A 44,515-nucleotide genomic window follows, 5' to 3' on the forward strand; every position below is an offset into this window, starting at 1 on the left:
CGCCGCCGCCGGTGCGGGCCGCGACCTCGATGTTCTTGATCAGCTTCGCGAAGAGCTTGCCGCGCTTGGCGTCGATCACGGCCTTCTTGTGCTTCGTCGTAGCCCATTTAGAGTGGCCGGACATCTGCCTGTCTCCTTCGCGTAACCCATTTCTGAACGAACCCCAGAGATCCTACCGGGATCGGGTCAGGCCGCGGCGCGCACCATGTCGACGAACAGGGCGTGCACCCGGTGGTCGCCGGTCAGTTCCGGGTGGAACGACGTGGCGAGGGCGTTGTCCTGCCGTACGGCGACGATGTGGCCGTCGTGCTCGGCGACGACCTCGGCCCGGGCGCCGACGGACTCGACCCAGGGGGCGCGGATGAAGACGCCCTCGACGGGGCCGCCGTCGATGCCGGCGACCTCGACGGCCGCCTCGAAGGACTCGTTCTGGCGCCCGAAGGCGTTGCGGCGGACGATCATGTCGATGCCGCCGAGCGTCTCCTGGCCCGACCGCGGGTCGAGGATCTTGTCGGCGAGCATGATCAGGCCGGCGCAGGTGCCGTACACGGGCATGCCCGCCGCGATGCGCTCGCGCAGCGGCTCCATGAGGCCGAACAGCTCGGCCAGCTTGGAGATGGTGGTCGACTCGCCGCCGGGTATGACCAGGCCGTCGACCTCGGCGAGCTCCTCGGGACGCCGGACCGGCCTGGCCACGGCGTCCGCCGCGGCCAGGGCGATCAGGTGCTCACGTACGTCGCCCTGGAGGGCCAGGACACCGATGAGCGGAGTGGTCATCACCAGCCCCGGTTCGCGTAGCGCTCGGCCTCGGGGAGGGTGTCGCAGTTGATGCCGACCATGGCCTCGCCCAGGTTGCGGGAGGCGTCCGCGATGATCTTCGGGTCGTCGTAGAAGGTGGTGGCCTTCACGATGGCGGCGGCGCGCTTGGCCGGGTCGCCCGACTTGAAGATGCCGGAGCCGACGAAGACGCCCTCGGCGCCCAGCTGGCGCATCAGCGCGGCGTCGGCCGGGGTGGCGACACCACCGGCGGAGAACAGCACGACCGGCAGCTTGCCCAGCTCGCTGACCTCCTTGACGAGCTCGTAGGGGGCGCGCAGCTCCTTGGCGGCGGCGTACAGCTCGTTGTTGTCGAAGCCGCGCAGCTTGGCGATCTCGTTCTTGATCTGGCGCAGGTGGCGGACGGCCTCGACGACGTTGCCGGTGCCGGCCTCGCCCTTGGAGCGGATCATGGCCGCGCCCTCGGCGATGCGGCGCAGGGCCTCGCCCAGGTTGGTGGCGCCACAGACGAACGGGGTGGTGAAGGCCCACTTGTCGGAGTGGTTGACCTCGTCGGCCGGGGTGAGGACCTCGGACTCGTCGATGTAGTCGACGCCGAGGGACTGCAGCACCTGCGCCTCGACGAAGTGGCCGATGCGGGACTTGGCCATGACCGGGATGGAGACCGCGTCGATGATCTCCTCGATCATGTTCGGGTCGGACATCCGGGCCACACCGCCGTCCTTGCGGATGTCGGCCGGGACCCGCTCGAGGGCCATGACGGCGACGGCGCCGGCGTCCTCGGCGATCTTGGCCTGCTCGGCGTTGACCACGTCCATGATCACGCCGCCCTTGAGCTGCTCGGCCATGCCGCGCTTGACGCGGGCGGTGCCGGTCTCGGGGGACTGCGGGGTGCTGGTGCTGGACACGGAGGGACCTCACTCAAGAAACGGGGTGGTTTCAACTAGACCGAGGAAACCCGGGCCACCCGGGCCACATCAAGGGCCAATGATGAGCCGGTGGCTCGTTTTCCGGTGGGCGGGCCGGTGGCGGGTGGCCCCTGCGCCGGGTGACCCGGTGCGCGGTGCGGCTGTCCGGAGGCGGCGAGTGGCCCGCGCCTCGCGGCCGTTCAGGGGCCGTCACCGGCCGGGCGCGCGGCGGCCCCGTCCGGGCGCGCCCGATGATCCGCCTCGCCGGTCAGCCGCTCCCGGGCCGGTCCGCCAGGGCGGTCGGGGGCTCGTCGTCCATCTCGAAGGCCATCGGGAACGGAGCGTGCCCCGCCAGCCGGAACCAGCGCACCTTGCGGTGCCGGCGCAGCGCCCTGGCGGCCCTCACCGCGTCGTTGTGGAACCGGCGGGCCATCGGCACCCGGCGCACCGCCGCGGCGAGCTCGCCCGCGGCCTGCTCGCCGCCCGGGGCCGCCCGTACCGCCTCCATCTGCTCGGCCTCGCCGAACACCGCGCGCAGCGCCTGGCTCAGCTCGCTCTCGGCGACCTCCCGGTTCTCCTCCTCGGCCTGCCGCGCGGCGTGCGCGGCCTCGTACAGCACGATGGAGGCGGCCGGGTCGAGGACGCCGGAGGTGGCCAGCTCCTGGGCGACCGAGGCGCGGCGCAGCAGCTGTGCGTCGAGCGCGGCGCGGGCGGCGTCGATCCGGGCGTGCAGCCGGTCGAGCCGCCCCGCGGTCCAGCTCAGGTACAGGCCGATCGCGACCAGGCCGACGACGATCCAGATGAGGGTTTCGATCACGGGCGGAAAGGCTACCGGGGCGCCGGCGCGTCCCCTTCCCACACCGACCGGTCGTGCGCGAACAGCACACGGCGCGGGGCGAACGACGCGATGCGTCCGAGCCAGGCGGGTACGGGCACCTCCGCGTGCCCGGAGGCGCGCGCCATCTCGTCCGAGGCGTACTGCGAGGCGAAGTCGTACGCCTGCCCGGCGAGCACCACCGTGCCGTCCGCCCCGGACACGACCAGCGACTGGTGGCCGGCCGTGTGCCCGGGCGTGGGGACGACCCGCACGCCCGGCCAGATGTCCGTCTCGCCGTCGAGCTCCTCGTACCGGGCGCCGGGGAAGTCGATCAGGGTGTCGATCGTGTAGCCGCCGGCGCGGGCCGTGGCCAGTTCGGTGCGCTGTACGAGGACGGGGCGGCCGGCGAGGAGGGGGTTGCCGCCGCAGTGGTCGAAGTGGAGGTGGCAGTTGACCACGACGTCGATGTCGTCCGGGGCGACCCCCTGGGTGGCGAGCGCCTCCTTCAGGCCCCTGCGCCGTGGCCGGTACCGCGCTTCGGCCTCCGCGTCCCCCTCGCCGATGCCGGTGTCGAAGAGCAGCAGCCCCTCGCGGTGCCGCACCAGGTACGCGAGGACGGGCTCCACGCGCGCGTGGCGGGTGCCCGCCTCGGCGGCGGAGCGGACGAAGTGGCCCAGGTCCAGTCGGTGAATCCGCATGCGGCCATGCTGCCGGTCCGTGCGCGGCGCCGACAGGGGGCGGGCGGTCGGGCCGGGCCGGGGGCGACGCCGGCGGCCCGGCCCCTCAGCGGCCCGTGCCGGGCCCTGCCGGACCGCCTCAGTCCCGCGCCAGGCCCCACCGGGCGCGCAGCCCCAGCCGCTCGTCCGTGGCCACCGAGGCGGCACCGTCGGTGACCGTCTCGTAGACCGCCAGGATGTCCGCACCGACCGTCGCCCAGTCGAAGCGGCGGACATGGGCGCTGCCCCGCTCCCGCAGCTCCGTGCGCCGCACCGGGTCGCCGAGCAGCCTGACCGCCGCCTTGGCCAGGTCCTCCGCGTCCTCGTTGGCGAAGAGTTCGCCCGCCGCGCCCTGGTCCAGCACCTGCGCGAACGCGTCGAGGTCGCTGGCGAGCACCGGCGCGCCGGCGGACATGGCCTCGACCAGGATGATGCCGAAGCTCTCGCCGCCGGTGTTGGGCGCGACGTACACGTCCACGCTGCGCAGCAGCCGTGCCTTGTCCTCGTCGCTGACCATGCCGAGGAACTCCACGCGCCCGCGCATCCCGGCCGGCAGCGAGGCGACGGCCTCCTCCTCGTCGCCCCGGCCCGCGACCAGCAGGCGGGTGTCGGGGCAGGCCTCCAGGATGCGGGGGAAGGCCTTCATCAGCACCGGCAGGCCCTTGCGCGGCTCGTCGATCCGTCCGATGAACCCGAGGGTGCCGCCCTGCCACTCGGCCTTGGGCTCGGCCTTGGCGAAGAAGTCGACGTCCACGCCGTTGGGGATGACGACGGCGTCGCCGCCCAGGTGCTCGACGAGCGTCCGGCGGGCGTACTCGCTGACCGCGATCCGCGCGCTGATCTTCTCCAGCGCGGGCTGGAGGATCGGGTACGCGGCGATCATCGCCCGGGACCGGGGGTTGGAGGTGTGGAAGGTGGCCACGATCGGGCCCTGTGCGGCCCAGCAGGAGAGCAGCCCCAGCGAGGGGGAGGCCGGCTCGTGGATGTGGATCACGTCGAACGTGCCGTCGTGCAGCCACCGCCGCACCCGCGCCGCCGAGAGGAACCCGAAGTTCAGCCGGGCCACCGAGCCGTTGTACGGCACGGGGACGGCGCGGCCCGCGGAGACGACGTACGGCGGCAGCGGCGTCTCGTCGTCGGCGGGCGCCAGCACGGACACCTCGTGGCCGAGGCCGATGAGATGTTCGGCCAGGTCCCGGATGTGGAACTGGACGCCTCCTGGAACGTCCCAGGAGTACGGGCAGACGATGCCGATCCTCACGCCTCGGGTCCCTTCGCGGGGTCCAGGTCGGCGAGCCACAGCCGCTGCAGCATGTGCCAGTCCTCGGGGTGGTCGGCGATGCCGGTGGCGAAGGCGTCGGCCAGCGCCTGCGTCATGACGGCCGTCCGCTCGCCGCGCGTCCCGGCCGGCGGCACGTCCACCGGCGGGTGCACCCGGCCCTTCATCACCGGCGTGTCGTCGTACCAGAGCGCCACCGGCAGCAGCAGCGCGCCGGTCTGCTGCGCCAGCATCGCCGGGCCGCCCGGCATCCGCGCCTTCTCGCCGAAGAACTCCACCTCGACGCCCGACGCCGACAGGTCCCGGTCGGCGACCAGGCACACCAGCCCGCCGGCCCGCAGCCGCCGCGCCAGGGTGCCGAACGCCGCACCACCGGTGTGCGGCAGCACCTCCATGCCCAGCGACTCCCGGTAGGCCACGAACCGGTCGTACAGCGTCTCCGGCTTCAGCCGCTCGGCGACCGTCGTGAAGGGCACGCCCAGCGAGCGGGTGACCCATACGCCCGCCAGGTCCCAGTTGGCCAGGTGCGGCAGCGCCAGGACGACGCCCCTGCCGGCGGCCAGGCCCTCCGTCAGGTAGTGCACGTCCTTTATGGCGACGGAGTCCCCGACCCGCTCGGCACTCCACGCCGGCAGCCGGAACGACTCCATCCAGTAGCGCATGTACGAGCGCATCCCGGCCTTCGACAGCTCCGCCAGCCGCTCCGGGGAGGCGTCGGGCACCACGCGCGCGAGGTTGGCCTCCAGCCGCAGCACCCCCTTGCCGCGCCGCTTCCACGCCGTGTCCGCGATGCGCCGGCCCAGCCCGGCCGCCACCGGCTCCGGCAGCTTCTTGACCGTGCTCCAGCCCAGCCCGTACAGCGTGTCGGTCAGCCGGTCACCCACCGCGCTCACGTCGCCTCACTCCCCCTCGCACCAGCGGCACCGCCGGTGCCGTCGGCACCACCCACAGCACCAGCCGCGTCCGCCTCCGCCGACTCGCGCCGCACCGTCACCACCCGCTGCCCGAGCGTCACCGCACTGCCCACGGCGACCGCCCACAGGGCGATCGGCAGCAGTACCTGGACGCCCGGCACACCGAAGCCGTGCAGCCCGGCGACGCCGGCCGCGACCAGCGAGACCACGAGCCGTTCCGCCCGCTCGACCAGGCCGTTGACCGCCACCGGCAGGCCGATCGACTCGCCGCGCGCCTTGGTGTACGACACGACCTGGCCGCTCGCCAGGCAGAAGATGGCCACGGCACACATCACATTGTCGTCGCCGTTGCCCGCGTACCACAGCGCGAAGCCGCCGAAGATCGCGCCGTCGGCGACCCGGTCCAGCGTCGAGTCCAGGAAGGCGCCCCAGCGGCTGGAGATCCCCGCCTGGCGGGCCATGTTGCCGTCCACCAGGTCGGAGAAGACGAACAGCGTGATGACGATGGTTCCCCAGAAGAACTCCCCCCGGGGGAAGAAGACCAGCGCGCCCGCCACCACACCGGCCGTACCGATGAGCGTGACGGCGTCGGGGCTCACCCCGCGGCGGAGCAGAAACGCGGCGAACGGTGTGAGAACACGCGTGAAGAATGCACGCGCGTACTTGTTCAGCATGGCCTTCCCGAGGGTCGGTGGGCCGCGCGGCCCCAACGGCCACCGGCTGGCCCATCGTAGCCAGGCGGGGGCACCCGCCACCCCCGGGCACCCTGCTCCCGTCGCGGTGTCGGACGTATGGACGCAACCTGGCCTGAGTGGAAAGCTCGAAGGACGACCGCGGGCACCGCCGGAGCTGCCCAAGGAGGCTCCCCCGCGCCCGCGCCCCCCACCTCCACCGTGCACGCACCCCGTGCACTCGCGATCAGGAGGAAGAATCATGGGCGACAAGGCGAACGCACACCCCGGGGCCGCCGGCAGGGCGATAACGGCCGACCAGCCCTCATCGGTACGGAACGTGGTGCTGGTCGGCCACAGCGGATCCGGCAAGACGACCCTCGTGGAGGCCCTCGCGCTGACCGCCGGAGCGGTCAACCGGGCGGGCCGGGTCGAGGAGGGCGGCACGGTCTCCGACTACGACGAGATCGAACACCGCCAGCAACGCTCCGTACAGCTCTCCCTCGTCCCGCTCGAATGGGGCGAGTACAAGATCAACCTGCTGGACACCCCCGGATACGCCGACTTCGTCGGGGAGCTCAGGGCCGGTCTGCGCGCCGCGGACGCGGCCCTCTTCGTCGTCTCGGCCGCCCAGGAGGCCGACGCGATCGCCGGCTCCTGCCGCATGGTGTGGGAGGAGTGCGCCGCGGTCGGCATGCCCCGCGCCATCGTCGTCACCCACCTCGACACCGCGCGCGTCGACTTCGACGAGCTGACCCGGGTCCTCGCGCGGATCTTCGGCGGCGACGACCCCGACGCCATCCTGCCGCTGTACGTGCCCGTGCTGGGCGCGCAGGCGCCCGACGGGCACTCCCCCGCCACCGGACTGGTGGGCCTGCTCACGCAGAAGATCTTCGACTACTCCTCGGGCGAGCGGCAGGAGAACCCGCCCGACGACGCCCAGCGCCCGCTGATCGCGGAGGCGCGCAACCGCCTCATCGAGGGGATCATCGCCGAGAGCGAGGACGAGTCCCTGATGGACCGCTACCTCGGCGGGGAGGAGATCGACCTCAAGACGCTCGTCGACGACCTGGAGAAGGCCGTCGCCCGCGGCACCTTCCACCCCGTCCTCGCCGCCGCCCCCGCGGCCCCCGGCGGGAAGCAGGGCCTCGGCACGGTCGAACTGCTGGACCTGATCACCCGGGGCTTCCCCACCCCCCTGGAACGCGAGGCGCCGGCCGTCACCACGCCCGACGGCACACCGCGCCCCCTGATCACCTGCGACCCGGACGGGCCGCTCGTCGCCGAGGTCGTGAAGACCTCCTCCGACCCGTACGTCGGCCGGATCTCGCTGGTACGGGTCTTCTCCGGCACCCTCCGCCCCGACGAGACCGTCCACGTCTCCGGGCACGGCCTGGCCGACCGGGGCCACGAGGACCACGACGTCGACGAGCGGATCGGCGCGCTCTCCGCGCCCTTCGGCAAGCAGCAGCGGCAGCTGGACCGCTGCATCGCCGGCGACCTGGCGTGCGTCGCCAAGCTGTCCCGCGCGGAGACCGGCGACACCCTGTCCGCGAAGGACGACCCGCTCCTCATGGAGCCCTGGACGATGCCCGACCCGCTCCTGCCGCTGGCCATCCAGGCGCACAGCAAGGCGGACGAGGACAAGCTGTCCCAGGGGCTGTCCCGGCTCGTCGCCGAGGACCCCACCATGCGCCTGGAGCAGAACCAGGACACCCACCAGGTCGTCCTGTGGTGCCTGGGCGAGGCGCACAAGGACGTAGCGCTGGAGCGGCTGCGCAACCGCTACGGCGTCCAGGTCGACGTCGTACCGCACAGGGTGTCGCTCCGCGAGACCTTCGCCGGCCCGGCCTCCGGGCGGGGGCGGCACGTCAAGCAGTCCGGCGGGCACGGGCAGTACGCCATCTGCGAGATCGAGGTGGAGCCGCTGCCGCCCGGCTCGGGCATCGAGTTCGTCGACAAGGTCGTCGGCGGAGCCGTGCCCCGCCAGTTCATCCCGTCCGTGGAGAAGGGCGTACGCGCCCAGGCCGCCAAGGGCGTCGCCGCCGGACACCCCCTCGTCGACGTCCGCGTCACCCTCCGCGACGGCAAGGCGCACTCCGTCGACTCCTCCGACGCGGCCTTCCAGACGGCCGGCGCCCTGGCACTGCGCGAGGCGGCGGCGGACGCCCGCATCGACCTCCTCGAACCGGTCGCCGAGGTCCAGGTGCTCGTTCCGGACGAGTTCGTCGGCCCGGTGATGAGCGACCTGTCCGGCCGGCGCGGACGCGTCGTCGGCACCGAACAGGCGGGCCAGGGACGGACGCTCGTACGGGCCGACGTGCCCGAGATCGAGATCGGGCGGTACGCCGTCGACCTCCGCTCCATCTCCCACGGCACCGGCCGCTTCGACCGCTCCTACGCACGCCACGAGGCGATGCCCGCGCAGGTCGCCGAGAAGGTCCGCGAACGCACCGGAGCCTGACCCGCACCGGCCGTGCCGCCCGCCCGCTCCACCGCGGCGGGCGGCATCGAGCCGTCCACCGGCGCGCGGCCGACGTCCTCGATAGGCTGTAGTGCCCCGCTCACCAGGTGTGCCGGGCACGGGGGTTGGGAACAGACCGCAGTGCGGACACACGCGGCGATGGGGGCGGCGAAGTGACAATGGACAGTTTCGGTCCGGGGGCGCAGGTCCCGCTCCAGGGCTCGGCGGGGCAGACCGTGGCGACCCACGCGCTGGCCTCCGCCGCGTACCGGGAGAACGTCGACGTCGAGGAGATCCTCAAGGCCAACAACGAGTGGCACGAGTCGACCGTCACCAAGGGCAGGTTCTCGCTCTTCAAGCCGACCCTCGGCGAGGCGTTCTCCCGCGCCGTGCAGGTCCGGATGCTCGGCGGCGCCCGCAAACCGCTCATCCAGTCCTTCGGCACGGACCCCCAGCCGGTCGTCGAGCACTGCCTGGCCGCCACCAACATCCGCAAGCAGCGCGACAAGCGGCTGACGCTCATCACCCTGCTGTTCGGGGTGCTGTTCCTGCCCGGCACGCTGGTCTGGCTGACCGTCTTCCAGCTGCGCCGCACCCTCGCCGGCGGCACGCTCGGCAAGCGCTCCGGCGCCATGGGGACCCTGCTGCTCGTCGGAGTCGGCATCCTGGCCCTCCTCTTCCTGTTCCGGCTGCCGTTCACCGGCCTGCCGGCCCTCTACCTGCGCGCCATGTTCGTCGCCCCGGTGCTCGGCTGGTTCCTGGCCAAGCGGATCTGCGAGTCCACCGCGAAGGACCTGCGGGCCCGCTGGGACTCCCTGCTCAGCGGCGGCGGAGGGATGGGGCCCAAGATCCCCGAAGCGGTGCCGCACGACCCGAACGAGACCGCCGCCGAGGAGCTGCGCCAGCAGCTGGAGAAGCTCACCGCCGAGCAGCGCTCCAACGTGGTCTTCTACGCGGGGCCCAAGGGCATCCTCGGGATGGGCACCCGCTGGGGCAGCTGGCACCTCGCCGAGGAGCTGGTCCCCAAGGAGGGCAAGGAGATCCACGCCTTCCGCACCTGGGACGTGATCCGCCCCATCCACGACGAGCTGAAGCTGCTGGAGCGCGGCACCCTGAAGACCGGGTTCCCCACCCCGTCCGTCAACCACTGGATCGTCACGCCCGTCGGGGAGGGGGCGAAGGAGGTCGCCCGGCCCGAGGGCGAGGACGTCGTGGCCTTCCAGGTGAAGCCGCACGAGATACAGCGCGTGTGCAACGAGAACCAGTTCGGCAAGGGCAACCGCCATTACCTGGGCGTGCAGTTCGTGCTCTGGGACGGCCAGCTGGTCCTCACGATGATGGTGACCGTCACGGCGCTCCTGCACACGCTGCGCATCGAGGTCACCGGGCACGCCCTCGGCCCCGTGCACGGCCTGTTCACCACTAAGCCGGAGCCGAAGAAGAAGGTGGTCTCCAAGACGGTCCGGTTCTGGGAGACCAAGGAGATCCCGCTGCCGCTGATCGACAACGACGAGGTCGTACGCCTGGCGGTGCGGGCCCCCCTCACCTGGTTCCCGCCGGTCCTCGACTTCCTCGGCGGCAAGCTCGTCCTGCCAGAGCCCTTCGGCCTGCGGCACGCCTGGGCCGCTCAGCCCTGGCGCCACCGCTTCATGGCCGACGACGCCATCCGCGCGGCGACCCCGGTCATGCGCGCGGTGCACGCCGCGACCATCAAGATGCTCGACGAGCACGGCGTGGACACCGAGCGCTTCAGCAACCGGTCGATGGTCCTCAGCGGCTTCGTCCAGGACCCGATGCCGAAGAAGGCCGACACGTACGACGCGTGACCGCGGGCGGCCCGCGGGCCGCCGCGCGTCCGGCCCGCGGATCGCCCGCCGGCCGGGCCGGGCCGACGGGCCGGTCTAGGCCGGCCAGGCCCCGGCGAGCATCCGCCGCGTGTCCCCGAGCAGCTGGGGCAGCACCTTGGTGTTGCCGACGACCGGCATGAAGTTGGTGTCGCCGCCCCAGCGGGGCACGATGTGCTGGTGCAGGTGGGCGGCGATCCCGGCGCCGGCGGCACTGCCCTGGTTGAGCCCGATGTTGAAACCGTGCGCCCCGGACGCGGTGCGCAGCGCGGCCATGGCCTGCTTGGTCAGCAGCGCCAGCTCGGCCGTCTCCGCGTCGTCCAGCTCCGTGTAGTCGGCCACGTGCCGGAACGGGACGACCATCAGGTGCCCGCCGTTGTACGGGTACAGGTTGAGCACCGCGTACACGCTCCTGCCCCGCGCGACGACGAGGCCGTCCTCGTCGGACTTGGCCGGGATGGTGCAGAAGGGACAGCCGTCGTCGGCGCCGGGGCCGGTCGGCTTGTTCTCCCCCTGGATGTACGCCATCCGGTGGGGCGTCCACAGGCGCTGGAACGCGTCAGGCGTCCCGACTCCGATCTGCTGCTCCGGCTCAGTCGTCATGGGAGCCAGCATATTCGCCGCCGGTGGAGCGGGAACCGCCGAGGGGCGGCCCCGGTGACCTGGTGGCACCGGGACCGCCCCTCGGCAGGGATCACACCTGCACGCGGCGCTCCACGACGTCGGCGATCTTCGCCAGCGCCTCGTCGCGCGGGATGCCGTTCTCCTGCGAGCCGTCCCGGTAGCGGAAGGAGACGGTGCCGGCGCTCATGTCGTCGTCACCGACGATGACCATGAACGGCACCTTCAGCTTCTGGTGGTTGCGGATCTTCTTCTGCATGCGGTCCGAGGACGCGTCGACCTCGATCCGCAGGCCCTTCTTCTTCGCCTCGGCGGCGAACTCCTGGAGGTACTCGACGTGCGCGTCGCCGATCGGGATGCCGACCGCCTGCACCGGGGCCAGCCACGGCGGCATGGCGCCCGCGTAGTGCTCCAGCAGCACCGCGAAGAACCGCTCGATGGAGCCGAACAGGGCGCGGTGGATCATGACCGGCCGCTGGCGGGAGCCGTCCGGGGCGGTGTACTCCAGGTTGAACCGCTCCGGCAGGTTGAAGTCGAGCTGGACGGTCGACATCTGCCAGGTACGGCCGATGGCGTCCTTCGCCTGGACCGAGATCTTCGGGCCGTAGAAGGCCGCGCCGCCCGGGTCCGGGGTCAGGGGCAGCCCCTGCTTCTCGGCCACCTGCCGCAGGGTCTCGGTGGCCTCCTCCCAGATCTCGTCCGAGCCGACGAACTTCTCCGGGTCCTTGGTGGACAGCTCCAGGTAGAAGTCGTTCAGGCCGTAGTCGCGCAGCAGGTTCAGGACGAAGGTGAGCGTCTTGTCGAGCTCCTCCGCCATCTGCTCCTTGGTGCAGTAGATGTGCGCGTCGTCCTGGGTGAAGCCGCGGGCGCGGGTCAGGCCGTGCACGACGCCGGACTTCTCGTACCGGTACACGGTCCCGAACTCGAACAGGCGCAGCGGCAGCTCACGGTAGGACCGGCCCCGCGCGTCGAAGATCAGGTTGTGCATCGGGCAGTTCATGGGCTTGAGGTAGTAGTCCACGCCCTCGTCGAGCTGCATGGGCGGGTACATGCCGTCGGCGTACCAGTCCAGGTGGCCGGAGGTCTCGAAGAGGCGGCCCTTGGTGGCGTGCGGGGTGTAGACGAACTCGTACCCCTCCTCCTCGTGCCGGCGGCGCGAGTAGTCCTCCATGACGCGGCGGATGATGCCGCCCCGGGGGTGGAAGACGGCGAGGCCGGAGCCGATCTGGTCCGGGACGGAGAAGAGGTCAAGCTCGGTGCCGAGGCGGCGGTGGTCGCGCTTCTCGGCCTCGGCGAGGAAGTCCAGGTGGGCCTTGAGCTCGTCCTTGGACGGCCACGCGGTGCCGTAGATGCGCTGGAGCATCGGGTTCTTCTCGCTGCCGCGCCAGTACGCCGCCGCGTTGCGCATCAGCTTGAACGCCGGGATGTTCCGGGTGGTCGGCAGGTGCGGGCCCCGGCAGAGGTCCTTCCAGCACAGCTCGCCGGTCTTGGCGTCGAGGTTGTCGTAGATGGTCAGCTCGCCGCCGCCCACCTCGACGTCCGCGCCGTCGTCGCTGGACGCCGAGCCCTTGATGCCGATGAGCTCCAGCTTGTACGGCTCGTCCGCCAGCTCCTCGCGGGCGGCCTCGTCGGTCACCACGCGGCGGGAGAAGCGCTGCCCGCGCTTCTGGATCTCCTGCATCTTCTTCTCGATGGCCTTGAGGTCATCGGGGGTGAAGGGGCGCTCGACGTCGAAGTCGTAGTAGAAGCCGTCCTTGACCGGCGGGCCGATGCCCAGCTTGGCCTCGGGGAACAGCTCCTGCACGGCCTGCGCCATGACGTGCGCGGTGGAGTGGCGCAGGATGTTCAGGCCGTCCTCGGAGGAGATCTCGACCGGCTCGACGGTCTCGCCGTCCTTGATCGCGTACGTCAGGTCCTTCAGCTCGCCCGCGACCCGGGCGGCCACGACGGTGCGCTCACCGGCGAAGAGGTCGGCGGCCGTAGTGCCCGTCGTCACCACGCGCTCTTCCCGCTCGGAATCGCGTTGGATGATCACACGGACGTCTGACACCGGTCTCTCCTGACTGAAGGGGAAGCGTCGCGTTCACCTCGCGCACGCCGTACCGCATGGTACCGAGCCGCCCGGCCCCGCCGCGAAACGGTTTCCCCCTCCCCCGGTCTCAGTCCCCCGGCCCGCACGCCTCCCCGAAGAAGCCCAGGTTCTCGTGGAGGGACTTCATCAGCCGGTCCCGTTCCGCCTCGTCGACCTGCACCGGTACGACCCCGGAGGCGTCGGTCAGCCGTCGGAAGCCGCCCCGGCTCTCCAGCCGGCCGGCCACCCGGACGGGCAGCCCCACCAGGTGCGCGTGCCCGGCGGTGCGGTACGACTCCTCGTCCAGCGCCACCCGTACGTAGGGCACCTCCGCCCCGGCCAGCACCCGCAGCCGCACCGTGCCCGCGCCCCGCGGCCCCGACCGGCGCATCCGCACCACCGTCCCGGTGATGCGCACCGGCACCGACGGCTCGTCCTGGAGGTAGCGGGCGCCCGCCTCCCGCAGCGCGGGCAGGTCGCCCGGCGAGAACTCGACCGGCTCGGGCCGGGCCGCGCACCCCTCCGGCACGCCCGCGGCGGGCGCCCACGCCAGGGCGATGCGGGCCCCTTCCGTACCGCGCACCAGGGAGACGAGCGCCTCGGTCAGCTCCCGGCTGACGCCCGCCTCGACGGCGGAGCCGAACGCCTCCGGCCTGCCGGTGGCCCGCTGGTAGTCGACGGCCTCGCGGGCGGCGTGCAGCGCGTGGTGGAGCCGGGCGGTGACCACCCGGCCGGGGTCGACCGGCACGAACGCGGTGAGGCCGCGTCCGCCCTGCGCGTTCCCGACCAGGACGCCCTCCAGCGAGGCCTGGGCCTGCCGCCGGTGCCGGGCGCCGTGGTAGCCGGTGCGGCCGCGCGCCGCGAGGGCGCCGGCCAGGAGGACCTGCCGGGCGGCGGAGCGCAGCTGCTCCTGCACGGTCCAGGCGGCGGTGCCGGAGGGCCCCTGGGGGACGTCCCGCCACCAGCGGACCTCGTCGCTCGGCACGGTCAGGCCCACGAGGACCTCGCGCGCGGAGGGCGCGGCGCAGCGGGAGAGGGCGGTGAGGGCCTCGCCCATGAGGTCCTCGCAGTCGGGGAAGGCCCGGCTCTCGGGGACCAGCAGGCTGGTGGCACCGGTGCCGGGGTCGGGCGGGGTCCAGCGGCTGTACCGTCCGGGGGCTCCACCGCGGCGGCGCCATCCGTGCCGGTCGAGCAGCGCGCCGAGGACCCGGGGGTCGACCTGGGCGGGGTCCGGGGGGCCGTCGTGGGCCAACGGGCCGGGCGTGGGCGTGGGGTGCGGCCGCATGGGCTCGCCGGTCGGCCGGTGCATCAGGGTCTTCCTCCCGCCCCGACCCGGGTCATGATCTCGCAGAGCGCCCGGTCGTCGAATATCCGATTCGTTGGTATGCGCACGGTGGTGCGGCGCCGGCCGGTGACCGGGTGGCCCGCGAGGTTGGTCCAGTAGCAGCAGTGCCGCAGGTCGAGACGGTCGTGGCCGGCCCGCAGCCAGTCCTCCCGCGTCCTGGGGACGATCATCACGACGAGGATCTTGTGCACCGAGACGGGTGTGCGGGCCAGCTTCACCAGGTGGTCGTTGTCGAGGGTGAAGGAGAAGGTGGGCCCCGCCGGCCGGGGCGGGATCTGGTACGTGCACTTGAGCTGCACCTTGATGGTGACCTCGTCGTCCACGGTGTGCCCGGGGGCGCTGTGGCTGACGTGCCAGTCGATGCCGTTGTCCGGAAAGGGCTGGGAGAGCGAGCACCCGGCGGCCGCCGCGACCGCGTGGAGGTAGCCCACCTGGAGGGTCTCCATGCAGGCGGTGGTGGCGAGTGCGCCCCGCAGCGGTGCGACCTGCTGGGGCAGCAGCCCACCGGGTTCGGGCTGCGCGAGCGCCATGGCTCCTCATGCCTTCCCGGGCCGACGACGGGGTGTCAGTTCGACGGCCCCTCACCTGTGTTGTCACCACGTTGCGTACGGTGCAAACGGCGCGGGTATCACCGTTTCGGGCAGGGGGATCACGCCATCTGCCGAGCACGCGCGAGGAGTTCGGGGTATGACGCTCTGGTACGAGGGGCCCCTGGCCGCATTCGACACGGAAACCACGGGAGTTGACGTCGAGGAGGACCGGATCGTGTCCGCCGCCGTCGTCGTGCAGGACGCCGCGGGCGGGCGGGTCCGGGCCACCCGGTGGCTGGTGAATCCGGGCATACCGGTGCCGCCCGCCGCGACCGAGGTGCACGGTCTGACGGACGATCACCTGAGGCGCAACGGGCGATGGCCCTCGCCCGTGATGGAGGAGATAGCCCGGCAGCTCGCCGAGCACTGCTCCGCGGGCCGGCCGCTGGTGGTGATGAACGCGCCGTTCGACCTGACGCTGCTCGACCGGGAGCTGCGCCGCCACCGGGCCTCGTCGCTCTCCCGTTATCTGCAGAACGCCCCGTTGTGCGTACTGGATCCGCGGGTGCTGGACAAGCACCTGGACCGGTACCGCAAGGGCCGCCGGACGCTGACCGATCTGTGCGCGCAGTACGGGGTGGACCTCGACGGGGCGCATGACGCGGCGGCGGACGCGACGGCGGCGCTGGAGGTCGTCCGGGCGGTGGGGCGCCGGTTCGCGTCCCGCGTGGAACGGCTCTCGCCGGCGGAGCTGCACTCGCTCCAGGCCGTGTGGCACGCGGCGCAGGCACGCGGGCTCCAGGCGTGGTTCGCGCGCAACGGGTCGGAGGAGGCGGTGAATCCGGCGTGGCCGCTGCGCCCGGAGATGCCCGCCGCCGCGTGACGCGGACCGGGTCCCACATGTGTGAAGGCCGGTCCGTCATCGACGGACCGGCCTTCCCCGGTGGGCGATACTGGGTTCGAACCAGTGACCTCTTCGGTGTGAACGAAGCGCTCTCCCACTGAGCTAATCGCCCGGGAACGCACTGAACCATACAGGTCCGGGCCCGTTCCCTTCAAACCGAATGCAGGTGCGCCGCCAGCCCCCGGCGCCCCGCCCGCATCATCAGGGCGTGGTTGCCGCGGAAGAGCGGCCGGGCGGGCACCGCGAGGCGGCGCATCAGGGGCCTGCGGACGTCCACCTCCTGCTCGTAGAGCGCACGTGTGCGGCCGGCCCCCGGCGAGGTGAGGGTCCAGCGCGCCCACCCCTCGATGTCGCCGGCGAGCGCGGTCTCCAGGACGCGGGCCACCGGGTCCCGGCGCCGCTCGGTGAGGGTGACGACGATGTCGTACGGGAGGACGGACCGGATGCGGGCGGTGCCCGAGCGCTCGTCGCGCCGGGCGGCCTCGCGCACCTGCGGCCACCAGCGGGGGTACTCCTCGGGCCGGGCCAGGACGGTGAAGACGGTGTCCGGCGGGGCCGGCAGCTCCCAGACGCTGCGGAAGCGGTAGTGGCACCAGTTCATGGTCGTCAGTGTGCTCGCCGGGAGCCGTACCTACGCGGCATCTGAGTAGGGACGCTCATGCCGCGCCCTGGGGGCGGGGCCACACTCCGCTCATGGACAACGTGCCGCCACCGGCGGAAGAGCTGATGCTCCTGGATCGTGAGCTGGCGCAACTCGACGCCCGGCGTTCGCAGTTGCTGGCCCGCAGGGCGTGGCTGCTGAGCGTGCTGTACGCGCCGGCCGCGGCGGTGCCGCCGTCGCGCCCCGGCGCCGGGACCGCGCCGCGCAGCGCGCAGAACGTGCTGCTGGCGCTGGGCGGTGTGCTGTTGGCGGTCGCCGCGATCGCCTTCACCCTGGTCAGCTGGGGCAGTCTGGGCATCGGCGGGCGGGCGGCGGTGCTCGCCACGGTGACGGCCGGTGCCCTGGCCGCGCCGCTCGTGCTGCTGCGGCGCCGGCTGGCGTCGACGGCGCGGGCGGTGGCGTCGCTGGGTCTCCTGCTCACGGTGCTGGACGCGTACGCGGTGCACCGGGTGGGCGTGCCGGGCGCGGACGCGGTGGGGTACGCGGCGGTCGCGTCCGCGGTGCTGGCGGCGCTGTGGGCGGCGTACGGCGCGGCAGCCCGCGGGCTGCGGGTGCCGCTGCCGGCGGCGGTGGTCGCGGGCCAGCTGCCGTTGCCGCTCTGGGCGCTGGCGTCCGACGCCGGTGCGCTGCCGGTGTGCTGGGCGCTGCTGGTCACGGCAGGTCTGGACGTGGCGGTCGCCGTCGCGCCGCGGCCGGGTACCGGGGTCCGGCCGGTGGCCTGCGCGGCGGCCTGCGTGACGGGGGGCTGGGCGGTGCTGATCGCCGGCTGGTTCTCGGTGGTGGACGGGGGCGCCGGGCCGGCGGCCCCGCTGCTGGCGGCCGCCGCGCTCGCGGGGTACGGGGCGTGGCGCACGGCGGCCGGGGCGGAGTCCTGGTCCGTGGCGTGGGCGGTCGTGGCCGGCGCGGTGGCGGTGGCCGGGGGCGGCGGCCTGGTGCGGGAGGCGGTGCCGGTGCAGTGGGTGGTGCCGGGGTACCTGGCCGCCGCGGTGGCGGTGGGGGCGGTCGCGGTGCGCGGCGGGGTGCCGCGCGGCGTGCGGCGCGGCCTGGCGGGTGCGTCGGTGGCCGCGCAGGCGCTGGCGGTGGCGTGGGCGCTGCCGCAGGTGGCGGTCGCCCTGGTGGGCGTCCGGCCGGGTGTGCCGTGGGCGGTGGTGGCGGTGACGGTGACGGTCGCCGGAGTGCTCGCGTCCCTCCCGTCCCGGCCGGCGCGCTGCGGGGCGCTCGCCCTGGCGTGGGTGTCCGCCGCGGCCCTGCCCGGGGCGCTGGCCCTGCCGGACGCGGCGGCGTCGGTGGCGCGGCTCGTGGTGACGGCCGGGTTCCTGGTCCTGGCGGTACGCCTGTCCCGGCCGGCCGCCGGGCGGGACGGGGCGCGGGACGCCGACGGTTCGCTCGGGGACACCGCGCTCGGCGGGGCGCTGCTGGGCGCGCTGGTGGCGGCCGCCGGGGCGCGGGGCTCCGATGCGGCGGAGGTCGCGGTCCTCGGCGCGCTCACGGTCCTCCTCGCGGGCGGGGCGGTCGCCGCACGGGGCAGGCACCGGACGGTCGCGGCGTGCGCCGCCGTGGTGGCGGCGACCGGCTTCACGGGCGCCGCGTCGGCCGCGGCCGGGCTGCCGGTCCATTTGGCGGGGGTGGCGCTGCTGGCCGTCCCGGTGGCCACGTCGGCGGTCGGCGCGGCGCTGCGGCGCCACCCGGTCGCCGTGCCGGTGGAGCTGGCCGGCGCCGCGGCCGGCGCCCTGGCGGCCGCCCTCGCCTCCGCCCGCCCCGCCGCCCTGGCGCTCGTGCTGGCCCTCGCCGGGGTCGTCGCGGCGGCCACGGCGGTACGCCCGGAGCGGCGCCCGGCGGCCGGGTACACGGCCACCGCGCTGTTCGTGGCGGCGACCTGGGTGCGGCTGGCCGCCTCGGGGGTGTCGTCCCCGGAGGCGTACGCGCTGCCGGTGGCGGTGCCCGCGCTCGCGGTGGGCGTGCTGCGCCGGCGCCACGACCCGGAGGCGTCGTCCTGGGTGGCGTACGGACCGGGTCTGGGCACGGCCCTCGTGCCGAGCCTGTTCGCCGCGTGGGGCGACCCGGGCTGGCCGCGTCCGCTGCTGCTCGGCCTCGTGGCGCTCGCCGTCACGCTCCTCGGCGCTCGGCTGCGGCTCCAGGCACCGCTGCTGCTGGGCGGGGCGGTGCTGGCCCTGGACGGGCTGCACGAGCTGGCTCCGCACGTCGTCCAGGCGGTCGGCGCGCTGCCCCGCTGGCTGCCGCCCGCGATGGCCGGGCTGCTGCTGCTCGTGGTCGGCGCGACGTACGAGCAGCGGCTGCGGGACGCCCGGCGGCTGCGCGACACCCTGGGCCGGATGGGCTGACCCCGGATACGCCGAAGGCCCCGGAGACGATGTCTCCGGGGCCTTCGGTCCGGGTGGTGGGCGATACTGGGTTCGAACCAGTGACCTCTTCGGTGTGAACGAAGCGCTCTCCCACTGAGCTAATCGCCCGGGCGCACCGCAAACATTACCGCATGTCAGCGGTGCTCCCGACCACGTGGGGCCGGTTCAGCCGGTCACTTGCCGACGTTCCACGGCATGACCAACCCGTACTTCCACAGGTACACGCCGACCAGCGCCGCCATGATCACCAGACCGACCGTGGTCAGGATGATGTTGCGCCGCCGGACCTTCGGGTCGAGTGCCCGCTGCGCCGCCTCGGTCACCTTCCGCTTCGTCCAGCGCAGCACCAGCTGCGCCCAGACGAACTCGGTCGCCCAGATCGCCATGCCACCGAAGATCACGACCCAGCCGGGCCCCGGCAGCACCAGCATCGCGGCGCCGGCCGCCACGACCGCGAGGCCGACGACGAAGACGCCGACCTGCCAGCTGACGTGGAGCGTCCTGCGCGCCTTGATGAAGTCGGGCGCCCGCGAGCCGAGTGCCGGTTCGGCGGTCACCTCTTCCGTCACGTCCCCCGTTGCGGGCGCTGTGGTCACCGGTCGGGCGACCTTGCCCCGCTCGTCACTCTCCGCGTTCATGATGCCCAACCTACCCGACGCTCGCGAGGCACCGGAATGGACGCATAACAGCCGCTTGCACACCGCCATACGAGGTACCTCAAGGGCCACAAAACAGACAGAGGGGTTTACAACGGCACCGTAGGTGGCATGTCGATTTCGCCGACGTGCGAATCCCCGAGCGCACACTGAGCGAAAGGCCCTGGCGCTTATGAACACCACGGTCAGCTGCGAGCTGCACCTGCGCCTCGTTGTGTCGAGCGAGTCCTCACTGCCTGTACCGGCGGGCCTGCGGTATGACACGGCCGATCCCTACGCCGTGCACGCCACCTTCCACACCGGAGCCGAGGAGACGGTCGAGTGGGTTTTTGCCCGCGACCTTCTCGCCGAAGGGCTCCACCGCCCCACAGGCACCGGCGACGTCAGAGTCTGGCCGTCCCGCAGCCACGGTCAGGGCGTCGTCTGCATCGCGCTGAGTTCCCCGGAGGGCGAAGCCCTGCTGGAGGCCCCGGCGCGCGCACTGGAGTCGTTCCTGAAGCGGACCGACGCCGCGGTGCCGCCCGGCACCGAACACCGTCACTTCGACCTCGACACGGAGCTCTCGCACATCCTGGCCGAAAGCTGAGGCCAGGCCGCCAGCCGCACGGCGCCGTCCGACTCGGGGCGACGGCGCCGCGCGGAGAGCTCGTACGGCCGTGAGCGGCCGGACACGGCGACGCCGGCGCCGTCACCGCGGAAACCACCGCGGTGACGGCGCCGGCGTGTTCGCGGGCCGCCCGGCGCCCTTCCGGGGCCCTCCCCGCGCCGGGCCGGGGCCGTCCCCGGGCCCCGCGGGCACCGGGCACCGCTCGGGGGCCGCGCGGATGAGCCGCTAGAGTCGGCGCCATCCGGCGGGCGCCCGCCCGCGGCAGGCTCAGGGAGGGAATCGTGCTGATCCCCCACGACACCCGGATCGCGCTCGACACGGTCGTCGATCTGGTGAACACCGCGCCCGACGGCGGGCGGGGCGACGGACTCGGGGACGTCGCGGCGCTGTACGCGTTCGTACGGAGCCACGACGTCAGCGGTGTCGGCGAGCTCGGCGAACCGGACCTGCGGGCCGTGCGCGACGTGCGCAATCGATTCGCCGACGTCTTCGCGGCGACCGACGCGCGGGCCGCGGCCGAACTGATCAACGAGCTGGTGGCCTCGGCGGGCACCACGCCCCAGCTCACCGACCACGACGGCTACGACTGGCACGTGCACTACTTCGCGCCGGGCGCGTCCGTCGCCGACCACCTGGCGGCCGACTGCGGGATGGCGCTGGCGTTCATCGTGGTCGCCGGGGAGCAGGACCGCCTGCGCCGCTGCGAGGCGCCGGACTGCGGACGCGCCTTCGTCGACCTCTCACGCAACCGCTCGCGCCGCTACTGCGACAGCCGCACCTGCGGCAACCGGCTCCATGTGGCGGCGTACCGGGCCCGCCGCAAGGAGGCGGCGGCCGGCTGAGCGGGCCGGGGCGGGACGGTCCGCGCTCACAGCACGAAGAGGTCGTGCACGGCGGCCATCAGCAGCAGGCAGCCGATGACCGCGAGGAAGATCATCAAGGGTGGTTGGGAGAGCGCGAAGAGGCATCCGCGTCGCTCCTCTGCGGCTGTACGGTCGGCATCGGTGGGGGCGGGGGACGACTCCCGCGAGGTTTCGAGCATCTCGGTGCCGATCATGGCGCAACGCGGCGTCCCGTGAACGGTGAACGCCGAGGATCGGCGGGGCAGTTCACCCCATCCCGTGGCTCCGGGGGCGTCCGGTGATCAGATCCCGTGCTTCTTCAGGATCGCCTCGATGTCGCTGAAGTCGTCGGCGGGCTTCGCCGTGCCGCGGCCGCCGGCCCCCGGCGAGGGAGCGGACGCCGCCGGCGCGACCGCCGCACGCCCCTCCTGACGCCCCTTGCGCACCCTGCGCTCCTCGCGCCCCGCACGCTCCCCGCGATCCGTGCGCCCGGTGCCGCTCCGGCGCCGCTCGACCGCCCGGGTCGTCACGAACAGCAGCCAGGACAGCCCGAGGACACCGAACCCCGCCCATGCCACCGGGCTGAAGGCGGTCCTGGCCAGCCACTCCACGGCTCCGGTCATCACCAGACCCGCCGGCACCAGCGCGTACGCGGTGATCCGGACGGCGGCGAGGAACTTCCGGCGGTACGCGGTGATCGCCGCGATGCCCAGCCCGGCCGCCGACAAGGCGGAGCAAATCGTCTCGGCAAGCATCCGGTCCTCCTGGCGGGCGCGGGGCGATACGTCCCTTCCATCCTGCACCGCGAGGCCCCACCGGGGCCATGGTGTCCACCCGCCCCGCGGAGATCTCCGGGACATCTCCGGGACGCCCTCCTCCCGAAGTCCCGGTTGGGGCGTCGCCCGCCCGGCTGGGAGACTGCCCCCATGAACGACTCCACCACCGACCGCACCGCACCGCCCGTCGTCCTCGACGTCTGGTGCGAGCTCCAGTGCCCCGACTGCCACGCCGCCCTGGACGACCTGCGCGCACTGCGCGCCCGGTACGGGGACCGCCTGGAGGTACGGCTGCGCCACTTCCCGCTGGAGAAGCACAAGCACGCCTACGCCGCCGCGCAGGCCGCCGAGGAGGCGGTCGAGCAGGGCAAGGGCTGGCCCTACGCCGAGGCCGTACTGGCCAGGACCGCGGAGCTGGCGGCGAAGGGCGAACGCGTCCTCATCGACACGGCTCGCGAACTGGGCCTCGACGCCGAGGAGTTCGACACGGCGCTCATCGACGGCCGGCACCTGCTGATCGTCGACGCCGACCAGGCGGAGGGCAAGGCGATCGGCGTCACCGGCACCCCCACGTACGTGATCGGCGGTGAGCGGCTGGACGGCGGCAAGAGCCAGGACGGGCTGCGTGAGCGCATCGAGGAGATCGCCGACCGGCTGCTGGCCGAGCCGGGCGGCGCCGCCTGATCGACGCGGCGCTCCCCGGGCCGAGGCACCCTAGAGCAGCGGCTTGAAGCAGTGGACGCGGGTCGCCCGGTAGCCGAGCGACTCGTAGAGCCGCAGGGCCGGGGTGTTGTCCGCGAAGACGTGCAGGCCGATGCGGTGCTCCCCCGCGTCGAGGGCGACCCGCTCGGCGAACAGCATCAGCTCGCGCCCGTGGCCCTGACCGCGCAGGGCGTCCGCGACCTCGATGTCGTACACGAACGCGCCCTCCTCCCCCGAGGGGGGATCGGCGCGCCCGGTCCACAGGTGCCCCACGGGGACGCCGTCGCGGACCGCCACATGGAGCGACGCGCCGTCGGTGGCGAGCCCGTCCGGCAGGTACCGGCGCCGGCTCGCCTCCGCCTTGGCCCGGGCACGGTCCTCCGGCACCCCGTGCGCCGCCCAGCCGGCCGCGAACCTCTCCGCCGAGCGGGCCGCCCACGGCCCGAACTCCGCCTCCGTCATGGGCCGGACGTCGAGCCGCCCGGGCGGTCCGGGCGGCGGACCGGCGAGGTCCTTGGCCATCGTGCGGCTGCGTTCGGTGTACCCGAGAGCGGTCGCCATGCGCAGTGCGACCGCCGCGTCGGCCGGTACGGAGGCGGTGACCTGGTCGCAGCCCCAGCCGCGCAGCACCTCCTCGGCGGCGAGCACGGCCACCGTGCCCCGCCCGCGCCGCCGGTCCGGTTCGTCGACGGCCAGGGAACGGATCGTCCCGGCGGCCCGCCGTCCGGCCTCCGCGAGGGTGCCGAGCTCGACGGTGCCCACGCGGCGGCTGTTGACGCACACGTCGTAGGTGCGCGAGCGGGCGCCGTCGGGAGTCTGCTGCAGCGGCCCGGCCGGCCGCAGGGTGGTGGTCATCGCCAGTCTTCTACCCACCCCGCGACCACCGGCTCACATCTGCGCGGCACGCTCCGCGAAGATGCGCATGGCCTTGGCGGTGACCGGTCCCGGCGCACCGGGCAGCTCGCGCCCGTCGACGCGGTGGACGGCCTGGACGTCGCGCAGGGTGGACGTCAGGAAGACCTCGTCGGCGCGCTCCAGGACGTCCATCGGCAGCTCGGTCTCCAGGGCGCCGGTCCACTCGACGGTCAGGGCGCGGGTGATGCCCGCCAGGCAGCCGGAGGCGAGCGGCGGGGTGTGCAGCTGTCCGTCCAGGACGACGAAGACGTTGGAGCCGGTGCCCTCGCAGAGCTGCCCGACCGTGTTGGCGAACAGCGCCTCGCTCCCGCCCCGCTCGTGCGCCCGGGCGAGGGCGACGACGTTCTCGGCGTACGAGGTGGTCTTGAGCCCGGCCAGGGCGCTGCGCTCGTTGCGGGTCCAGGGCACGGTGATCACCGCGGTGGTGTCGGGGCGGTGGCTGGTCTCGCCGAGGGCGACGACCAGGGTCGGGCCGGCGTCCCCGCGGTCGGAGCCGAGCGGGGAGAGCCCTCCGGTGTAGGTGATGCGCAGCCGGCCCAGCGGCATGGGGTTGGCCTCCAGCACGGCGGCGCAGGCGCGGCGCACCTCGTCGAGGTCCGGGTCGGGCAGCCCGAGGCCGCGCGCGGAGCGGGTGAGCCGGTCGAGGTGGGGCTCCATCGCGAAGGGCCGGCCGTCCACGGCCTTGAGCGTCTCGAAGACGCCGTCGCCCACGGTCAGGCCGTGATCCAGTACGGAGACCCTGGCGGCGTCCGCGTCGTGCAGCCCGCCGTTGACCCACAGCTTCATTTCCCGATGGTCCTTCCGCTCGCCTCGTACGTTCCCGACGCTACCGCGAGCAGCCGGGAGGCCTTCAGTTCCGTCTCGTCCCACTCGCGCTCGGGGTCGGAGCCCCAGGTGATGCCCGCGCCGGTGCCGAAGCGCAGCACCGCTCCGCCCTCGCGGCGGTCGATCCAGAAGGTGCGTATGCCGACGGCCAGCTCGCCGGTGCGGCGGTCGGCGTCGACCCACCCGATGCCTCCGCAGTAGGGCCCCCGGGGGGCGTTCTCCAGCGCCTCGATGATCCGCAGGGCGCTGGACTTCGGCGCCCCGGTCACCGAGCCGGGCGGGAAGGTGGCGTCCAGGAGGTCGCGCCAGCCCGCCCCGGGCGTCAGCTCGCCCCGCACGGTGGAGACGAGGTGCACCAGGCCGGGGTGCGGCTCGACGGCGCAGAGCTCGGGGACGGTGACGGAGCCGGTGGCGCAGACCCGGCCCAGGTCGTTGCGGACGAGGTCCACGATCATGACGTTCTCGGCGCGGTCCTTGTCCAGGAGGTCCTGGGCCGTCCTTCCGGTGCCCTTGATGGGGCCGGACTCGACGGTGGCGCCGTCGCGCCGCAGGTACAGCTCGGGCGACGCGGTGGCGATCTCCACCCCGTGGGCCGGCAGGCGAATCGTTCCGGCATAGGGGGCGGGGTTGCCGCGCGCGAGGAGCGCCGTCAGCGCGTCCACGTCGGCGTCCGGGTCCGTCAGGGGTGCGGACAGCACCCGGCACAGGTTCGCCTGGTAGACCTCGCCGGCCGCGATGTGCTCCCGGATCCGCCGTACACCCGCTATGTACGCGGCGCGGTCGAGCGAGGACTTCCAGTCACCGGCGGCGGGCCCGCGCCAGGCCCCCGGCACCGGGGCCGGTACCGGGGCGGGACGTACGTCGCCGAAGCGGGCGCAGGTCAGGCGGCCCTCGAAGTCCGCCGAGACGGCCCAGAAGCCGGACGAATCGAGGGCCTCGGGGTCACGGGTGACATCCCGCAGGTCGGTTGCGACGAGGCCGCCGAAGCGGGCCAGAGGAGCGAGGTCGTGCACGGATGCGAGTCTATGGCGGTGGCGGGCGGGACGGCGCGGACCGGGGTCGGCGCAGCACGCTGGGCAAACGCGTTTTTGTGCTGGCCCGGGAATCCGCTAGAGTTCAACACGTCGCCGGGACGCGCAAGCGGGCCGGAACCGACAAGCGGACGTGGCTCAGTTGGTAGAGCATCACCTTGCCAAGGTGAGGGTCGCGAGTTCGAATCTCGTCGTCCGCTCGAAGTGGGGGATCCTTCCCGAACCCCTGCACTCCTGGTGGAGTGGCCGAGAGGCGAGGCAACGGCCTGCAAAGCCGTCTACACGGGTTCAAATCCCGTCTCCACCTCCAAGGACGATTAGCTCAGCGGGAGAGCGCTTCCCTGACACGGAAGAGGTCACTGGTTCAATCCCAGTATCGTCCACTGGATCTTCGGATCCCCCGCGCGATTAGCTCAGCGGGAGAGCGCTTCCCTGACACGGAAGAGGTCACTGGTTCAATCCCAGTATCGCGCACGCAGTGCCCATGATCCACGGATCGTGGTCCCGAGGACGATTAGCTCAGCGGGAGAGCGCTTCCCTGACACGGAAGAGGTCACTGGTTCAATCCCAGTATCGTCCACATGGTCCGGAGCCCCGGCCGCGTCTCGCGGCCGGGGCTCCGTCGTCGTCCCTCCGCTCAGGAGGAGAACAGCATCCGACCGAATCCCCGGTGGTGACCGTGGTGCCCGTGGTGCGGTGCGCCCCAGGCGGGCGCGTGCGGGGCCGGAGCGGCCGGGTAGGCCTGCGGGGCCGGCGGCGCGGGCGGGGCCTGCTGGACCCACTGCGCCTCCAGGCGGGTCAGGGCCTCCAGCTCGCCGTAGTCGAGGAAGATCCCCCGGCAGCCGCTGCACTGCTCGATCTGGACGCCGTTGCGGTTGTAGGTGTGCATGGGCGCGTGGCACTTGGGACACTGCATGCTCGGCTCAACTCCTCGCCGTACGAATGGTGTCCTCACCCTACGACGGACCAAGGGCGTCCAACTCAGCCGGGAGTGTCGCAATTCGGGCACAGGCGTCGACGACGCTCAGCTCGACGTCGTCCAAGTCCCGCTGCTCGGCGGCGCTCTTGACGATCGCGAGAGCCGCCGTCTGCACCGTCAGCGCGCGGGCCGGCACGTCGAGCCCGGGCCACGGGTCGCCGTCGGCCGGTACGGCCGGTCCGCCCGCCTCCCGGTAGGCGCCGAGGAACCGGCCCCACACGTCGGGCGCCAGCAGTCCGGCCGCGTACCAGGCGGCGGGCCGGGCCAGGTCCCAGGCCGGGACCCCCAGACCGAGGTCGTCGACGTCGATCAGCAGCCACGCGCCGCCCACGGCCGGGTGGCGGACCAGCTGGCCCAGATGCAGGTCGCCGTGGCAGACCGTGCCCCCGCCGAGCATCGGCGCCTCGTCCCTCGCCCACGCCGGCAGGCCGCGCCAGGCGGCGCGCACCGGCCCGGCGGCGGGGTGCGGCCCGGCCGCCGCCATCCGCGCCACCGCCCGCGCCGCCTTGGCGGGACCGCGCATCGCCGGCAGCGGGCCGGGCAGCTCACCGGGCGGTACGCGGTGGAGCCGGGCGAGCAGGACGGCCGCCTCCTCCCACGGCGCGGCCTCCGGATCGCCGGGGTCGACGGGGCTGCCGTACGGCCAGGCGCTCACCGGGCGGCCGGCCGCCTCCTGCACGGTCGCCGGCAGGGGCGGCAGGACGATGCCCGCCAGGCGCGGGTGGGCGGCCGCGGCGAGCCGGGCACGGTGGGCGGCGGCCTCGGTGTCCGGGGCGTGCGCCTTGGCCACGGCGTCGCCGTGCCGCACCACGGTGCCGTCGGGACGGTCCGCGAGGACGGCGCCGGAGCCGCCGCAGGCGCGGCAGGGCGCCCCGGCGTGGGCGGCCCGCCGGGCCACGACGTCGAGCTCCCGCACGAGGGCGTCGTTCTGCTGCTGCACCCCCCGACCCTACGGGCCCGCGCCGCCCGCGCACGACCGCCTGCCGCACCGGGGCGCGGTGCGGTGCGGTTCGGTGCGCCCTGCGGGCCGGGCCGGGTGTCCGTTGCCGCCGGTGGGCCGGGGCGAGGCGCCGTCGCGCGGTTCCGCCCTGTGCGGTGCGGCCCCCTTGCGACTGGTTCCTGGGGGTCCGGCGACCGGCCTGCTTGCGGTTCGTCCGCCAGCGGTGCCTGTTCGGCGGTGGTGGGGTGTGGCCCCTCCGGGCTCACCTCCTCGGGGCCGGCGGCCCTGGGCCAGATGTAAGGGAGCCCGCCCCTTGCCGCCAACCCCTGCGGGGGCGACCCTGCACGGCCCCACCCCGGGCCGTACGCCGTCTGCAGGCCGGTGGGCACGGCTCTGCCTCGGGCCGTCGCTCGTGTGCGGGCCGGTAGGGCATGGCCTGGTACCGGCGCGTAGGCGGTTGCCGGACGGGTGACGGGTGTTCCCGGACTCGGCGAGGAGGGGCCGTGCAGGGTCGCCCCCGCAGCGGATTGGCGGCGAGTGACGGTCACTGGACCGGCTGGGCGCCCCGCCAACCGCGAGGAGGTGAGCCCGGAGGGGCCCGCCCCAGACCCACCGGCAGCAACCGATACGTGGCCACGGCCGGGAAGCCGAGGGCCGGGCTCGGAGGGGCCGGGCATCGCCACCACCGGGCAGGCACCGTACCGGGGCGGAGAAAGCGGTGGCCGGCAGCTCCCCAGCTGCCGGCCACCGCTGCCGTCCGCCGCACCCCCGTCCCCACGGGGTTGTTGGCCGGATGTCCCCGACCCGGGCCGCTCTCCCGGGTCCGGGGCGCCGCTCAGCGCCCCAGCATCACGCCCACGGACGACGCCTGTGTGACCACCGCGTCCCAGCCGCCGAAGGCGACGACCAGGAGGGCGGCCAGCGGGAGGACCATCGCCGTCGCCACCAGGGGGTGACGCCGACCGGACGGGCGGTCGCCGAACGAGGCGTACGCCTTGCGTCCCTGCGTGCGGATCACCGTCCGCGTTGCCGTGTCCGCCATGGTTCCTTCTCCCGTCGATTCCGACAGCGGCGGGTGCTGGACCTCGGGGGACGAGTGCTGCACCCGCCGCTTGACCTCAACATTAGGGAAGCGGCGGGCCGGGCACGTCATGCCCGCGTACCCTTTGCCGGGCCTCCCGGAGGATGAGCCGCCGGCCGGTGGCGTACTCCCCTGGTTGGAGACGGTCCACCGGAGGTCAGGGGTCTTCCGGAGGGGCCGCCGGGGCCGGGTGACGTCCCTCACGTCCGGTCCGTCCTTCCGTACGGTCCGTCACCCCGTGGGGTCAACGCCCTTGACGGCGGCGGTCATTGGGGCGACGACCCGTTCCGGGGCCCCCGGGGGCACCGACAATCGATCGGCCCGCGAGGGCGCGGCCTATGAGCGCGCCGGGGCGCGGGTACGTAAGCTGTGCCACGTCAAACGGACACCGGTGCAGCGAGGGTGGGGCCTCCCCACCGTAGGTAGGGGACGGACATGGCGATGATGCGGCTCCGGCGCGAGGATCCGCGTGTCGTCGGCTCATTCAGGCTCCACCGGCGGCTCGGCGCGGGCGGCATGGGGGTCGTGTACCTCGGGTCCGACCGGCGCGGCCAGCGGGTGGCGCTGAAGGTGATCCGGCCGGATCTCGCCGAGGACCAGGAGTTCAGGTCGCGCTTCGCGCGCGAGGTGTCGGCCGCGCGGCGGATCCGCGGCGGGTGCACGGCCCGGCTGGTCGCGGCTGATCTGGAGGCGGACCGGCCCTGGTTCGCGACGCAGTACGTGCCCGGTCCTTCCCTGCACGACAAGGTCGCCGAGGAGGGTCCGCTGTCGGCGGCGGACGTGGCGGCCATCGGTGCGGCGCTCTCCGAGGGGCTGGTCGCGGTCCACGAGGCCGGGGTGGTCCACCGGGACCTGAAGCCGTCGAACATCCTCCTGTCGCCCAAGGGCCCCCGGATCATCGACTTCGGTATCGCCTGGGCGACCGGCGCGTCGACGCTCACGCACGTCGGTACGGCGGTGGGCTCGCCGGGCTTCCTCGCGCCGGAGCAGGTGCGGGGCGCGGCGGTGACGCCGGCGACGGACGTCTTCGCGCTGGGGGCGACCCTGGCGTACGCGGCGATGGCGGACTCGCCCTTCGGGCACGGAAGTTCCGAGGTGATGCTGTACCGGGTGGTGCACGAGGAGCCGCAGCTGCACGGTGTGCCGGACGCGCTCGCGCCGCTCGTGCGGGCCTGTCTGGCCAAGGACCCGGAGGAACGTCCCAGCACCCTGCAACTGTCCATGCGGCTGAAGGAGATCGCCGCCCGTGAGGCGCAGGGGCTGTCCGACGTCCGGGCGTCGGCGCCCCGGCCGTCCGGGAGGGCCGTGGACGAGCGGCCCACGGGACGGCTGACCGAGCGGTACACGGAGCGCAGCACGCAGGGGCGGGTCCAGCGGACGCCCGCGCCCGGCGCGCGGGGCGCGCAGCCGCCGCGTGTCTCGTCACCGCGCAACCCGGCACGCCCGCCGTCGCGGACGGGCGGCGGCCGGACGGCGTCGAGGCCCGGGGTCCGCACCGGAGCGGGTGGCTCGCGCAGGCCCGCGAACCCCCGGCTGCTGCGGCAGCGGATCTTCGTGTTCGTGGTGGTGACCCTGATCGTGCTGCTGGGCATCGCGGCCGCGCAGGGCCTTCAGGGCTGACGGTGCCCCGCCTTCCGGGCCCGGGTCCGGAAGGCGCGGCCGGTCAGGACTCCGGGCGTCCGGTGGCCACCGCGTAGAAGGCGACGGCGGCCGCGGCTCCCACGTTGAGCGAGTCGACGCCGTGGGCCATCGGGATGCGGACCCACTCGTCGGCCGCCCTCAGTGCCTTGGTGGTGAGGCCGTCGCCCTCCGCGCCCAGCATCAGGGCGACCCGCTCCAGGCGGTGCGGGGCGGCCTCGTCGATGCCGGTGGCCTTCTCGTGGGGTGTCAGGGCGAGCAGCCGGAAGCCCGCGTCCCGCACCGCGTCCAGCCCGCGGGGCCAGGTGTCGAGGCGGGCGTACGGGACGGAGAAGACGGCGCCCATGGAGACCTTCACCGACCGGCGGTACAGCGGGTCGGCGCAGTCCGGCGACAGCAGGACGGCGTCCATGCCGAGGGCGGCGGCGCTGCGGAAGATGGCGCCGATGTTGGTGTGGTCGTTGACGCCCTCCATGACGACCACCCGGCGGGCGCCGGTGAGCAGTTCGTCCGCCGCGGGCAGCGGCTTGCGCTGCATCGAGGCGAGGGCGCCCCGGTGCACGTGGTAGCCGGTGACGCGTTCGGCGAGGTCCGGCGCCACGGTGTAGACGGGCGCCGGGACCTCGTCGATGACGTCCCGCATGGTGTCGACCCACTTGGCGGACAGCAGCATGGAGCGCATCGCGTACCCGGCCTGCAGGGCGCGGCGGATGACCTTCTCGCCCTCGGCGATGAACAGGCCCTCGGCGGGCTCGCGCCTGCGGCGCAGTTCGACGTCGGTCAGACCGGTGTAGTCGTGCAGGCGCGGGTCGTCGGGGTCGTCGATGGTGAGGAGTTCGGCCACGGGGTGGTTCGCCTTGTCGGTGTGGGGATGCCGGCGGGGTTACGGGGTGCTCTTGTGGGGGCCCTCGGCGACGACCGGGCCGATGACGATCACGGCGGGCGGGCGGACGTCCTCGGCGGCGACCCGCTCGGCCACCGTGGCGAGGGTGGCGTCGACGCGCCGCTGGGAGGAGGTCGTGCCCTCCTGCACCAGGGCGAGCGGGGTGTCCGGGGCCTTGCCGTGCGCCATCAGCGCTTCGGCGATCGCCCCGATCTTGTCGACGCCCATCAGGACGACGAGAGTGCCGGTCAGCTTGGCGAGCGACGCCCAGTCGACGAGCGAGCGCGGGTCGTCGGGCGCGACATGGCCGCTGACCACGGTGAACTCGTGCGCCACGCCCCGGTGGGTGACGGGGATGCCGGCCGCTCCGGGGACGCTGATCGAGCTGGAGATGCCGGGCACGACCGTGCAGGCGATGCCCGCCTCGGCGAGCGCCTGCGCCTCCTCCATGCCCCGGCCGAAGACGAACGGGTCACCGCCCTTGAGGCGCACCACGGACTTGCCGGCCTTGGCGTGCTCGATGAGGGCGTTGTTGATGGCCTCCTGGGCCATGAACCGGCCGTACGGGATCTTCGCCGCGTCGATCACCTCGACGTGCGGGGGCAGTTCGTCGAGCAGGTCGCGGGGGCCGAGACGGTCGGCGATCACCACGTCGGCCTCGGCGAGCAGGCGGCGGCCGCGCACGGTGATCAGGTCGGGGTCGCCGGGGCCGCCGCCGACCAGGGCGACGGAGGGCGTGCGGTCGCGGTGGTGCGGTGCCACGAGGGAGCCGTCGCGCAGCCCCTCGACGATGGCGTCCCGCACGGCGGCGGAGCGGCGGGGGTCGTGGCCGGTGAGGACGGCGACGGTGACGCCTTCGCTGCGCCCGGTCGCGGGGGTCCAGGCGGTGGCCGCCTCGGCGTCGTCGGAGCGTACGCACCAGGTACGGTTCCGTTCGGCCTCGGCGGAGGCGCGGGCGTTGGCCTCGGGGTCGGTGGCGGCGACCAGGACGTACCAGGCGTCGGCCAGGTCCCCGTCCTCGTACCGGCGCTTCGTCCAGGTGATCTCGCCGGCCTCCGCCATGGCCTCGACGGACGGCGTCGCGGACGGGGAGATCAGCGTGATGTCGGCGCCGGCCGCGATGAGGGCGGGGAGGCGGCGCTGGGCGACCTGGCCGCCGCCGATGACGACGACGCGGCGACCGGTCAGGCGCAGTCCGACGGGGTAGGCGGGGTGCTCGGCGTTCTCGGCCATGGCGGTGCGGCTCCTCGGCGAGGCGTGGTGCGGTGTGCGGAGCCGCTGCGACGGTGAAGCGGCTGGTGGGGCGGGGGGCGCGGCGCTGGGGACGCTGCGACCACGATACGGTGCGCCCCGCCGAGCGGGCAGGGGCGGTGGCCCCGGGGGCGCGGGGTCCGGCCGGTCGCCGTGCCGGACCGGGTTCCGGTGCGGGGGTGCTGCGGGAGGGCGGCGGCGCTCCGGGTCCGCGGAGGCGCCGCCCACCGGTGACGCGCCGCGCGGGTGGCGGGTACCGGCCGGTGCCCGGGTGCGGGGACCTGCTGCCCCCCGCACCCGCGTGCCCGCCGCCCGGGCGGCTACTTCTCGGTGACGCCGGCCGAGTCGAAGGTCGCCACCTCGTGCATCGCCCTGGCCGCGCTCTGGATCACCGGGAGGGCCAGCAGCGCGCCGGTGCCCTCGCCCAGGCGGAGGTCGAGGTCCACCAGGGGGCGCAGGCCCAGCTTGTTGAGGGCCGCCACGTGTCCCGGTTCCGCGCTGCGGTGGCCGGCGATGCAGGCCGCCAGCGCCTCGGGGGCGATGGCCCGGGCCACCAGGGCCGCGGCCCCGGCGCTGACGCCGTCGAGGACGACCGGCGTGCGCAGCGAGGCGCCGCCCAGGATGAAGCCGACGAGGGCCGCGTGCTCCAGGCCGCCGACGGCGGAGAGGACGCCGATGGGGTCGGCCGGGTCGGGCCGGTGCAGGTCCAGTCCGCGCCGTACGACGTCCACCTTGCGGGCGTGCATCTCGTCGTTGATGCCGGTGCCCCGGCCGGTGACCTCCGCCGGGTCGACGTCGGTGTAGACGGAGATCAGCGCGGCGGACGTGGTGGTGTTGGCGATGCCCATCTCACCGGTGAGCAGCGCCTTGTTGCCGGCCGCCACCAGGTCGCGGGCCGTCTCGATGCCGACCTCGACGGCCGCGAGGACGTCCTCGCGGCTGAGGGCGGGACCGGTGGTGAAGTCGGCGGTGCCGGGGCGCACCTTGCGCGGCAGGAGGCCGGGGGTGGCGGGCAGGTCGCCGGCGACGCCGACGTCGATCACGCAGACCTCGGCGCCCACCTGGTTGGCGAACGCGTTGCAGACCGCGCCGCCGCCGAGGAAGTTGGCGACCATCTGGGCCGTCACCTCCTGGGGCCAGGCGGTGACGCCCTGGGCGTGCACGCCGTGGTCGCCGGCGAAGATCGCGACGGCGGCGGGCTCGGGGATGGGCGGCGGGCACATCCGGGACAGCCCGGAGAGCTGGGCGGAGATGATCTCCAGCATGCCGAGCGCGCCGGCGGGCTTGGTCATGCGCTTCTGCCGCTCCCACGCCTCGCCCAGCGCCTTGGCGTCGAGGGGGCGGATGTTGGAGACGGTCTCCTGGAGCAGGTCGTGCGGCTCCTCGCCGGGCAGGGCGCGGCGGCCGTACGTCTCCTCGTGGACCACCCACGACAGCGGGCGGCGCTTGGACCAGCCGGCCTGCATCAGCTCGGGCTCCTCGGGGAACTCGTCGACGTATCCCACGCAGAGGTACGCGACGACTTCCAGGTGCTCGGGCAGGCCGAGGGCGCGGACCATCTCGCGCTCGTCGAAGAAGCTGACCCAGCCGACACCGAGGCCCTCGGCACGGGCGGCGAGCCACAGGTTCTCGACGGCGAGGGCGGAGGAGTACGGGGCCATCTGCGGCTGCGTGTGGCGGCCCAGGGTGTGCCGGCCGCCGCGGGTCGGGTCGGCGGTGACCACGATGTTGACCGGGGTGTCGAGGATGGCCTCGATCTTCAGTTCCTTGAACTGCTTGGCCCGGCCCTTGGGCAGCGACTTCGCGTACGCCTCGCGCTGGCGCTGGGCGAGTTCGTGCATCGAGCGCCGCGTCTCGGCGGAGCGGATGACGACGAAGTCCCAGGGCTGCGAGTGGCCCACGGAGGGTGCCGTGTGGGCGGCTTCGAGGACCCGGAGGAGGACCTCGTGCGGGATGGGGTCGCTGCGGAAGCCGTTGCGGATGTCGCGGCGCTCGCGCATGACGCGGAGCACGGCCTCGCGCTCGACGTCGTCGTAGGCGGGGGCCGGGGCGCCCTGGACGGCGGCCTCGGGGGCCTCGGCGGCCTCCGGGGTTTCCGGCGTGTCGGGGGCGTCCGTGGTGTCCGGGGCGGCCGTGGTGGAGTCCGGGGCCGGGGTGACCTCCGCGGCGGTCGCCGTCTCCGGGGCGGGGGGCTCCTCGGGGGCCTGCGCCTCCGGTGCCTCGGGCTGCTCCGGCGCGGCCACGGTCTCGGGCTGGGGCTCGGCGGCCACGGGCTGCTCGGCCACGGGCTGCTCGGCGGCCGGGGCCTCCTCGGCCACGGGCTCGGCGGCCGGGGCCTCGTCGGCGGGTGCCGGCTGCTCGGCCACCGGCTCGGGGGCGTGCGCCTCCGGAGCGGCGGTCTCGGCGGGCGCCGGCTGCTCGGGCGCCGGTGCGGGGGCCACGGGCTCGGCCGTCGGCTGCTCGGCGGGTGCCGGCTGCTCGGCCACGGCTGCGTCGGCGACCGGTTCGGCGGCGACGGCTTCCGGGGCCGCCGGCTCGGCGGGGGCCCCGGCCGGCTCGGCGGCGGCCACCGGCTCGGAGGCGACCGGCTCCTGCGCGACGGGCTCGGGTGCCGGGGCCTCGGGTGCCGGGGCCTCGGGAGCCGGGGCCTCGGGAGCCGGGGCCTCGGCGGCCGGTGCGGGCTGCTGGACCGGCTCCGCCACGGCCGGGGCACCGCCGTCGCGCGGCGCCGGAACGGTGACGGCGTCGGGCACGGGCGGCACGGCCGCGTCGACGGCCTCCGGGGCGGGCTCGGGAGCCGGCTCGGCGGCGGCCTGCGGGGCGGCGGCGGGCACGGTCGGGGCGAGGTGCGGTGCGGTCGGGACGGAGCCCTCGACCGGGACGAACTGCCCGACGGGCGCGGGCGCCTGGTCCGGAACGACCGTTTCTGCTGTGGCAGGAGGCGTCACCAGAGGCCCCTGTGGCTGCGGGGACCACGGCTCCGCGCTCTGCGGCGGCAGTTCCCCGAGCTGCGGGCCGGCCGGCACGGACACCGGCTCCTCGCGCGGCACGTCCAGGTACTCCAGGCCGCCGGAGGTCGCCGGGCCGGGGTTCGCGGGCCCGCGGTCGGCGAGCGAGCGGACGACCCCGCCGGAGGTGTCGGGGACGGGCGGGCCCATGTGGAGCGGGCGGCGTGCCGTCGCGGCGGCCGGCGCGGGCGCCGGGGCCTGCGCGGGTTCGGGAGCGGCGGCCGGGGCCGGCTCGGGCAGCCGTACGCCGGACAGGTCGACCGAGCCGGAGTCACGGCCACCCGCCTCGTGGGCGCCGGCCTCATGGACCACGGCCTCGTGCGCGACCGGCTCCTGCGGGGCGGGCTCCTGCGTCGCCACCGGCTCCGCCGCGACCTGCGCGTGTGCCCCGGTCCCGGGCACGGCCTGCTCCGGTGCCACGGGCCCGTGCGCCTCGGCACCGGGCTCGTGCACCGCGGCGTCCTGCACCGCGGGCTCCTGGAAGGCGGGCTGCTGGGCGGCGGGCTCGTAGGCGGCCTGTTCGTACGCCGCCTGCTCGTACGCGACCTGCTCATAGGCCGTCTGCTCGTAGGAGCCCGCCTCGTGCGCCACCGGCTCGTAGCCGGCAGCGGCCGCCTCGTGCCCCACCGGCGCCTGCGCCGCCGGGTCGTACCCGGCCTGCTGCTGCGCCTGCTGGAGCTGCTGGGCCTGCTGCTCGGCGATGACCGCCGCGCCCACCGGGTCCACCGCCGGCGGAACCGTCGGGGGCACGGCCGTGGCGGCCGGCGCCGGCGCGACGCCGGCGTGCGGCTCGCTCCAGGCCCCCTGGGATCCGGGCATCAGCAGCAGGTCGTCGTCCTCGGCGGTGTTCTCGGAGGGGTCCAGGAAGGTGTACGCGCCCGGAGCGGGGATGCCCGGCTGCTCCACCATGCCTGCGTTCTCCGGCTGCCCCTCGCCCGGGACCTGGCCGGTGTCAGTCATGCGTACCCCTCGCCCATCGGTTGTGCTCCTTCAGACCGTCGCCCGCAAACAAGAACGAGCATGCGCGCCGCGCGGCACGAACGGCACGCGGACATCACGTATTGTCGCGGCCTTCTGCCGCCGTGGCAGCGGGATCCGCCGCCGTCGGCTGTGGACTGCGCCACGTTGCGCAACCCCCCGGTGACGCCGTACCGCGCCGGGTGCCCTCTCGGGTCCCTTTTTTCCGGACATCGACGATCCCTCGCCGACCGCCCGGCCGCCGTACAACGATCGGCCAGCCTACCTGCCGTCCCGTAGTGACATGGTCACGGGGAGGGTGCGGGCCGGTGCCCGGAGAGCAGGAAGACGACGGAGCGGTCGCGTTCCGTCCAGGTGCCGGGGTCGAGGTCGACGGACTGCAGGAGGGCGCACTCGACCACGTACCCGCCCTCCTTCAGGGCCCCGCCGATGGCCTCGGCGTCGTCGCGGGTGGTGGCGTGCGCGACGATCCGTTCGGGGCGGCGGTCCGCGCAGGCGGTGACGACCGCCGCTCCCCCGCCGCCGACGCGGACGACGTCGGGTTCGGGCAGCCGCTCCAGGACGTGCGGCGCGCGTCCGGCCACCGTCTGGACCTGGACGCCGAAGTGGCGTGCGGCGGCCTCGGTGCGGGCGCAGGCGGCCGGGTCCTCGTCGACCGCGATCACGGCCGCTCCGAAGCGGGCGGCCTCGACGGCGAGCGCGCCCGCGCCGCAGCCGATGTCCCACACGAGGTCGCCGGAGCGCGGGCCGAGGCGGGCGAGCTGGGCGGAGCGGAGGCCGTCCGACTCGCCGGTGCCGAGGTCACCGCCGTAGGTGTGCGCGGGCAGCCCCCAGCCGCGTACCGACCCGGGGTCCCGGCCCATCAGCCATCCGCCGCCCCCCTGGGTGGCGCCGGTGCCGCCGATGACGATGACGACGTTGGGGTCGCGCCAGGTGTGGTCGGCGACCTTGTCGGAGGTGAGGACGGTGACCTGCTCGCGTTCGGTGCCGAGTTCCTCGCAGATGACGAAGGTGCGGTGCACGTCGTCGAGGAGGAGGGCGAGTTCGGCCGGGCCGGCGCCCGGGGAGGTCAGCACGGCGACCTTCGGGTGGGCACGGCACACATTGACGGCGCGGCGCAGGGTACGGGTGTGGGCGACGACGACCTGGGCGTCGTCCCAGGGCATGCCGGCGCGGGCGAAGGCGGCGGCGACGGAGGAGACGGCGGGCACCACTTCGACCTCGAGGCCGTGCTGGGGTGCGCGCAGGGTGCGGACGACGCCGAAGAAGCCGGGGTCGCCGTCGGCGAGGACCACGGCGGTGCCGCGGTGGCCGGCGATGCGGCGGGCGGCGAGGTCGACGCTGCCGAGGCGGACGCGTTCGGCGGCGGGCGGGATCTCCGGGAGTGCCAGGTGGTGGCCGGCTCCGGCCACCAGGGTGGCGGCCGAGAGGGCGGACCTGGCGGCCGTGGTGAGGGGCGAACCGTCCCAGCCGATCACCGTGACCCGGTCGGCCATCTTCGTCTGTCTCCTGGAGTGTCGGTGGGGGGTCGAGTGGAGTGCTGGTGAGCGTACCGGGTCTCAGTTCCAGTCGGTGAACGAGGAGTAGCCGGCGTCGGCGAGCTGGTCGGCGGCGCCTTCCAGGTCCTCGGGGAGGAGGCTCCAGACGATCAGGTCGGTGCGGATGTCGGTCCAGCCTCCGTCCTCGGTCTGGGTGCGCGCTATCCAGGCGTTGCGCAGGACGCCCTCGCTGATGCAGCCGATCTTCTGGGCGACCTGCTGGGAGGCGGTGTTGTCGGCGGCGGTGCGCAGTTCCAGGCGTTCGAAGTGCTGGTCGCGGAAGAGCCATTGGGCGACGGCGAGGACGGATTCGGTGGCGTATCCCTCGCCGCGTGCCCAGGGGGCGGTGACGTAGGCGACTTCGGTGGCGCGGGTGCGCCAGTTGGTGTTCCGGAGGTGGATGATTCCGACGAGGCGCTGGGTGAGGAACTCGGTGACGGCGAGGACGACGCCGCGGCCCTCGGTGCGTTCCGCGGGGGCGATCCTGCGGACCCAGTCCTCGGCGTGTGCCGCGGTGTAGGGGTGGGGGGCGGAGGTCCAGGCGACGACCATCTCGTCGTTCATCATCTCCAGGTGCGCGGGGATGTCCGCGTCCTCGTAGGGGCGCAGCACCAACCGTTCCGTGCTGATGGAGATGTCCGGAAAGGTGGTAGTCATGCGCAGCTCCATGCCGGGGACCGTCCGTAAAGGCCGTGAACGCACAGCATGCAGCATGCAGCCGGTTGTGCGCATGGCCGGGTCGGTACGGATTCGTCGATACGGATACGTCGACTCGTCGATGCGTCGACATGGCGCGGCCCCGCGCACCGGAAGGGGGTGCGCGGGGCCGGGGGCCGTGCGGCGAGGGTTACTTGACCGCTCCGAAGGCGGAGACGATGGAGCCGTCCTTGTAGGTGTCCTCGATGTACTTCTTCACCTCGGGCGAGTTGAGGAGCTCGGCGAGCTTCTGCACGCGCGCGTCCTTCTCGTCGCCCTTCCTGACGGCGAGGAAGTTGGCGTACGGGTTGCCCTCGGCCTTCTCCAGCGCCAGGGCGTCCTTGGCGGGGCTGAGCTTGGCCTCGATGGCGTAGTTGCCGTTGATGACGGCGGCGTCGACGTCGTTCAGGGCGCGGGGCACGGTGGCGGCCTCCAGCTCCTTGAACTCCAGGCCCTTCTTGTCCTTGATGTCGGAGAGCTTGCCGTTGGCTCCGACGCCGTCCTTGAGGGTGATGACGCCGTTGTCGGCGAGGAGCTTGAGGGCGCGGCCGCCGTTGGTGGTGTCGTTGGGGACGGCGACGGTCTGCCCGGCCTTGAGGTCCTTGAGGGACTTGAGCTTCTTGGAGTAGAGGCCGAGGGGCTCAAGGTGGACGTTGACGACCGGGACGATGGTCGTCTTGTTCTTCTTGTTGAAGTCGTCCAGGTACGGCTTGTGCTGGAAGTAGTTGGCGTCGACCTGGCCGCTCTGGGTGGCGGTGTTGGGCAGGACGTAGTCCGTGAACTCCTTCACCTCCAGCTTGAGGCCGGCCTTCTCGGCGAGGTTGTCCTTGACGAAGGTCAGGATGTCGGCGTGCGGCGTCGGGGACGCGGCGACGACCAGCGGCGCGGACGCGTCGGCCTTGCCCGAGCCGCCCTTGGAGGAGGACGGGTCGGAGGCCGTGCCGCAGGCGGTGAGGCCGAGGGCGAGGGCGGTGATGGTGGCGAAGGCGCCGGTGAGCTTGATGTTCTTACGCACGAAAAGTGCCTCTTTCTGGTGGTGCGGACAACGCCCGGACAAGGAGTGCGGGCTGTTCTTCAGGGGGTTCAGGCGGTGCGGCCCCGGCGGGCGAGGAGGCGTACGGCCAGGTCGCCGAGGAGCTGGACGACCGTGACGATGACGATCAGCAGCACGACGGTGATGAGCATGAAGCCGGTCTCGAACCGCTGGTAGCCGTAGGTGATGACCTTGGAGCCGAGGCCCTCGCCGCCGACCGCGCCGGCCAGCGCCGAGTAGCTGATCAGCGTGATCACGGTGGTCGTCAGCGCGGCGATCAGTGACGGCAGGGCCTGCGGAAGCAGTACCTTGCCGACGATCGTAGGTATGCCGCCGCCCATGGACTGGACGGCTTCGACGAGTCCGTGGTCCACCTCGCGGATCGCGGTCTCGACGAGGCGCGCGAAGAAGGGGATGGCTCCGATGGAGAGCGGCACGATCATGGCGGTGGGGCCGATGAAGGTGCCGACCACGAGCGTGGTGACGGGGATCAGGGCCACCAGCAGGATGATGAACGGCAGCGAGCGGCCGATGTTCACGATCGCGCCGATGACCTTGTTCACCGGCCGGTTCTGCAGCAGTCCGCCCTTGTCGGTCAGGACGAGCAGGACACCGAGCGGCAGGCCGCCGATGACGGTGACGACGGTGGACCACAGCACCATGTAGAGCGTGTCGATGGTGCCCTGCTCCAGCAGGGGCCGCATCTCTTCCCAGGTCACTTCGCGATCTCCTTGACCAGGCCCTGCGCGGGCCGCTGGGGTTCCTCGCCGATGACCTCCACCTGGAGGCCCTGTTCGCGCAGGAAGCCGACGGGGACGACGTTCTCCTCGTACCGGCCGGGCAGTTCGATGCGCATGCGGCCGATCTGCCTGCCGCCGACGGTGTCCATGGCGGCGCCGAGGATCGAGATGTCGATGTTGTACGTGCGGGAGAGCTGGGAGATCACGGGCTGGGTGGCGGCCTCTCCGTGGAACGTCACGTCGATGACCGTGCGGTCGTCGGCGGAGGCGTCACCGGTCACCGGGAACAGCTCGCGGGCCAGCTCGGAGCCGGGGGTGGCGAGCAGTTCGGCGACGGTGCCGGACTCGACGACGCGCCCCCTCTTCATCAGGGCGGCGGAGTCGCAGATCTGCTTGACGACGTCCATCTCGTGGGTGATGAGCAGGACGGTCAGGCCGAGCTGGCGGTTGAGGTCGCGCAGCAGCTGGAGGATCGAGCGGGTGGTCTCGGGGTCGAGGGCGCTGGTGGCCTCGTCCGAGAGGAGCACCTTCGGGTTGCCGGCCAGGGCGCGGGCGATGCCCACGCGCTGCTTCTGGCCGCCGGAGAGCTGGCCCGGGTAGGACTTGGCCTTGTCGGCGAGGCCGACGAGGTCGAGGAGTTCCAGGGCGCGGCGGGAGCGTTCGGCGCCGGCGACGCCGAGGATCTCCAGCGGGAGCTCGATGTTGTCCTTGACGGTGCGTGAGGACAGCAGGTTGAAGTGCTGGAACACCATGCCGATGCGGCTGCGCGCCCGGCGCAGGTCCTTGCCCGCGCGGCGGCCGCGCCCGGCGAGTGCGGTGAGGTCGGTGCCGTCGACCGTCACGGTGCCGGAGGTGGGGCGCTCCAGGAGGTTGACGCAGCGGATGAGCGAGGACTTGCCGGCGCCGCTCTGTCCGATGACGCCGAAGACCTCGCCTTCACGGACATGCAGGTCGACGCCGTCCAGAGCGGTGACCTGGCGGCCTCGCGACTCGTAGACCTTGGTCAGGCCCTTGGTGGTGATCACAGGGGTTTCCGTCACTGTCGAGTGCGCGGCGCGGTGTCCGCCGGGCACGGGGCATTCGTCGTTCCGACGCGCGGCACGGCTGGTTTCGGCCGGTGGGCCGGGAGCGGCGCGTGCGCGGGGCAGGCGTGTTCCGTTCGATCGCGTACGGAGCACGGCGTGGCTGTCGGGTCTCGCTTCGGGGCGCGAGGCTCAGGCAGGGGCCCTCAGAAGGCGCACATTCGACACATACAACGAGCACCGGGCGTCGTCATCGCCTCGGTCGCAAGGGTGCGGTTGCTCGTCGTGGTCATGCGGGCCAGTAAACCAGACGCCCTGTCGGAGGCCGGGCGGCTGTCCGAATAGCGGACTGTTCCTTCACATCATGCGGACATCCGGGCCCGGGTCAGGGGGACGCCACGATCGCCACTCCGTCCGGTGTGACCTGGGCGGACACCTGGGACAGGTCGCTCACCACGACATCGGCCACCAGCCGGTCCCGGTCGTGTGTTGTGGCCAAGGCCACGGTCCGCATGCCGGCGGCGCGGCCGGACGCCAGCCCGGCGGGGGCGTCCTCGAAGACCACGCACCGCGCGGGGTCGACGCCGAGGCGCGCGGCGGCGAGCAGATAGGGCTCGGGGTCGGGCTTGCCGCGGGTGATGTCGTCGGCGGCGATCAGGACGGGGGCGTCGATGCCGGCCTCGCGCAGCCGGGCCTCGGCGAGCGGTCCGGTCGCGGAGGTGACGACGGCCCAGCGGTTCGCCGGCAGGGCGGCGAGCAGTTCGCCGGTGCCGGGCAGCACTTTCACGCCGCCGGGCACGTCCTCGATCTCCAGGCGCTCGATCCGGGCCAGTGCCGCGGGTATCTCGGCGGCCCGGCCGGGGGGCAGCAGTTCGGTGATGATCTCGACGGCGGGGCGGCCGTGCAGCTCGACGCGGGCGAAGTCGTCCGCCGCGATGCCGTACTCCCGGGCCCACCTGGTCCAGCAGCGGTGGACGGATTCCAGCGTGGAGACGAGGGTTCCGTCGTTGTCGAACAGCAGGGCTTCGGCGTGGATCCTCATGGTCACGGAGCCTACGTTTCCGCTACCGGGGGCGGTCGCACCGGGTCTTTTGGCCCGTAATAGTCTCGGGCCCATGCTTGACGCCCTGACGGTCGCGGTCTCCGTGGCCGCGCTCGCCCTCGCCGCCTGGTGCGGCTTCGCCGCGTACCGCGACCAGCCGACGAAGGACTGGCACTTCATCGGCATGGCGGTGGTGTCGGTGCTGGCCCTCGCGCAGCTGGTGGTCGGCATCGTCCGGCTGGCGGGCGGCGGGGAGGCGGACGAGGGTACGGCGATCTTCCTCGCGTACCTGATCGGCGCGGTGTGCGCGGTGCCGGCGGCGGGTTTCCTGTCGCTGGCGGAGCGGACCCGCTGGGGCTCGGCGACCGTCGCGGCCGGCGCGCTGGTGCTGGCGGTGCTCGAAGTGCGCCTCTACGACATCTGGACGCGCTGAGATGGCGGGGCGCGGTCTGGCGCGGGGTCCGGGCATGCTGCTGGTGTGGCTGTACGGCGTGATGTCGGTGGGCGCGGTGTCGCGGTCGGTGCTCCAGATCGCGACGGAGTTCGACCGGGCGCCGCTGGCGTACACGCTGTCGGCGCTGGCGGCCGTCGTCTACGTGTTCATCACCTACACGCTGGTCCGGGGCGGCGAGACGGCCCGCAAGGCGGCGCTGGTGTGCTGCGCCGCCGAGCTGGTGGGCGTGCTGACCGTGGGTACCTGGACGCTGGTCGATCCCGGCGCCTTCCCGGACGCCACGGTGTGGTCCGACTACGGGTACGGGTACGTCTTCATCCCGGTGCTGCTGCCGGTGACCGGGATCCTGTGGCTGCGGAAGGCTAGGCGGCCTTCTCCAGCGTGACGAGCGTCAGCCGCGGGCCCGCCTCGCGGGTGGCGACGGTTTCGTACCCCTTCCGGCGGTAGAGGCGCAGGTTGCCTTCGCTGCGGTGGCCGGTGAGGAGCTGGAAGCGCTTGGCGGCGGGGGTCCGGCCGGCGGCGAAGTGCTCCTCGATGGCGTCGAGGAGGCGGCTGCCGAGCCCGTGGCGGCGCAGCCGCGGGTGGACGATGAGCTTGCCGATGGTGACGGTGCCGGTGTCGTCCAGCTCGCCGCGTACGGAGGCGATGACCTCGTCGCCGAGCCGGGCGACCAGGGCGTGGCCGCGGTCGAGTTCGGCCTTCAGGTCGTCGAGGGACTGGGTGAGGGGCTCGATGCCGTAGTCGCCGTACAGCTCGGCCTCGCTCTGGTAGCACAGGTACTGCAGCTTGAGGATGTGTTCCGCGTCCTGCGCGCTCGCCGCTGAGATGGTCACGCTCATGCCCATGTATGCATGCCTCCGGCTCACCTGGTCCACCCTGTGGGTCTACCGCTCCCTTCCCCGATGCGTGGGAGCGGCAACCTCTGCCGCGAGCATTCTGCGCAGGCATCCCAGGCAACGGGAACGCATGGGCCCCAAACTGCCTTGTGAGATACCCAACTCTCCTGCGATTTCCCGGTAGGTGGGGTCGTTGGGCGACAGCATCGCAGCGAGCAGACGCCGGCAGTGGACGGGCGTGCGGGCGATGGCGGTACGCAGGGCCCGGTGCCGTTCGGCGACGAGCGCGGCGTGCTCGGGCTGGGCGTCCGACGCCGGCTCGTGCGGGTAGGGCAACTCGCGCACGACGGCCCGGCGGGCGCGGCGGACTTCGGCGCGGACGGCGCGGCGGAGCCAGTCGGCGGGCCGGCGGGGCACGCCGGGGCCGCCGTCGAGGCGCTCCAGGAGCCTGAGCCACACGGCCTGTTCGAGGTCGCCGGGGTCGACGCCGGCGGCAGCGGCCTCGGCCGCCGACTCGGCGGCGAGCAGGCCGGCGAGGGCGCCGACGAGCTCGGCGAGGGCGCCGGGTTCCGCGGGGCGGGGCCGGTCGTGTTCGGGGGGTGTCATGCCGGCCATGACAGAACCCCGGCGCCCACCGGTTGCGCCCCCGGCCCCAAACCGCCCGTCCGGGGGTCGCCGGCCCCGCCACGCTGACGCCCCTGACGTGCCGTCACGGCCCCGGGCCGGGGCCCGGGCCGGCACCGACCGCCCCGCACCCACGGCGGACCCGGATCACCGGCCCGCGCACCCGCCCCGTCGCATCACGTGCCGCAGACTGCCACCGGCCGGGGTGGGGCCGTGCAGGGTCGTCCCCGCAGGGGCCGGCGGCGCCGTGACGGCTCCCGTGCCGGAGCCCCGGGCCGCCGGCCCCGAGGAGACGAGCCCGGAGGGGCCCCGCCCCCACCCACCGGCCCCGACCGCCCGCACCCGCGCCGGAACCCGCAGGCGGGACCCGCACCGCTCGCCCCCACCCGCACCAACCACCCCGCACCCGCGGCGGCACCCGCACCGCCGGCGCCCAGGCACCTGCCCCGCCGGCGGCCGAGCAGGGAGGACCGGGCGAGGCTGCCGTCAGGGGCTAGGGAGTGTCCGCAAAGTCTCGCCTGGCCCGCGGCGCC

42 protein-coding genes, 7 tRNA genes and 1 pseudogene are annotated in these 44,515 nt (G+C 73.8%); 15 read left to right on the forward strand and 35 right to left on the reverse strand.

The genetic code is table 11. The annotated features are described in order from the left end of the window. From A4V12_RS38355 to pgsA, 8 genes and pseudogenes are all read right to left on the reverse strand, one after another. Positions 1-124: pseudogene (locus A4V12_RS38355) on the reverse strand (YebC/PmpR family DNA-binding transcriptional regulator); the annotation flags it as partial. A 62-nt stretch (positions 125-186) separates the two neighbouring features. Continuing rightward, positions 187-780: a pyridoxal 5'-phosphate synthase glutaminase subunit PdxT gene (gene pdxT, locus A4V12_RS05370; protein ID WP_107415330.1), complete on the reverse strand. Its 594-nt coding sequence runs from the start codon at positions 778-780 to the stop codon at positions 187-189. Beyond that, positions 777-1,685 (reverse strand): pyridoxal 5'-phosphate synthase lyase subunit PdxS, encoded by a 909-nt coding sequence (gene pdxS, locus A4V12_RS05375; RefSeq protein WP_064068056.1) that lies wholly within the window; start codon positions 1,683-1,685, stop codon positions 777-779. Before pdxS ends, pdxT begins: the two co-directional genes overlap by 4 nt. A gap of 268 nt (positions 1,686-1,953) precedes the next feature. Further along, positions 1,954-2,502: a hypothetical protein gene (locus A4V12_RS05380; RefSeq protein WP_064068057.1), complete on the reverse strand. Its 549-nt coding sequence runs from the start codon at positions 2,500-2,502 to the stop codon at positions 1,954-1,956. An 11-nt stretch (positions 2,503-2,513) separates the two neighbouring features. After that, on the reverse strand, positions 2,514-3,200 hold the full coding sequence (locus A4V12_RS05385) for an N-acyl homoserine lactonase family protein (RefSeq protein ID WP_064068058.1): 687 nt from the start codon (positions 3,198-3,200) through the stop codon (positions 2,514-2,516). A 118-nt stretch (positions 3,201-3,318) separates the two neighbouring features. Beyond that, complete coding sequence (locus tag A4V12_RS05390; protein ID WP_064068059.1) at positions 3,319-4,479, reverse strand: glycosyltransferase family 4 protein; 1,161 nt, start codon at positions 4,477-4,479, stop codon at positions 3,319-3,321. Then, on the reverse strand, positions 4,476-5,390 hold the full coding sequence (locus A4V12_RS05395) for a phosphatidylinositol mannoside acyltransferase (protein WP_064068060.1): 915 nt from the start codon (positions 5,388-5,390) through the stop codon (positions 4,476-4,478). Before A4V12_RS05395 ends, A4V12_RS05390 begins: the two co-directional genes overlap by 4 nt. Further along, the gene (gene pgsA, locus A4V12_RS05400; RefSeq protein ID WP_064068061.1) at positions 5,387-6,085 is read right to left on the reverse strand and encodes a phosphatidylinositol phosphate synthase; all 699 of its coding nucleotides are present in this window, start codon (positions 6,083-6,085) and stop codon (positions 5,387-5,389) included. Before pgsA ends, A4V12_RS05395 begins: the two co-directional genes overlap by 4 nt. Positions 6,086-6,344: 259 nt before the next feature. Between pgsA and A4V12_RS05405 the strand changes: the two genes are divergently transcribed. Continuing rightward, positions 6,345-8,546: an elongation factor G-like protein EF-G2 gene (locus A4V12_RS05405; protein ID WP_064068062.1), complete on the forward strand. Its 2,202-nt coding sequence runs from the start codon at positions 6,345-6,347 to the stop codon at positions 8,544-8,546. A gap of 179 nt (positions 8,547-8,725) precedes the next feature. Further along, positions 8,726-10,372 (forward strand): hypothetical protein, encoded by a 1,647-nt coding sequence (locus A4V12_RS05410; protein WP_107415331.1) that lies wholly within the window; start codon positions 8,726-8,728, stop codon positions 10,370-10,372. A 75-nt stretch (positions 10,373-10,447) separates the two neighbouring features. On the opposite strand, the gene A4V12_RS05415 is transcribed toward A4V12_RS05410, so the two are convergent. From A4V12_RS05415 to A4V12_RS05430, 4 genes are all read right to left on the reverse strand, one after another. Further along, entirely contained in the window at positions 10,448-11,005 is a 558-nt protein-coding gene (locus A4V12_RS05415; protein ID WP_064068064.1) for an HIT family protein, read from the reverse strand. Positions 11,006-11,084: 79 nt separating this feature from the next. Beyond that, entirely contained in the window at positions 11,085-13,061 is a 1,977-nt protein-coding gene (thrS, locus tag A4V12_RS05420) for a threonine--tRNA ligase (RefSeq protein WP_064068065.1), read from the reverse strand. Between the two features lie 109 nt (positions 13,062-13,170). Beyond that, positions 13,171-14,391, reverse strand: a complete 1,221-nt coding sequence (locus A4V12_RS05425; protein ID WP_423563843.1) for a hypothetical protein — start codon at positions 14,389-14,391, stop codon at positions 13,171-13,173. Further along, a complete protein-coding gene (locus tag A4V12_RS05430; RefSeq protein ID WP_064068066.1) occupies positions 14,391-14,957 on the reverse strand; it encodes a DUF4365 domain-containing protein in 567 nt (188 codons plus the stop codon). The genes A4V12_RS05425 and A4V12_RS05430 overlap by 1 nt, the downstream gene beginning before the upstream one ends. Before the next feature lie 157 nt (positions 14,958-15,114). Here A4V12_RS05430 and A4V12_RS05435 point away from each other — a divergent pair, with 157 nt between their 5' ends. After that, positions 15,115-15,840 (forward strand): 3'-5' exonuclease, encoded by a 726-nt coding sequence (locus tag A4V12_RS05435; protein ID WP_064068067.1) that lies wholly within the window; start codon positions 15,115-15,117, stop codon positions 15,838-15,840. A gap of 61 nt (positions 15,841-15,901) precedes the next feature. Here the strand turns inward: A4V12_RS05435 and A4V12_RS05440 are convergent. Both A4V12_RS05440 and A4V12_RS05445 read right to left on the reverse strand, forming a co-directional pair. Beyond that, a tRNA-Val gene (locus A4V12_RS05440) sits at positions 15,902-15,973 on the reverse strand. Positions 15,974-16,012: 39 nt separating this feature from the next. After that, positions 16,013-16,462 carry an SRPBCC family protein gene (locus A4V12_RS05445; RefSeq protein ID WP_064068068.1) on the reverse strand — a complete coding sequence of 150 codons (450 nt, stop codon included), beginning with the start codon at positions 16,460-16,462 and terminating at the stop codon, positions 16,013-16,015. 92 nt (positions 16,463-16,554) lie between these two features. Here A4V12_RS05445 and A4V12_RS38360 point away from each other — a divergent pair, with 92 nt between their 5' ends. Then, entirely contained in the window at positions 16,555-18,864 is a 2,310-nt protein-coding gene (locus tag A4V12_RS38360; protein WP_064068069.1) for an SCO7613 C-terminal domain-containing membrane protein, read from the forward strand. 54 nt (positions 18,865-18,918) lie between these two features. On the opposite strand, the gene A4V12_RS05455 is transcribed toward A4V12_RS38360, so the two are convergent. Together A4V12_RS05455 and A4V12_RS05460 are read right to left on the reverse strand one after the other, a co-directional pair. Continuing rightward, positions 18,919-18,993 (reverse strand) — tRNA-Val (locus tag A4V12_RS05455). A gap of 65 nt (positions 18,994-19,058) precedes the next feature. Continuing rightward, positions 19,059-19,523, reverse strand: coding sequence for a TIGR02611 family protein (locus tag A4V12_RS05460; protein WP_064068070.1), 465 nt, complete (start codon positions 19,521-19,523; stop codon positions 19,059-19,061). A 190-nt stretch (positions 19,524-19,713) separates the two neighbouring features. On the opposite strand from A4V12_RS05460, the gene A4V12_RS05465 reads away from it, so the two are divergent. Continuing rightward, positions 19,714-20,127 carry an SsgA family sporulation/cell division regulator gene (locus A4V12_RS05465; protein WP_003959770.1) on the forward strand — a complete coding sequence of 138 codons (414 nt, stop codon included), beginning with the start codon at positions 19,714-19,716 and terminating at the stop codon, positions 20,125-20,127. A gap of 302 nt (positions 20,128-20,429) precedes the next feature. Continuing rightward, positions 20,430-20,990 carry a CGNR zinc finger domain-containing protein gene (locus A4V12_RS05470; protein ID WP_064068071.1) on the forward strand — a complete coding sequence of 187 codons (561 nt, stop codon included), beginning with the start codon at positions 20,430-20,432 and terminating at the stop codon, positions 20,988-20,990. A 26-nt stretch (positions 20,991-21,016) separates the two neighbouring features. Here A4V12_RS05470 and A4V12_RS37935 read toward each other — a convergent pair whose 3' ends face one another. Beyond that, on the reverse strand, positions 21,017-21,190 hold the full coding sequence (locus tag A4V12_RS37935) for a hypothetical protein (RefSeq protein ID WP_199831221.1): 174 nt from the start codon (positions 21,188-21,190) through the stop codon (positions 21,017-21,019). Between the two features lie 102 nt (positions 21,191-21,292). After that, on the reverse strand, positions 21,293-21,745 hold the full coding sequence (locus tag A4V12_RS05480) for a hypothetical protein (protein WP_064068073.1): 453 nt from the start codon (positions 21,743-21,745) through the stop codon (positions 21,293-21,295). Between the two features lie 171 nt (positions 21,746-21,916). Here A4V12_RS05480 and A4V12_RS05485 point away from each other — a divergent pair, with 171 nt between their 5' ends. Next, positions 21,917-22,450 (forward strand): DsbA family protein, encoded by a 534-nt coding sequence (locus A4V12_RS05485; RefSeq protein ID WP_064068074.1) that lies wholly within the window; start codon positions 21,917-21,919, stop codon positions 22,448-22,450. Between the two features lie 30 nt (positions 22,451-22,480). On the opposite strand, the gene A4V12_RS05490 is transcribed toward A4V12_RS05485, so the two are convergent. From A4V12_RS05490 to A4V12_RS05500, 3 genes are read right to left on the reverse strand one after another with little or no spacing between them, the layout of a single operon-like run. Continuing rightward, positions 22,481-23,323, reverse strand: a complete 843-nt coding sequence (locus A4V12_RS05490) for a GNAT family N-acetyltransferase (RefSeq protein WP_064068075.1) — start codon at positions 23,321-23,323, stop codon at positions 22,481-22,483. 33 nt (positions 23,324-23,356) lie between these two features. Continuing rightward, the gene (locus A4V12_RS05495) at positions 23,357-24,169 is read right to left on the reverse strand and encodes an aminotransferase class IV (protein ID WP_064068076.1); all 813 of its coding nucleotides are present in this window, start codon (positions 24,167-24,169) and stop codon (positions 23,357-23,359) included. Next, complete coding sequence (locus A4V12_RS05500) at positions 24,166-25,221, reverse strand: chorismate-binding protein (RefSeq protein ID WP_064068077.1); 1,056 nt, start codon at positions 25,219-25,221, stop codon at positions 24,166-24,168. Before A4V12_RS05500 ends, A4V12_RS05495 begins: the two co-directional genes overlap by 4 nt. 145 nt (positions 25,222-25,366) lie before the next feature. Between A4V12_RS05500 and A4V12_RS05505 the strand changes: the two genes are divergently transcribed. The 5 genes from A4V12_RS05505 (at position 25,367) to A4V12_RS05525 (ending at position 25,819) form a co-directional block, all read left to right on the forward strand. Then, positions 25,367-25,439 (forward strand) — tRNA-Gly (locus A4V12_RS05505). A gap of 36 nt (positions 25,440-25,475) precedes the next feature. Next, a tRNA-Cys gene (locus A4V12_RS05510) sits at positions 25,476-25,549 on the forward strand. 1 nt (position 25,550) lies between these two features. After that, positions 25,551-25,622 (forward strand) — tRNA-Val (locus A4V12_RS05515). Between the two features lie 19 nt (positions 25,623-25,641). Further along, positions 25,642-25,713 (forward strand) — tRNA-Val (locus tag A4V12_RS05520). Between the two features lie 34 nt (positions 25,714-25,747). Next, positions 25,748-25,819, forward strand: a tRNA-Val gene (locus A4V12_RS05525). A 57-nt stretch (positions 25,820-25,876) separates the two neighbouring features. Here A4V12_RS05525 and A4V12_RS05530 read toward each other — a convergent pair. The 3 genes from A4V12_RS05530 to A4V12_RS05540 all read right to left on the reverse strand — a co-directional run bounded on the left by A4V12_RS05530 (position 25,877) and on the right by A4V12_RS05540 (position 28,200). Then, complete coding sequence (locus tag A4V12_RS05530) at positions 25,877-26,155, reverse strand: zf-TFIIB domain-containing protein (RefSeq protein WP_064068078.1); 279 nt, start codon at positions 26,153-26,155, stop codon at positions 25,877-25,879. Between the two features lie 40 nt (positions 26,156-26,195). Then, positions 26,196-27,158, reverse strand: a complete 963-nt coding sequence (locus A4V12_RS05535; RefSeq protein WP_079136827.1) for an aminoglycoside phosphotransferase family protein — start codon at positions 27,156-27,158, stop codon at positions 26,196-26,198. A gap of 835 nt (positions 27,159-27,993) precedes the next feature. Next, on the reverse strand, positions 27,994-28,200 hold the full coding sequence (locus A4V12_RS05540; protein ID WP_064068079.1) for a hypothetical protein: 207 nt from the start codon (positions 28,198-28,200) through the stop codon (positions 27,994-27,996). A gap of 474 nt (positions 28,201-28,674) precedes the next feature. On the opposite strand from A4V12_RS05540, the gene A4V12_RS05545 reads away from it, so the two are divergent. Beyond that, the gene (locus A4V12_RS05545) at positions 28,675-29,859 is read left to right on the forward strand and encodes a serine/threonine-protein kinase (RefSeq protein ID WP_064068080.1); all 1,185 of its coding nucleotides are present in this window, start codon (positions 28,675-28,677) and stop codon (positions 29,857-29,859) included. A 43-nt stretch (positions 29,860-29,902) separates the two neighbouring features. Here A4V12_RS05545 and A4V12_RS05550 read toward each other — a convergent pair whose 3' ends face one another. The 9 genes from A4V12_RS05550 to A4V12_RS05590 all read right to left on the reverse strand — a co-directional run bounded on the left by A4V12_RS05550 (position 29,903) and on the right by A4V12_RS05590 (position 42,068). Further along, positions 29,903-30,721 (reverse strand): TrmH family RNA methyltransferase, encoded by an 819-nt coding sequence (locus tag A4V12_RS05550; RefSeq protein WP_064068081.1) that lies wholly within the window; start codon positions 30,719-30,721, stop codon positions 29,903-29,905. A 39-nt stretch (positions 30,722-30,760) separates the two neighbouring features. Beyond that, positions 30,761-31,993, reverse strand: coding sequence for a uroporphyrinogen-III C-methyltransferase (cobA, locus tag A4V12_RS05555; RefSeq protein WP_064068082.1), 1,233 nt, complete (start codon positions 31,991-31,993; stop codon positions 30,761-30,763). A gap of 338 nt (positions 31,994-32,331) precedes the next feature. Then, positions 32,332-35,979, reverse strand: coding sequence for a nicotinate-nucleotide--dimethylbenzimidazole phosphoribosyltransferase (gene cobT / locus A4V12_RS05560; RefSeq protein WP_064068083.1), 3,648 nt, complete (start codon positions 35,977-35,979; stop codon positions 32,332-32,334). 305 nt (positions 35,980-36,284) lie between these two features. Next, a complete protein-coding gene (gene cbiE, locus A4V12_RS05565; protein WP_064068084.1) occupies positions 36,285-37,493 on the reverse strand; it encodes a precorrin-6y C5,15-methyltransferase (decarboxylating) subunit CbiE in 1,209 nt (402 codons plus the stop codon). Positions 37,494-37,556: 63 nt separating this feature from the next. Continuing rightward, the gene (locus A4V12_RS05570) at positions 37,557-38,204 is read right to left on the reverse strand and encodes a GNAT family N-acetyltransferase (protein WP_234372084.1); all 648 of its coding nucleotides are present in this window, start codon (positions 38,202-38,204) and stop codon (positions 37,557-37,559) included. 178 nt (positions 38,205-38,382) lie between these two features. Further along, on the reverse strand, positions 38,383-39,246 hold the full coding sequence (locus tag A4V12_RS05575; protein WP_064068085.1) for a MetQ/NlpA family ABC transporter substrate-binding protein: 864 nt from the start codon (positions 39,244-39,246) through the stop codon (positions 38,383-38,385). Positions 39,247-39,314: 68 nt separating this feature from the next. Continuing rightward, positions 39,315-39,983 carry a methionine ABC transporter permease gene (locus tag A4V12_RS05580; protein WP_064068086.1) on the reverse strand — a complete coding sequence of 223 codons (669 nt, stop codon included), beginning with the start codon at positions 39,981-39,983 and terminating at the stop codon, positions 39,315-39,317. Further along, positions 39,980-41,077 (reverse strand): ATP-binding cassette domain-containing protein, encoded by a 1,098-nt coding sequence (locus A4V12_RS05585; protein ID WP_079136828.1) that lies wholly within the window; start codon positions 41,075-41,077, stop codon positions 39,980-39,982. Before A4V12_RS05585 ends, A4V12_RS05580 begins: the two co-directional genes overlap by 4 nt. A gap of 334 nt (positions 41,078-41,411) precedes the next feature. Next, complete coding sequence (locus A4V12_RS05590; RefSeq protein ID WP_064068129.1) at positions 41,412-42,068, reverse strand: HAD family hydrolase; 657 nt, start codon at positions 42,066-42,068, stop codon at positions 41,412-41,414. Between the two features lie 73 nt (positions 42,069-42,141). On the opposite strand from A4V12_RS05590, the gene A4V12_RS05595 reads away from it, so the two are divergent. After that, positions 42,142-42,501, forward strand: coding sequence for a hypothetical protein (locus tag A4V12_RS05595; protein ID WP_064068088.1), 360 nt, complete (start codon positions 42,142-42,144; stop codon positions 42,499-42,501). A gap of 1 nt (position 42,502) precedes the next feature. After that, entirely contained in the window at positions 42,503-42,907 is a 405-nt protein-coding gene (locus A4V12_RS05600) for a hypothetical protein (protein WP_064068089.1), read from the forward strand. Here A4V12_RS05600 and A4V12_RS05605 read toward each other — a convergent pair. Together A4V12_RS05605 and A4V12_RS05610 are read right to left on the reverse strand one after the other, a co-directional pair. Then, entirely contained in the window at positions 42,885-43,367 is a 483-nt protein-coding gene (locus tag A4V12_RS05605; protein ID WP_064068090.1) for a GNAT family N-acetyltransferase, read from the reverse strand. The two genes, A4V12_RS05600 and A4V12_RS05605, sit on opposite strands and share 23 nt — an antisense overlap. A gap of 39 nt (positions 43,368-43,406) precedes the next feature. Next, positions 43,407-43,964, reverse strand: a complete 558-nt coding sequence (locus A4V12_RS05610) for a sigma-70 family RNA polymerase sigma factor (protein ID WP_064068130.1) — start codon at positions 43,962-43,964, stop codon at positions 43,407-43,409. Between the last annotated feature and the right edge of the window lie 551 nt (positions 43,965-44,515).

This window comes from Streptomyces noursei (genome assembly GCF_001646665.1).
Classification (GTDB): Bacteria; Actinomycetota; Actinomycetes; order Streptomycetales; family Streptomycetaceae; genus Streptomyces; species Streptomyces lavendulocolor.

What these genes read in the sequence shown, in the direction of transcription:
- A4V12_RS05385 (WP_064068058.1), bottom strand. Translation starts at nt 3,200, where the DNA reads ATGCGGATTCACCGACTGGACCTGGGCCACTTCGTCCGCTCCGCCGCC.
- pgsA (WP_064068061.1), bottom strand. Translation starts at nt 6,085, where the DNA reads ATGCTGAACAAGTACGCGCGTGCATTCTTCACGCGTGTTCTCACACCG.
- A4V12_RS05405 (WP_064068062.1), top strand. Translation starts at nt 6,345, where the DNA reads ATGGGCGACAAGGCGAACGCACACCCCGGGGCCGCCGGCAGGGCGATA.
- A4V12_RS05410 (WP_107415331.1), top strand. Translation starts at nt 8,726, where the DNA reads ATGGACAGTTTCGGTCCGGGGGCGCAGGTCCCGCTCCAGGGCTCGGCG.
- A4V12_RS05415 (WP_064068064.1), bottom strand. Translation starts at nt 11,005, where the DNA reads ATGCTGGCTCCCATGACGACTGAGCCGGAGCAGCAGATCGGAGTCGGG.
- A4V12_RS05425 (WP_423563843.1), bottom strand. Translation starts at nt 14,391, where the DNA reads ATGCACCGGCCGACCGGCGAGCCCATGCGGCCGCACCCCACGCCCACG.
- A4V12_RS05430 (WP_064068066.1), bottom strand. Translation starts at nt 14,957, where the DNA reads ATGGCGCTCGCGCAGCCCGAACCCGGTGGGCTGCTGCCCCAGCAGGTC.
- A4V12_RS05435 (WP_064068067.1), top strand. Translation starts at nt 15,115, where the DNA reads ATGACGCTCTGGTACGAGGGGCCCCTGGCCGCATTCGACACGGAAACC.
- A4V12_RS05445 (WP_064068068.1), bottom strand. Translation starts at nt 16,462, where the DNA reads ATGAACTGGTGCCACTACCGCTTCCGCAGCGTCTGGGAGCTGCCGGCC.
- A4V12_RS38360 (WP_064068069.1), top strand. Translation starts at nt 16,555, where the DNA reads ATGGACAACGTGCCGCCACCGGCGGAAGAGCTGATGCTCCTGGATCGT.
- A4V12_RS05460 (WP_064068070.1), bottom strand. Translation starts at nt 19,523, where the DNA reads ATGAACGCGGAGAGTGACGAGCGGGGCAAGGTCGCCCGACCGGTGACC.
- A4V12_RS05465 (WP_003959770.1), top strand. Translation starts at nt 19,714, where the DNA reads ATGAACACCACGGTCAGCTGCGAGCTGCACCTGCGCCTCGTTGTGTCG.
- A4V12_RS37935 (WP_199831221.1), bottom strand. Translation starts at nt 21,190, where the DNA reads ATGCTCGAAACCTCGCGGGAGTCGTCCCCCGCCCCCACCGATGCCGAC.
- A4V12_RS05480 (WP_064068073.1), bottom strand. Translation starts at nt 21,745, where the DNA reads ATGCTTGCCGAGACGATTTGCTCCGCCTTGTCGGCGGCCGGGCTGGGC.
- A4V12_RS05485 (WP_064068074.1), top strand. Translation starts at nt 21,917, where the DNA reads ATGAACGACTCCACCACCGACCGCACCGCACCGCCCGTCGTCCTCGAC.
- A4V12_RS05490 (WP_064068075.1), bottom strand. Translation starts at nt 23,323, where the DNA reads ATGACCACCACCCTGCGGCCGGCCGGGCCGCTGCAGCAGACTCCCGAC.
- A4V12_RS05495 (WP_064068076.1), bottom strand. Translation starts at nt 24,169, where the DNA reads ATGAAGCTGTGGGTCAACGGCGGGCTGCACGACGCGGACGCCGCCAGG.
- A4V12_RS05530 (WP_064068078.1), bottom strand. Translation starts at nt 26,155, where the DNA reads ATGCAGTGTCCCAAGTGCCACGCGCCCATGCACACCTACAACCGCAAC.
- A4V12_RS05540 (WP_064068079.1), bottom strand. Translation starts at nt 28,200, where the DNA reads ATGGCGGACACGGCAACGCGGACGGTGATCCGCACGCAGGGACGCAAG.
- A4V12_RS05545 (WP_064068080.1), top strand. Translation starts at nt 28,675, where the DNA reads ATGGCGATGATGCGGCTCCGGCGCGAGGATCCGCGTGTCGTCGGCTCA.
- cobA (WP_064068082.1), bottom strand. Translation starts at nt 31,993, where the DNA reads ATGGCCGAGAACGCCGAGCACCCCGCCTACCCCGTCGGACTGCGCCTG.
- cobT (WP_064068083.1), bottom strand. Translation starts at nt 35,979, where the DNA reads ATGACTGACACCGGCCAGGTCCCGGGCGAGGGGCAGCCGGAGAACGCA.
- cbiE (WP_064068084.1), bottom strand. Translation starts at nt 37,493, where the DNA reads ATGGCCGACCGGGTCACGGTGATCGGCTGGGACGGTTCGCCCCTCACC.
- A4V12_RS05570 (WP_234372084.1), bottom strand. Translation starts at nt 38,204, where the DNA reads ATGGAGCTGCGCATGACTACCACCTTTCCGGACATCTCCATCAGCACG.
- A4V12_RS05590 (WP_064068129.1), bottom strand. Translation starts at nt 42,068, where the DNA reads ATGAGGATCCACGCCGAAGCCCTGCTGTTCGACAACGACGGAACCCTC.
- A4V12_RS05595 (WP_064068088.1), top strand. Translation starts at nt 42,142, where the DNA reads ATGCTTGACGCCCTGACGGTCGCGGTCTCCGTGGCCGCGCTCGCCCTC.
- A4V12_RS05600 (WP_064068089.1), top strand. Translation starts at nt 42,503, where the DNA reads ATGGCGGGGCGCGGTCTGGCGCGGGGTCCGGGCATGCTGCTGGTGTGG.
- A4V12_RS05605 (WP_064068090.1), bottom strand. Translation starts at nt 43,367, where the DNA reads ATGGGCATGAGCGTGACCATCTCAGCGGCGAGCGCGCAGGACGCGGAA.
- A4V12_RS05610 (WP_064068130.1), bottom strand. Translation starts at nt 43,964, where the DNA reads ATGACACCCCCCGAACACGACCGGCCCCGCCCCGCGGAACCCGGCGCC.